Origin of the sequence: Actinacidiphila glaucinigra, assembly GCF_900188405.1 — a bacterium.
Lineage (GTDB): Bacteria > Actinomycetota > Actinomycetes > Streptomycetales > Streptomycetaceae > Actinacidiphila > Actinacidiphila glaucinigra.
In genome coordinates, this window is sequence record NZ_FZOF01000007.1 from 1 (window position 1) to 54,577 (window position 54,577).

Here is a 54,577-nt window from a genome sequence, read left to right on the forward strand (position 1 = left end):
GTGTTTCGGTGGTCATAGCGTTAGGGAAACGCCCGGTTACATTCCGAACCCGGAAGCTAAGCCTTTCAGCGCCGATGGTACTGCAGGGGGGACCCTGTGGGAGAGTAGGACGCCGCCGAACAATTCTTGTAAAGCCCGTCGCCGGAGCCTCTTCAGAGGCCCGGCGGCGGGCTTTTTCATGCCCTGATGTAAGGTCGGGTGGAATCATCGGAGCGTACGTTCAACAGGAGGGGCCCCCGGTGGAGGTCCAGGAGACAAGGGTGCAGACGGATCGCGTCTTCACGATCCCCAACATCCTGAGCATGGCACGGCTGTTGGGCGTGCCCGTGTTCCTGTGGCTCATCCTGTGGCCGGAGTTCGGGGGTCCGAAGGTCGACGGTTGGGCGCTGCTGGTGCTCGCCCTGAGCGGTGTCAGTGACTACCTGGACGGGAAGCTCGCACGCCGCTGGAACCAGATCAGCAGCCTCGGCAGGGTGCTGGACCCGGCCGCGGACCGGCTCTACATCGTCTCCACGATCATCGGCCTGACCTGGCGCGGGATCCTACCGTGGTGGCTGACGGCCATCCTGGTGGCGCGGGACGTCGTCATGGGCGTGATGATCCTGGTCATGCGCCGGCACGGCTGGGGTCCGCCGCAGGTCAACTTCATGGGCAAGGCCGCCACCTTCAACCTGATGTACGCCTTCCCGTTGCTGCTGCTGAGCGACGGCGACGGGTGGCTGAACACGCTCGCTGCTATTTTCGGATGGGCGTTCGCCGGATGGGGTACAACGCTGTATTGGTGGGCAGGGATCCTCTACGTGGTCCAGGTCCGCCGACTCGTCAGGGCGGACGCCACGGCCGATTGAGCCCGCGTACCCGGCAGGAGAGCCTCCGGCCGGGTGCCCCGCGCGTGACCGGCGGTCCGGGGGACCGCGACGGTCCGCGTAAGAGAGAGCACGGGTGACGTCGGCAAGACAGTCGTCTCTTTGAGGAGGACGCTTCCGACATGAAGGCCGTCGTGATGGCCGGCGGCGAAGGTACGCGCCTTCGCCCGATGACCTCGAGCATGCCCAAGCCGCTGCTGCCGGTCGTGAATCAGCCGATCATGCAGCACGTGCTCAAGCTGCTCAAGCGGCACGGTCTGACCGAGACCGTGGTGACCGTGCAGTTCCTCGCCTCCCTCGTCAAGAACTACTTCGGCGACGGCGAGGAACTCGGCATGGAGCTCACCTACGCGAACGAGGAGAAGCCACTCGGCACCGCCGGCAGCGTCAAGAACGCCGAGGACGCACTCAAGGACGATTCGTTCCTGGTGATCTCGGGTGACGCCCTGACCGATTTCGACCTCACCGAGCTGATCAACTTCCACAAGGAGAAGGGCGCGCTCGTCACGGTCTGCCTGACCCGGGTGCCCAACCCCCTGGAGTTCGGCATCACCATCGTCGACGAAGAGGGCAAGGTCGAGCGCTTCCTCGAGAAGCCGACCTGGGGCCAGGTCTTCTCGGACACGGTGAACACCGGCATCTACGTCATGGAGCCCGAGGTCTTCGACTACGTCGAGCCCGATGTCTCCGTGGACTGGTCCGGTGACGTCTTCCCGCAGCTGATGAAGGAGGGCAAGCCCATCTACGGCTACATCGCCGAGGGCTACTGGGAGGACGTCGGCACCCACGAGAGCTACATCAAGGCGCAGGCGGACGTCCTCGAGGGCAAGGTGGACGTCGACCTCGAGGGCTTCGAGATCTCTCCCGGTGTCTGGGTCGCCGAGGGCGCGGAGGTGCACCCGGACGCGACGCTGCGCGGTCCCCTGTACGTCGGCGACTACGCCAAGGTCGAGGCCGGGGCCGAGCTGCGCGAGCACACGGTGATCGGCTCGAACGTCGTCGTGAAGTCCGGCGCCTTCCTGCACAAGGCCGTCGTCCACGACAACGTCTACATCGGGCCCCAGACCAATCTGCGCGGCTGCGTCATCGGCAAGAACACCGACGTCATGCGTGCGGCGCGGATCGACGACGGCGCGGTCATCGGCGACGAGTGCCTGATCGGCGAGGAGTCGATCATCGCGGGCGACGTCCGGGTGTACCCGTTCAAGACCATCGAGGCCGGCGCCTTCGTGAACACCTCGGTCATCTGGGAGTCCAGGGGCCAGGCGAACCTCTTCGGCGCGCGGGGCGTCTCCGGCATCCTCAACGTGGAGATCACCCCGGAGCTGGCGGTGCGTCTCGCGGGCGCGTACGCGACGACGCTGAAGAAGGGCGCCACCGTCACCACCGCCCGTGACCACTCCCGTGGTGCGCGTGCGCTCAAGCGAGCGGTGATCTCGGCGCTCCAGGCCAGCGCGATCGACGTGCGCGACCTGGAGAACGTGCCGATGCCCGTGGCGCGGCAGCAGACCGCCCGCGGCAGCGCCGGCGGCATCATGATCCGGACGAGCCCCGGCATCCCCGACTCGGTCGACATCATGTTCTTCGACGAACGCGGCGCCGACCTGTCGGCGGCCGGGCAGCGCAAGCTGGACCGCGTCTTCGCGCGCCAGGAGTACCGCCGTGCGTTCCCCGGTGAGATCGGCGACCTGAACTTCCCGGCGAGCGTCTTCGACTCCTACACCGGCGCGCTGCTGCGGGCCGTGGACACCTCGGGCATCGCCGAGGCGGGCCTGAAGGTCGTGGTCGACGCCGCGAACGGCAGCGCGGGCCTGGTCCTGCCGAGCCTGCTCGGCCGGCTCGGGGTGGACTCGCTGACGATCAACCCCGGTCTGAACGAGGCCAGGCCGACCGAGACCGCGGACAGCCGGCGGGCCGGCCTGGTCCGGCTCGGGGAGATCGTGGCGTCCTCGCGGGCCGCCTTCGGCGTGCGTTTCGACCCGGTGGGCGAGCGGCTGTCGCTGGTGGACGAGCGCGGCAAGATCATCGAGGACGACCGGGCCCTGCTGGTCCTGCTCGACCTGGTCGCCGCCGAGCGGCGCAGCGGCCGGGTGGCGCTCCCCGTGACGACGACACGCGTCGCCGAGCAGGTCGCGGCGTACCACGGCACGCAGGTGGAGTGGACGACGACCTCGCCGGACGACCTCACCCGGGTCGGCCGGCAGGACTCGACCATCTTCGGCGGTGACGGCAAGGGTGGCCTCATCGTCCCGGAGTTCAGCAGTGTCTTCGACGGCGCGGCGGCCTTCGTGCGGCTGATCGGCCTGGTGGCCCGTACGCAGCTCACCCTGAGCCAGATCGACGCCCGTATCCCGCGCGCCCACGTCCTCAAGCGGGACCTGGCGACACCGTGGGCGGTCAAGGGCATGGTGATGCGCCGCGTGGTCGAGGAGGCGGGCGACCGGAGCGTCGACACCACCGACGGCGTGCGCGTGGTCGAGGCGGACGGCCGCTGGGTGATGGTGCTGCCCGACCCGGCCGAGGCGGTCACCCACCTGTGGGCGGAGGGCCCGGACGACGCCTCCGCGCAGGCACTGCTCGACGAGTGGGCGGGGATCGTGGACAGCGCGGGCCGCTGATCCCGCCCCTGCGACGGCTCACGGGCCCCTCCCGACGCGACGAACGGCGCGTCGGGAGGGGCCCGTTCGAGGTCGGTGGCGGGGACGTGCGACGATGTGCGGCATGCCGCAGCAGCACCCCGATCGGAGCAGCGCCCCTGGGAGGGCCGTGACCCGGCGCCCGGACGCCTCCATGTCGCTGCTGAACAACGTCATGGAGCACAGCCTCGACGACGGGTACGCCGAGGCCGCCGCCCGCCGGGGCGCGACGGGTACGTCCCGTCTGCCCGGGACCCTGCGGGGCCGGCTGGTGCTGGCGCTGGGCCTGGTGCTGGCCGCCGTGGTGGTCACGGTAGGCGCTGCGCAGACGCAGGTGGCGGCCCCGACACTGGCCAAGGAGCGGCAGAAGCTCATCGACCGCATCGAGTCCGAGACCCGCACCGCCGACGAGCTGCAGAAGAGCGTGGACGAGCTGCGCGACGATGTTGCGGCCAGGCAGCGGCAGGCGCTCAACGACCAGGACGGCGAGGCGGAGCGCGTGGCGCTGCTCGCCGGGGCGACGCCGGTCGCGGGGCCGGGGATCGAGCTGGAGGTCAACGACGCCAAGGAGGCATCGTCGGGCGGCGGCAACGATCCGCGTACGACCAGTGACTTCTCGGACACCGGCCGTGTGCGCGACCGGGACATGCAGCGCGTCGTCAACGGCCTGTGGGCGTCGGGGGCGGAGGCCATCTCCATCAACGGGCAGCGTCTGACGTCGTTGTCGGCCATCCGTGCCGCGGGTGACGCCATACTGGTCGACAACCGGCCGCTGGTACCGCCCTACACGGTCCTGGCGATCGGGGACCCGCAGAAGCTGAGCACGTCCTTCCTGGACAGTGCGGACGGGCAGTACCTGCACGTCCTGCAGGAGAACTACGGGATCCGTACGCGCATCTCCGAGAAGGAGAAGCTGGAACTGCCCGCGGCTCCGAGCCTGATCATCCGCTCCGCGACCCCGGTCCCGTCGACCGGGCCGTCGTCGAGCGCATCCGGAAATGGGAAGGGTACGCATTGATCGCCGTACTGGGCCTGATCGTTGGAGTGGTGGTGGGCCTGGTGGTCCGCCCCGTGGTGCCGACGGTGGTCGAGCCCTACCTCCCGATCGCCGTGGTCGCCGCGCTCGACGCCGTCTTCGGCGGTCTGCGGGCCATGCTCGACGGGATCTTCGACGACAAGGTCTTCGTGGTCTCCTTCCTCTCCAACGTCGTCGTGGCCGCGCTGATCGTCTTCCTGGGCGACAAGCTGGGGGTGGGTGCGCAGCTCTCCACGGGTGTGGTCGTCGTCCTCGGTATCCGCATCTTCTCCAACGCCGCGGCCATCCGCCGCCATGTCTTCCGGGCGTGACAGCACGATGAGCGACGAGAGCGACCAGACGCCGGAGCGCCCGCAGTCCTCGCGCCCCGGCACTCCTGGCGAGCCCGCGGAACCCCGGAGGCCGGCGGAGCACCCCGGGCCCGAGCGGCCCGAGCGGCCCGAGCGGCCCGAGCCGCCCTTCCGCCCCGAGCCGCCCTTCCGCCCCGAGCCGTTCCAGCGCCCCGAGCTCCCGGCCCGCCCGGAGCTGCCCGCCGCCGGACCGATGCCGCCCACCGTGCCGGCGGACGCGGAGCCTTCCGCGCCGGGCCGGCAGCCGTCGCCGGACGCGGGGGAACCCGCGGGCCCGGCGCCCGGCGTGACCGGCCGGCAACGCCTCAAGGCGGGGCTGTGGCCGCCGCGGGTGTCGCGGGCCCAGCTGATCGTCGCGCTGCTGCTGTTCGTGCTGGGCCTCGGCCTGGCCATCCAGGTCCGCTCGACCAGCGACACCAGCGCGCTGCGCGGCGCCCGCCAGGAGGACCTGGTGCGCATCCTCGACGAGCTGGACAACCGCTCGCAGCGGCTGGGCGACGAGCGGCGGCGCCTGGAGGAGCAGCGCACGGAGCTGGAGAACAGCTCCGACCAGGCCGAGGAGGCCCGCAAGCAGACCGAGCAGAAGGCCGAGCAGCTCGGGGTGCTGGCCGGCACGGTCGCCGTCGAGGGTCCCGGGATCACGCTGACCGTCAACGACCCCCAGGACGCGGTCGAGGCCGACATGCTCCTCGACGCGCTCCAGGAGCTGCGCGCCGCGGGAGCGGAGGCGATCCAGATCAACGACGTGCGCGTCGTCGCCGACACCTACTTCACCCAGGGGTCGGGCGGGGTGCAGATCGACGGGCACAAGGTGAACGCGCCGTACCGCTTCAAGGTCATCGGTAATCCACAAGATCTCGAACCCGCCCTGAACATCCCGGGCGGCGTGGTACAGACTCTGGAGAAGGAGCAGGCCACAGCGGACGTGGCGCGATCGGAGAAGATCGTTGTCGACGCCTTGCGGCCGTCCGAGCAGCCTGACTACGCTCAGTCGTCAACCCGGTGATGCGGGGGCGAGTGGGGTATGCGGGGGAGGACGGGAGAATGCGGGGGGTCGCCGCACCGTTGGGGTGGTGCGTGAGAGAAACTGTGTGTTGGTCGTGACTGAGGGTTCGTCCTGCCCCACGGGCGGGTCTGTGTCGTTCAAGGGGAATCGCCCGTGAAGTTGTTCGGTAAGTGGTTCGGCAAGAGTTCGCGTCCGGCTGGTGACAGCCCTACCGCGCGTCACCGCGCGCCGCGGCACGTGCAGGGGGAGGGACCGGGCGAGGAGCGCCCGCTGTTCCGTGACGAGGCCGCTGCTCCGGGCGGTGACATTTCGGGCGGTCATGGTGCGGTTTCTGTTGACCCTGCGGCTGCGGGGCGCATAGGTTTCCAGCAACCATCAGCCTCTAGCACGGGTGGAGGGTCCTTGCCGGTCTGTGCGCGGTGCGGGTTCCAGAACGCGGAAGCGAGTCGTTTCTGCTCCAACTGCGGCGCGCCGTTGCGTGCCGGGGTTCCGTCCGAGCGTGCCTCCGAGACCACGTCCACGATCTCCATCTCCGGGATCGAGGCGTACGAGGCCGAGGCGACGGGACAGACCGTGCTGCCGGCGCTCTCCCCGGAGGCCCAGGCCGCGGTCGACGCGCTGCCCCCGGGCTCCGCGCTGCTGGTGGTGCGCCGTGGCCCCAACTCGGGGAGCCGTTTCCTCCTGGACGGTGAGCTGACCACGGCCGGCCGTCACCCGGAGAGCGACATCTTCCTGGACGACGTCACGGTCTCGCGGCGTCACGTGGAGTTCCGGCGCCAGCAGGACGGTTCCTTCACGGTCTCCGACGTCGGCAGCCTCAACGGCACCTACGTCAACCGCGAGCGGATCGACTCGGTGACCTTGTCCAGCGGCGACGAGGTACAGATCGGCAAGTACCGACTGGTCTTCTACGCGAGCCAGTGGGGCGCCTGACCCCCGCGAGGGAAGGTTCATGCTTCTTACACCGTCGGGCGGTGCCGGCAACGGCACCGCCACCGCGGACGACCGGCTGCTGAGCATCGGAGCGGTGCTCAACGAGTTGCGGGAGGAGTTCCCCGAGGTCACCATCTCCAAGATCCGCTTCCTGGAGGCGGAGGGGCTGGTGGAGCCGCAGCGCACTCCGTCGGGATACCGGAAGTTCACCGTCCGGGACGTGGAGCGGCTCGGGCATGTGCTGCGCATGCAGCGCGACCACTATCTTCCGCTCAAAGTGATCCGCGAGCACGTCGACGCCCTCGACCGCGGTGAGCCGCTGCCGCTGCCCGTCCCGTCCTCCGGGGAGTCCCGGGAACTGATCGAGGTCGGCCCGGTGGAACGGGAGGCGCCGCCGGCGCTGCGCATCGGCCGGGACGAGCTGCTGGCCGCGACGGGCGCCGAACCGGGTGAGCTCGCCCAGTGGGAGGCGTACGGGCTGGTGGAGGCCGGTACCGACGGCGACTACGACGCCGAAACGGTGAACATCGCCAAGATCGTGGCCGATCTGGGACGCTTCGGGCTCGAGCCGCGGCACTTGCGCGCGATGAAGGCCGCCGCCGAGCGTGAGGCCGGTCTGGTGGAGCAGGTGGTCGCGCCCCTGCGCAGGCACCGCAATCCGCAGACCAGGACGCACGCGGAGGCCACCGCGCGGGAGCTGGCGGCGCTGTCGGTCCGGTTGCACGCGGCGCTGGTGCAGTCCGCGCTCAGGGTGCGGCTCTTCTGAGCCGACGTGGCCAGGACACGCCCGGTCGGTGACCGGCCGGGCCTGTCCCGACTACCCAAACCTGCCGGGCACGGCCTAGGGTTGCTGTGTGAACGAGCTCGACGTCGTGGGTGTCCGGGTCGAAATGCCCTCCAACCAGCCGATTGTGCTCCTGCGGGAAGTGGGAGGCGACCGCTACCTGCCCATCTGGATCGGGCCGGGGGAGGCCACCGCCATCGCTTTCGCGCAGCAGGGCATGACGCCCGCGCGGCCGCTGACCCATGATCTGTTCAAGGACGTGCTCGAGGCCGTCGGCCAGACGCTGACCGAGGTCCGCATCACCGACCTGCGTGACGGCGTCTTCTACGCCGAGCTGGTGTTCGCCAGTGGCGTGGAGGTGAGCGCCCGTCCCTCGGATGCCATAGCGCTGGCGTTGCGCACCGGAACCCCGATCTACGGGAGCGACGGTGTGCTGGACGACGCCGGCATCGCCATTCCCGACGAGCAGGAGGACGAGGTCGAGAAGTTTCGCGAGTTCCTCGACCAGATCTCGCCCGAGGACTTCGGCACCAGCAGCCAATGAGGGCCCGCCGAGGCCATTCGTCCAGCCCTACCCTCGCCGTGGACACGGAAAACCACCTCTGGGGTTGATATCACTCGGCGTGCCGAGCGTGGCGATCGTTGACGCACCCGGAGTGACTGCCTACCGTCGAGATGGAAAGTCCCGATGGCACGTGCGCGTGCCCTGAGGGGTGCGAAGGGACGGGAGGTCGGCGTGAGAAGCACCGGCGACGGTACGGCCTTTGGCGGCCCGTATCCGATGCGCGGGGCCTTGGCCCGCAACGCCGCGACGCCCCCCGGAGGGGGTTCGGGCGACACCTCGGGACAGCTGCCGGAGGGGGCCGGCGAACGGGTCGGCTATCGGGGGCCCACCGCCTGCGCGGCGACCGGCATCACCTACCGCCAGCTGGACTACTGGGCGCGGACCGGGCTCGTGGAGCCCAGCATCCGGCCCGCGTACGGCTCGGGGACACAGCGGCTGTACAGCTTCCGGGACGTCGTGGTCCTCAAGATCGTCAAGCGGCTCCTCGACACGGGTGTGTCCCTGCAGAACATCCGCACCGCCGTGCAGCACCTGCGGTCCAGCGGGCCCGCGGAACTCACCCGTATGACGCTGATGAGCGACGGTGCGACGGTGTACGAGTGCACCTCGCCGGACGAGGTCGTCGACCTGCTCCAGGGCGGCCAGGGGATCTTCGGGATCGCCGTGGGCGTGGTGTGGCGGGACGTCGAGGGCGCCCTGTCGCAGCTGCACTCCGAGCGGGTCGACACCGGGGAGACCCTGGTCGGCCACAACCCGGGCGACGAGCTGGCGCGGCGCCGCAACCGCGCGGGCTGACCGGCCGGGCCCGACGCGCCACCCATCCGCCGTACACATGTACGGCGGATGTCGGAGCCGTGGTGCACCATCGATGACTGTGAGAAGCGCGCCGACCATCCTCCACCTCGACATGGACGCGTTCTTCGCCGCCGTCGAACAGGCCGCGAAGCCGAGTCTGCGGGGCAAGCCGGTCGTCGTGGGGGGTGTCGGGCCGCGCGGGGTGGTGGCGACCGCGTCGTACGAGGCCCGGGTGCACGGGGTGCACTCGGCCATGGCGATGGCCCATGCGCGCAGGCTGTGCCCGAACGCCGCCTACCTCGTTCCGCGCTTCGCGGTCTACCGGCAGATCAGCGACGTCGTCATGGAGTTGTTGTCGCGGCTTTCGCCGCTGGTCGAGCCGCTCAGCCTGGACGAGGCCTTCGTGGATCTGGAGGCGGGCGGGATCGCGGACGACCCGCGCGGCGTGGGGGAGCGGCTGAGGGCGGAGATCAAGGCGGCGACGGGGCTCACCGGCTCGGTGGGGCTCGCGGGTTCCAAGCTGCTCGCCAAGATCGCCTCGGAGCAGGCCAAGCCGGACGGGCTGGTGCTCATCGAGCCCGGCACCGAGCGTGAGCTGCTGGCCCCCATGCAGGTGCGCACGCTGCCCGGCGTGGGTCCCGCGACGGCGGAGCATCTGCGGCGGGCGGGCATCCTCACGGTCGGCGAGGTGGTGGAGGCGGGGGAGGCCGAGCTGGTGCGGCTGCTCGGCAAGGCGCACGGCGCCCATGTGCACGGGATGGCCCTGGGGGTCGACGAGCGGCCCGTGGTCGCCGACCGGGAGAGCAAGTCGGTCTCGGTCGAGGACACCTTCGACGTGGACCTCACCGACCGGGTACGGGTCCGGCTGGAGGTGGACCGGCTCGCCGACCGCTGCGTGCGCAGGCTGCGCTCCGCGGGCCGCTCGGGCCGCACGGTGGTGCTGAAGGTGCGGCGCTACGACTTCACGACGCTGACCCGCTCGGAGACCCTGCGCGCCCCGACCGACGACCTGGCGGTGGTGCGGGAGACCGCGGCTCGGCTGCTGGAGGCCGTCGACATCACCGGCGGCGTCCGGCTGCTCGGGGTCGGTGTCGCCGGGCTCGCCGACTTCACGCAGGAGGACCTGTTCGCCCAGGCGGCGGAACGGGACGAGGAGAACGCCGCGGACGAGGATCCCGGCGCGTCGCGGGCGGCGCCGGAGCGGCCCGCGGAGGAGGCCCGGGAGCCCGGGCCGGGGGAGCGGCGCTGGGTGCCCGGCCAGGACGTGCGGCACACCGAGTACGGCGCCGGGTGGGTGCAGGGCAGCGGCGTCGGCAGGGTCACCGTGCGGTTCGAGGAGCCGGGATCGGCGGCGCCGGGACGGGTGCGCACCTTCGCGGTGACCGATACGGAGCTGGAGCCGTCCGAGCCGCTCCCGCTGGTGTTACCGGGCCTGCCGGGGCTCCCGCGTCAGCTGTCGCCGGCCAGCGTGCCGAAGTCGCGGTCCGGCGGGGGCTCCGGCAAGGGGCCGGACAGCGAGGGGCCGCTCATGCCGTAGTGGTGGTAGAGCTGGAGCTCCTGCTCGGGGGAGAGGTGCCGGCCCACGCCGAAGTCCGGGGCGTCCTTGATCAGTGCCTTGTCGAACGGCACGCGCAGCTCTTCCCCGGTGAACTCGCTCGGCTCCAGCGGCACGAACGCGTCGCGGCTGAAGAGACCGGTGCGCACCGCGGCCCATTCGGGTTCCCCGGTGGCGTCGTCGAGGTACACCTCGTCGACGGTGCCGATCTTCATCCCGTTGCGGTCGAAGGCCCTGCGTCCGATGAGGCTGCGCGGATCGATGCCGGTCTGCACGGTCCCTCCAACTGGTCGCGATTAATCCTATTTAGGCACGAAAGGTGGCGGCTGTCACATGACCCGTTCCCTGACCGCGCTGGTACGCTGACAGCGGCTGCTGACCCCTTGCGGGAGAGTCCTGGCGACGCGGGGAACCGCACGTCGGGCGCCGAAGGAGCAAACCCTCCCCGGAATCTCTCAGGCATCCGTACCGCATGGGCGAGGTCACTCTGGAAAGCAGGAAAGGGCGGCACAAACCGTGCGCGGCTCCTTCCTCACCGACGGTGAAAGCCGTCCCGGCGCGTGTGCGGGACGGTGAAGCTCTCAGGTTCAGATGACAGAGGGGGAGGCCGTGTCGCGCCAGACCAGGAGGCCTCCGCTGATGACCGCCAACCGCATCCCACTCTCCGAGCTGGAGCGCGGCATCCCCTTCGAGCAGCGTCACATCGGGCCCGACGCCGGTGCGCAGGCCAAGATGCTCGCGCAGGTCGGCTACGGCTCGCTGGACGAGCTGACCGCCGCAGCCGTCCCGGACGCCATCAAGAGCGCCGAGGCGCTCGGCCTGTCCGGCGCCCGCACCGAGCCCGAGGTCCTCGCCGAGCTGCGTTCGCTCGCCGACCGCAACCAGGTGCTGCGGCCCATGATCGGCCTCGGCTACCACGGCACCTTCACCCCGCCGGTCATCCTGCGCAACGTCATGGAGAACCCCGCCTGGTACACGGCGTACACGCCCTACCAGCCGGAGATCTCCCAGGGCCGCCTGGAGGCCCTGCTGAACTTCCAGACGGTCGTCGCCGACCTCACCGGGCTGCCCACCTCCGGTGCTTCGCTGCTCGACGAGGGCACCGCGGCCGCCGAGGCGATGGCGCTCGCCCGCCGCGTCGGCAAGGTCAAGGACGGCGTCTTCCTGATCGACGCCGACGCCTTCCCGCAGACCGTCGCCGTGATCGAGACCCGCGCCGAGCCGACCGGTGTCGAGGTCGTCGTCGCCGACCTCAGCGACGGCATCCCGGCGGAGATCGCCGAGCGCGGCGTCTTCGGTGTGCTGCTGCAGTACCCGGGCGCCTCCGGCGCGGTGCGCGACCTCAAGCCGGTCGTCGAGCAGGCCCACGGAATCGGCGCGATCGTCACCGTCGCCGCCGACCTGCTGGCCCTGACCGTGCTCACCTCCCCGGGCGAGCTCGGCGCCGACATCGCGGTCGGCACCACCCAGCGCTTCGGCGTGCCCATGGGCTTCGGCGGCCCGCACGCCGGTTACATGGCCGTCCGCGACACGTACGCCCGCAGCCTGCCGGGCCGACTGGTCGGTGTCTCCGTCGACGCCGACGGCGACAGGGCCTACCGCCTGGCGCTGCAGACCCGTGAGCAGCACATCCGCCGCGAGAAGGCCACCAGCAACATCTGCACGGCGCAGGTGCTGCTCGCCGTCATGGCCGGGATGTACGCGGTCTACCACGGCCCCGACGGCCTGGCGCAGATCGCCCGCCGCACCCACCGCTACGCCGCGGTCCTCGCCGCCGGCCTGCGCGCCGGCGGCGTCGAGGTGACCACCGGCGCCTTCTTCGACACCGTCACCGCCCGTGTGCCCGGCCGTGCCGCCGAGGTCGTGGCCGCCGCCCGCGAGGCCGGGGTCAACCTGCGCGAGGTCGACGCCGACCTGGTCGGCATCGCCTGCGACGAGACCACCGGCCGCGCCGATCTCGCCGCGGTCTGGGGTGCCTTCGGCGTGACCGCCGACGTCGAGTCCCTCGACGCGGCCACCGAGGACGCGCTGCCCGCCGGCCTGGCCCGCGGTGTGGACTACCTGACCCACCCGGTCTTCCACCAGCACCGCTCCGAGACCGCGATGCTGCGCTACCTGCGCCGCCTCGCCGACCGCGACTACGCGCTGGACCGCGGCATGATCCCGCTGGGCTCCTGCACCATGAAGCTCAACGCGACCACCGAGATGGAGCCGGTCACCTGGCCCGAGTTCGGCGCGATGCACCCCTTCGCGCCGGCCGACCAGGCCGAGGGGTACCTGACCCTCATCCGTGAGCTGGAGGAGCGCCTCGCCGAGGTCACCGGCTACGACAAGGTCAGCCTCCAGCCGAACGCCGGCTCCCAGGGCGAGCTCGCCGGCCTGCTGGCCGTCCGCGCCTACCACCGCGCGAACGGCGACAGCCGGCGCACGGTCTGCCTCATCCCGTCCTCCGCGCACGGCACCAACGCCGCCAGCGCCGTGATGGCCGGTATGAAGGTCGTCGTCGTCAAGACCGCCGGCGACGGCGAGGTCGACGTCGAGGACCTGCGGGCCAAGATCGAGCAGCACCGCGAGGAACTCGCCGTGCTCATGGTCACCTACCCCTCCACGCACGGTGTCTTCGAGGAGCACATCGGCGACATCTGCGCCGCGGTGCACGACGCGGGCGGCCAGGTCTACGTGGACGGCGCGAACCTCAACGCCCTGGTGGGCCTCGCGAAGCCCGGCCACTTCGGCGGCGACGTGTCGCACCTGAACCTGCACAAGACCTTCTGCATCCCGCACGGCGGCGGCGGCCCCGGCGTGGGCCCGGTCGCGGTCCGCGCCCACCTCGCCCCGTACCTGCCCAACCACCCGCTCCAGCCGTCCGCCGGCCCGGAGACGGGCGTCGGCCCGATCTCGGCCGCGCCGTGGGGCTCGGCGGGCATACTCCCGATCTCCTGGGCGTATGTGCGCCTCATGGGCGGCGAGGGCCTCAAGCGCGCCACCCAGGTCGCCGTGCTCAGCGCGAACTACATCGCCAAGCGCCTGGAGCCGCACTTCCCGGTGCTCTACACCGGTCCCGGCGGGCTGGTCGCGCACGAGTGCATCATCGACCTGCGCCCGCTGACCAAGGAGACGGGCGTGACGGTCGACGACGTGGCCAAGCGCCTGATCGACTACGGCTTCCACGCGCCGACGATGTCGTTCCCGGTGGCCGGGACGCTGATGATCGAGCCGACGGAGAGCGAGAACCTCGCGGAGCTGGACCGCTTCTGCGACACGATGATCGCGATCCGCGCCGAGGTCGAGCGGGTCGGCTCGGGGGAGTGGCCCAAGGAGGACAACCCGCTGCGCAACGCCCCGCACACGGCCGCGGCCCTGGGCGGCGACTGGGAGCACCCGTACTCCCGTGAGGAGGCGGTCTTCCCCGCCGGTGTGTCGGCCGCGGACAAGTACTGGCCGCCGGTCCGCCGCATCGACGGCGCCTTCGGCGACCGCAACCTCGTCTGCTCCTGCCCCCCGCTCGAAGAGTACGACGCGTAAGGGCGGTTGACGCTCAAGGGTCGGCCCCGCTGCGACAGCGGGGTCGGCCCTGTGTCGTTCCCGGCCCGGTCAGGCCGCCGTGACGATGTGCTCGCTGCCGAGCGGGCGGTGCGGGGCGATGATCCGCCCGTCGGGGAGGAGCTCACCGGTGTCCTCGAAGAGGAGGACGCCGTTGCACAGCAGGCTCCAGCCCTGCTCGGGGTGGCTGGCCATGATGTGGGCGGCCTCGCGGTCGGGGCTGCCGGCGGACGGACACTGCGGCTGGTGCGGGCACATGGACGACGTCTTTCGCTGCGAGTGGTGTGAAGTACGGCTGCCTTGGGTAGGAACCTCAGTCATGCCGCTCCCCCGTTCAGTCGGTCGGTCCCAGTGTTGCTCTACTGAGGGATTTCCGCAGGGATTTCGCGTGAGCTGTCCTCGTTAGTTGGGGACGCATTCACTCGCGCGGGCGGTTGCCCGGACAATGCAACGCCTCCGTGACCGGACGGTCACGGAGGCGTGCGGGGTCGCCCCAGCCGGGAGTCTCAGGCGGTGGTGCCCAGCAGTGGTGGCGGAGCCAGCCGCAGGGTGAGCACCGGCACCAGGTCGGAGAGCCGGTGCATGCGGTGCGCGGCGATCCCCGGCGGGGCCGGCGCCAGCGGGATCAGCAGGTCGGAAGGGGCCGGCTGCGCGGTGCCCGCGTCGGACGCGACGTCCGCGTGCAGCCACAGCGTCAGCATGTACAGCCCCGGTACCGAGAGCAGGTGCGGCTGGTAAGGGGTGGTGAGCGCGTCGGCCTGGCGCAGCGCGCGCTCGGTGGAGGCAAGGTAGGGGCCCTCGCAGAAGTGCGAGAACGCCCAGCCGTCCGGGGTGTCCACCGTCTCGCCCGCGGCGGCCACCTTCTCGCCGGTACGGATGTGGAAGCGCCAGCCGGTCAGTCGCGCGCGCGGCAGTCCTCCCGGTTCGGTGATCACGGGGTCGAGGACGTGCAGCGGGAGCGGGTGCTCGGCGACCAGCGGCCCCGTGGCGTTGCGCAGCGAGGGGGTGCGGGCCTCGCGTACCGCGGTGGGGGAACTCAGGGCGGCGAGAACGCTCCGCAGGGCGGGAGCGGGGGCTGGGGCTACCTGCAGCGGCATGGTGGGCGGCCTCTCATGAGGAGACACGGGGGGTGCTCGGCGGGGTGCGGACAGCACTGTCAGCGATGGAGCAGACGACACGGCGGCAGGCCGGGACAGCCCGGATCCGTGAGGCGCGTGGGGGCGGCGACGAACGGAATCAGCGTGGGCATGCGGATCCCTTCCCGTGGCCGGTGCGTCGCGGGCGCGCGGCGGGTCGCGGAGGCTCTGCCTGTGAACGAAGGATATACGAGGTGTGTTCGCGCAGTGTTTCATCTAGCCGTCAGTGATATTACGGGCAAGGCGGTTCCAGGACACCCTGGGCAGGTAATTGCTCCCCGATTGCGCCGTCGCCCACGCCGTGAACTGCGCTTTCCGCGTTACTGCGGATGGCTGAATCTCGTCGGTGTTTTTCACGAGAGGGCCGCCGCCGGCATGTGAATTCCGTACATGCCCGCGGAATGTGCCGCGAGACGGTGCTCGTGGCCAGCTTAGCGGCTCCGGCGCGGGGCCGGGGGCCTTATCGATCTCAGGGCTGGGCATGATGTGATCACGGCCCACTCGAGGAAGGACCTCCGATGGGGGAAAAGGTCGCGGCCACGGGGTTCGACCTGGCCGACCGCCAGCGGTACCGCAGGAAGCTCAAGCAGTGCCTGCTGGGGTTGGAGCGACTGCTGGAGGAGAAGCGGTTCGACCGCCCCCGCAATCTCATGGGGCTGGAGATCGAACTCAATCTCACCGACCGCGACGGGCTGCCGCGCATGATGAACGAGGAGGTCCTCGAGCGCATCGCGAGCCGCGATTTCCAGACCGAGCTCGCACAGTTCAACATTGAGGTGAACATCGCGCCGCACCGGCTTTCCGGCCGGGTCCTGGACCGTCTCGCCGAAGAGTTGCGCATGGGTCTGGGATATGCCGAGGGAAAGGCCCGCGAGGTCGGCGCGCGCATCGTGATGGTGGGAATCCTGCCCACCCTCGGCGCGCAGGACCTGGTCGGTGCCAATCTCTCCCGCGTCGACCGCTACATGCTGCTGAACGACCGCATCCTGGCCGCCCGCGGCGAGGACATCACCCTCGACATCTCGGGGGTGGAGCGGCTGACCTGCGTCTCCGGCTCGATCGCCCCGGAGGCCGCGTGCACCTCGATGCAGATGCACCTCCAGGTCACCCCCGCGCGCTTCGCCGCGGTGTGGAACGCCGCGCAGGTGGTGGCCGGCCCGCAGGTCGCGCTCGGCGCCAACTCCCCGTTCCTGTTCGGCCGTGAGCTGTGGCGGGAGACCCGTCCCACCCTCTTCCAGCAGGCCACCGACACCCGGCCCGAGGAGCACCGGGCCCAGGGCGTGCGCCCGCTGACCTGGTTCGGCGAACGCTGGATCGACTCCGCGTACGACCTCTTCGCGGAGAACGTGCGCTACTTCCCCTCCCTGCTGCCCATCTGCGAGGACGAGGACCCGCTGCACGTCCTCGACGAGGGCGGGGTGCCGCAGCTGAAGGAACTCACGCTGCACAACGGCACGATCTACCGCTGGAACCGCCCGGTGTACGCGGTCGTCGACGGCGTGCCGCACCTGAGGGTGGAGAACCGGGTGATGCCCGCCGGGCCCACCGTCGCCGACGTCCTCGCCAACACCGCCTTCTACTACGGGCTCGTCCGCTCCCTCGCCGAGGCGTCGCGCCCCGTGTGGAGCCGGCTGCCGTTCGCGGCCGCCGAGGCGAACTTCGACGCCGCGTGCCGGTACGGCATCGACGCGGTGTTCACCTGGCCCCGGCAGGGGCGCGGCAGCGGTCTCGTGGAGATCGGTGCCGTCGAACTCGTCCTGGACGAACTGCTGCCGATGGCCGCCGCCGGACTGGACGCGTGGGGGATCGACCCGGTGGACCGGGACCACTACCTCGGCATCATCGAGGGCCGCTGCCGCAACCGCATGAACGGCGCCGAGTGGCAGGCCGTCGCCTTCCACCAGGAGCTGGACCGCGGGCTGGACCGGCAGCGGGCGCTGGCCGCGATGACCCTGCGCTACTGCGAGCTGATGCACACCGGCGCCCCCGTGCACGAGTGGCCGCGGCAACGCTGAGCCGCCGCCCGTGCCATCGCGCCGATGAGGCAGGATGGCGCGGGTGGAGGCAACTGTGGACGGTAATTCGGCGGAGCCGGGCGGGTCCCGGGCCGGGTCGGTGGAGCGGCTCGCCCCGCGGGCGCTGCGCAGCGAGACCCTCCTGGTGCTCGCGCTGTCGCTCGGGGCGAGCGCGCTCGCGGCACTGATCAGCTTCGTCGGGTCGCTGACCAAGCCCGGTGGGCTCAAGGACCAGGCGGCCACCCTCGTCGGCTCGCAGGCGCCGGGCCGTCCGTGGCTGGACCTGTCCTGGCAGCTGTTCGGCGTCGCCACCGCGCTCGTCCCGGTCGCACTCGTCGCCCATCTGCTGGCCCGCGAGGGCACGGGGATGCCGGCCATCGGGTTCGACCTGCGGCGTCCGCGGACCGACCTGCTGCGCGGCGCCGCCCTGGCCGCGGCCATCGGCGGCACCGGGCTGCTGTTCTACCTGGGCGCGCGCGCCTCCGGGTTCAACCTGACGGTCGTGCCGGAGTCGCTGCCCGACGTCTGGTGGAAGATCCCCGTGCTGATCGCCTCCGCGATCCAGAACGCCGTGCTCGAGGAGGTCGTCGTCGTCGGCTATCTCCTGCGCAGACTGGACCAGTTGGGCTGGACCCCGGTCGGCGCGCTGGTGGCCAGCAGTGTGCTGCGCGGCTCGTACCACCTGTACCAGGGCATCGGCGGGCTCATTGGGAACATGGCGATGGGCGTCGTCTTCGTGCTGCTCTACCGGCGCTGGGGCCGGGTGGGGCCGCTGGTGGCGGCCCACGCGCTCATCGACATCGTGGCCTTCGTGGGCTACGCCCTGCTCGCCGGGAAGGTCGGCTGGCTGCCGACCGCCTGAGGCCGACCTACGGGTGGGCGTGCAACTCGCCGTCGATCACGGTGACGGCACGGCCGCTGAGCCGCACGCGGTCGCCGCTGAGCACCGTGCGCACCAGGCCGGAACGCGCCGAGGCCTGCAGCCCGGTGAGTTCGTCGCGGCCCAGACGCCGTGACCAGAATGGGGCCAGCGCGGTGTGGGCGCTGCCGGTGACCGGGTCCTCGTCGATGCCGAGGGCGGGGAAGAAGCCGCGCGAGACGAAGTCGTAGCCGGTCGTCGCCGGGGACTCGGCGGCCGCGGTCACGATCAGGCCGCGGCGGGAGGGCAGCGCGGCGACGGCGGCGATGTCGGGCGTGAGCGCCCGTACGGTCCTCTCGTCGACGACCTCGACCATCAGGTCGCCCACGTCGTCGCCGGTCTCGTGCACCGACAGGACGTCGGCGCCGATCGCCGCGGAGATCTCGCCCGTGACGACGACCGAGGTCAGCGGGGCGACCGGGAAGTCCATGGTGATGGTGCCGTCGTCGGCGGCGGTCGTGGTGAGGACGCCGCAGCGGGCGCTGAACCGCACCGGGCCGCGGGCGGCGCCCGTGCTGTGCAGGATGTGCGCGGTGGCGAGGGTCGCGTGCCCGCACATGTTCACCTCGGCCCTGGGGGTGAACCAGCGCAGGGCCCAGTCCGCGTCCTGGGCGCCCGGCGTGGGATGGGCGAACGCGGTCTCGGAGAGGTTGACCTCGGCGGCCACCCGCTGGAGCCAGCCGTCCTCGGGGAAGCTGTCCGCGTCCAGCAGCAGCACGCCCGCGGGGTTGCCGGCGAAGGGGCGGTCGGTGAAGGCGTCGACGATACGGATCCGCATGTCGCGAGCCTACGGACGCGCGGACGCGAGCGGCCAGGGCCAATCGAGGGGGCGTGGCCCGCGCGGCGGGTGCCGCCGCCGGCTCCGCGTCCCAACCGGGTGCGCCTCCGGCCGGCTTGAGGCGGTGGAGGCGGATGCGGCCCGTGGTCCCCTCTCAGGCGGGCTGCGCGTCCTCGAGCATCGGGCGGACCAGGGAGGCGTGCGCGGCGAGCACGGCACGGCAGCGCGCGCGTTCCGGATGATCGGCGTCCGGCCCCAGAGGCGCACCGCGCGCTCGCCGCCCGGATCGACCGGCTCGGCGAGTTCGGCCGCGACGGCGACGAGGTCGGCCGGCGCTGAGCGCACCGGGACGTCCGGATCGGGGGCGGCGCGTTCGTCGAGCAGCGCGTGGAGGAGGGCGGGCAGTTCCGCGGAGAGCCGGGGAGGTCGGCCCACGGCACCTCGTCGCAGCCGCGCAGCGCGGGGTGCGTCGCACCGTCCCGCCCGGCGTCCGGACGGTCGCGGAGGAATCCCGCCGCCACCATGGCCTCCTTGGCCGCGGTGTCGATCACGCACATGGTGGTCCGCCTTCGGCTGTGTGATGCAGGATCACCACTGTGTCCTGTCCGGGCCGTTCGACGGCACGGACCAGGGGTGCGATGGCACATCGTGACGCCGGAGGAGGTGGCGGATGGACGGGGCGCCGGAGTCGGAGTACGTCCTGCGGGCCGTGGGGTACGTCGAGTCGCCGTTGCGGAGCCGGGACGAGGCGCCGAAGCAGGGGGACGAAGGGTCCCCGGAGGCGTGGCTGGTCTTCGAGCCCGGCGTCGCCCGGGCGTTGCGCGGGCTGCGGGCCGGCATGGACGTGGTCGTGCTGACCTGGCTGGACCGGGCCCGCAGGGACGTACTGGAGGTACGGCCGCGTGGAGACCGGGAACGGCCGCTCACCGGGGTGTTCGCCACGCGGTCGCCGGACCGGCCGAACCCGGTCGGGTTGCACCGCGTCCGGGTCGTCGAGGCGGACGGCCTGCGGTTGCGGGTGCGGGACCTGGAGGCACTGGACGGCACGCCCGTCCTGGACGTGAAGCCGGTGCTCGAACGGCCGGGCGATCGTTGACGGGATGGTGCCCGGTCGCCGGGGGCGGCCGGGCACCATCGAGTCGTCACACCTCAGGACGTGCCTGGCGGCGGGGTGAGCATCGTCCCGAAGACCGTGTCGAAGAAGTCCTCGAAGGCCTCGCCCGACCGGCCGGAACGCGCGGCGATCAGCGTTCCCTCCCAGGCGTTGAGCACGAACCGCGCCGTCCGCTCGGTGTCGAGGTCCGCCCGCAGGTCGCCGGCCCGCTGCGCCTCGGCGAGCGCGCCGGCGATCAGCGAGGCCCACAGGCCGAGGGACGTGCGGACGCCCGCGCGGATCGTCTCGCTGTGGTCGCCGATCTCTGCGCCGAAGTTGCCGAACATGCAGCCCCGGGTGAAGTCCGCGTCCGCGGTCTCTTCGCGCAGGAACTCGAAGTGCGCGCGCAGCCGGGCCAGCGGCGGGGTGCCGGGTTCCGCCAGTTCGTGCGTCCGAAGGCCCGCGCCGTAGCGGTCGAGCGCGACGAGGGCCAACGACTCCTTGCTGTCGAAGTGGTTGTAGAACGACCCCTTCGGTACGCCGGCCGCGTCCGTGATGTCCTTCACGCCCGCGGCGTTGTACCCCTTCGCGTGGAACTGCGCGACCGCCGCGTCGACGATCGCCTCGCGCATGCTCTGCCGGGCCATGGCGCCACCTCCTCCGCACCGCAATATGGCCGGTCGTCTCCCGCCTGTCAAAAATACACCCGGCAGGGCAGGCCCCGCCGGGTCAGGCCGCGGTGTCCAGCACGACCCGGAAGCGGGCCTTTCCGGACATCATGTGCGCGTACGCCTCGGGTGCCTGGGACAGGGGCATCGTCTCGATCATCGGGCGGATGCCGGAGCGCGAGCTGAACTCGAGGTTGTCCTCGTTCTCGATCGCCGAGCCGGTCAGGCTGCCGGTGATGGTGCGCGGGCCGAAGATCAAGTCGGGCGTGGCGACGGTGAGCGGGTCCATGGAGACGCCGACGACGACCATGTGCCCGCGCGCGGCGAGTCCGGGGACCAGCGGCGTCATCGAGGGGCCGCTCGCCGCCGTGGCGACGATGGCGTCCGCGCCGCCCAGCTTGCGGAGCTCGGCCCCGGGGTCCTGTGCCGAGCTGTCGATGTAGTGGCTCGCGCCGAGTTCGAGGGCGAGCCTCTCCTTCTCCTTGCCGCGGGCGATGGCGGCCACGCGGTAGCCGAGCCGGGCGGCGTACTGGAGGCCCAGGTGGCCGAGGCCGCCGATGCCCTGGATCGCCACGAGCCCGCCGGGCCGGACGTGCAGCCGGCTCAGGGCGCTGAAGGTCGTGAGGCCGGCGCAGAGCAGCGGGGCCGCGAGGGCGGGGGAGAGCTCGTCCGGCACCCGGACCAGGCCGCTGCTGCGGGCGATCACCACCTCGGCGTAGCCGCCGTCGGTGGTGGTGCCGGTCTGGGGCTGGTCGGCGCAGTTGACGAAGTCGCCGCGGCGGCAGGGCGTGCACTCGCCGCAGTGGCCGCCCAGGAAGCCCACGCCCACCCGGTCGCCGACGCTCCAGGCGCTCACGCCCTCGCCGACGGCGTCGATGACGCCGACGACCTCGTGGCCGGGGACCACCGGCTGCGACGGGTCGGCCCGCAGGCCCTCCACGGCGAGCGCGTCGGAGTGGCAGACGCCGCAGCTCTCCACCCTCAGCCGGACGTGCCCGGCGGGCGGGTCGACGATCTCGCGGGTGACGAGTTCGAAGTTGCGGGCGCCTGTGACCTCGAATGCGCGGTACGTGGACATGGTTCTCCTCGATGGGTCGACCGGTGGGGTTGGGGGTGGCCGGGCGGGACGCCACAGCGGCGGCGGCGCCGGCCGCGGCGCAGGCCGCACGCGTCGCGCCGGAGCGACGGGTGGACCTGCGCCGGAAGACCAATATGACCGGTCGTCTCAAATGCGTCAAGCGCCACCGGCGCGCCCGGACGCGTCCCGGGCGTGACGGCACCGGCCCGCCCCGACGGTGGTCGGGACGGGCCGGTGGGGGGTATCGGGGGCGGGGTGGGTCAGACGACCTGGGCGAAGCAGGCCGCGCTCACGGCTGCCGCGAGCACCATCAGGGACGCTGCCAGGAGGGGCTTGGGGACACGCATGGGAAGGCCTCCGTCTTCTCGGCCGGCGGGACCGGCGCGGTTCACAGGCAGTAGCGGACGAGCCACTCGTCGGCGCTGTACACGCGCCGGGCCGGGTCGGGTGCCGTGGCCGGGGTCTCCTGGACCATCTGGTCGGGCCGGATGCGCTCCGGGAGCTTGCCGAACCGGGCCCTGCGCGCAGTCGCGGCGGCATCGGGCGTCTTGTGTTGCGTGGGTGGCATCGCGTCGTCTCCTCCGCGGGCGGGGTGTCGTTTCCGTCGACGATGTCCCCCAGGCTGTCACCTGTCAAGGGGGTGATTCGTCTCATATGTAGCAGGGGTGGTCGACGTCTGGAGTGATGCGTCACCTGTTTGACAGGTGATGAATGGCTCTGTCACAGTCGTCACCATCCGGACAGGTGATGTTCCGGGCCGTGCCCGGGACATGCGAGAAAGGCCGATCGTGACCGAGACGAACCACATCGCGGTCGTCACCGCCGCCGGAGAGCGCCGCGACGGCCGGGCGACCGGTCCGGAGCAGTCGCCGGCCGGGGGATCGGCGCCGTGCTGCCCGGGCGCGGCCGCCCACCCGATCCGCCCCTGCTCCACGGCGCTCGCCGTCCCGGTGAACGCCGGGGCCACCGCCGTCTGAGGCCGTGCCCGCCGCCGCCCACCGAGGCGGCACCGTCCGTCCGCGTCGTGCCGGGGCCCAGGCTTCCGGCGCCCGCCGTTCCCCCGGGGCCGTTCGTGAGAGCCCTGTCCGGAGGTCGTCTTGCTCACCCTGCTGCTCATCGGGCTGGTCGGCGGATTCGTCACCGCCGTCTCCCCGTGTGTGCTCCCCGTACTGCCCCTGGTCTTCCTCTCGGGCGGGGTCCCGGCGTCCGGGAAGGGGGCGGAACCGGCGCGCAGAAGCCGGCCGTACGCGGTGATGGCCGGACTGGTCGTCAGCTTCAGCCTCATCACGCTGTTCGGCACCCTCGTGCTCGGCGCCCTGCCGGTGCCGCCGGACATCCTGCGGTGGGTGGGGCTCGGGGTGCTGCTCCTGCTGGGCGTGGCCATGATGTTCCCGGCCGTGCAGGACCTGCTGGAGCGCCCGTTCGCGCGGATCGGGCAGCGGCGCGTCGGGGGCGGCCGCGGCGGGTTCCTGCTGGGACTCGTCCTCGGGACGGTGTACGTGCCCTGCGCCGGTCCCGTGCTCGCCGCGATCGCCGTCGCCGGCGCCACCCACCGGATCGGCCCGGGGACGGTCGTGCTCGCCGTCGCCTTCGCGGTCGGCACCGCGATTCCGCTGCTCTTCTTCGCGCTGGCCGGCCGGAGGGTGGGCGAGCGGGTGCGCGCGTTCCGCGAACGGCAGCGCGGGGTGCGGTTCGCCGCCGGACTGACCTTCGTCGTGCTCGCCTTCGGCCTCACCTTCAACCTCACCGACGTCGTGCAGCGTGCCGTCCCCGACTACACCTCCCGCGTCAACGACGCGATCGCCGGCCCCGGCCTCCCGGGCGGGCACGGCACCTCCGGCTCGCGGGAGTTGCGCTCCTGCGCGGAGGAACCCGAGGCCGTCCTCCTGGACTGCGGCGCGGCGCCGGAGATATCGGGAATCCAGCAGTGGCTCAACACGCCGGGCGACGCGCCGCTGACGAAGAAGTCACTGGCCGGCAAGGTCGTCCTCGTCGACTTCTGGGCCTACTCCTGCATCAACTGCCAGCGGGCCATCGAGCACGTCGGCGCCTGGTACGAGAACTACCGGTCCGACGGCCTCGTGGTCATCGGCGTGCACACGCCCGAGTACGCCTTCGAGCGCGTCCCCGGCAACATCGCGGCGGGCGCCCGGCGGCTCGGTGTCGACTACCCGGTGGCGCTGGACAACGACTACGCGACCTGGGACAACTTCGGCAACCAGGCCTGGCCCACCCAGTACCTGATCGACGCCCGCGGCACGGTCCGACACGTCGCCGTCGGCGAGGGCGGCTACGGCGGCACCGAGTCGCTGATCCGGCGCCTGCTCGCCGACGCCCGCCCCGGCGTCGCACTGCCGCCGCCCACGGACGTCCCCGACGACACCCCGACGGACCAGAGGCAGACCCCGGAGATCCCGCTGGGGGCGGGCCGCAGTGCCGCCGTGGTGAACGGACCCGTGACCACGGGCACCGGTGAGTTCGCCCGCCCGGAGGCGCTCCTTCCCGGCCAGGCCGCCCTGACCGGGACCTGGCAGGCGGGCGCGGAAGCGGTCACCAGCGGGCGGAACGCCGGGATCACGCTGGACTTCTTCGCCCGCGACGTCTACCTCGACGTCGGTGGCACCGGAACGGTCACCGCGACCCTGGACGGGCGCACCACCACCCTCCCTGTCTCCGGCGCCCCCGGTATCCGCCGTGTGGTGAGCGGGAGTTCGGCCCGCCAGGGTGTCCTGACGCTGAAGCTCTCGCCCGGGCTCAGCGCCTACTCCTTCACCTTCGGCTGACCGGCCGGCCGTCGGCCTGCCGTACCGCCACCGCCCCCGGCCGTGACACGGCCGGGGGCGGTGGCGCGCGGACGGCGCGCGGACGACGGAACGGGGCGGATCGAGGGCACGGCACCAGTGATGGTGCCGTGCCCTCGATCCGCCCCGATCCGGTCCCCGCCACCGATGCTCAGGTCGGCGTCGCCGGCGTGCGGGGAAGCCGGCGTCCGCCGGCCCGGCTCAGAAGGAGTCGACGTCGACGACGGCCGCCGCGAACGCCTCCGGTGCCTCCTGGGGCACGTTGTGGCCGATGCCCCTCAGCGTCCGGTGGGCGTACCTGCCCGAGAACTTGGCGCGGTAGGCGGCTCCCTCCCCGGCCGGGGTGAACGGATCGTCCTCACCGTCGAGGGTGATGGTGGGCACCCCGATCATCGGGCCCGCGGCGAGCCGCCGCTCCAGGCGGTCGTGGCGCGGATCGCCCTTCGCGAGGCCGAGCCGCCAGCGGTAGTTGTGGAGCACGATGGCGACGTAGTCCGGGTTCTCGAAGGACGCCGCGGTGCGGCGGAACGTGGCGTCGTCGAACTCCCACGTGGGGGAGTTGAACTCCCAGACCAGACGGGCGAGGTCGTGCCGGTTCTCCTCCAGGCCGAGGCGGCCCCGCTCGGTGGCGAAGTAGTACTGGTACCACCACGCCCACTCGGCCTTCGGCGGCAGCGGCTGCTTGTTCGCGTCCCGGTTGGTGATCAGGTAGCCGGTGACGGAGACCAGGGCCTTGCAGCGCTCCGGCCAGACGGCGGCGATGATGTCGGCGGTCCGCGACCCCCAGTCGTAGCCGGCCAGCACGGCCTTCTCGATCCGCAGGGCGTTCATCAGGGCGATGACGTCGAGCGCCACCACCGACTGCTGGGCGTTGCGGAACGCCCGCGGCGACAGGAAGCGCGTCGTGCCGTGGCCGCGCAGGTGCGGGACGATGACGCGGTAGCCCTCGGCCGCCAGCAGGGGCGCGACGTCGACGTAGCTGTGGATGTCGTACGGCCAGCCGTGCAGGAGTATCACCACGGGGCCGTCGGCGGGGCCGGACTCGGCGTAACCGATGTTCAGGACGCCGGCGTCGACCTGCTTGAGCGCGCCGAGGGAGGTGTACGGACCGCGGACCGGAGCCGTTCCCCCGGTGCCGGGCCCCGGCCCCGGCCCGTGCGCCGCCGCCGAAGCGGGTGGTGACGCGAGGCCCGACAGCCCCGCGAGCGACGCCGCGGCCGCGCCCGCGCCGAAAACCTTGCCGAAGCTCCGCCTGTCGATCATTCCCAACCTTCTTTCACGTTCCGGGGATTCTCCCGTCGGCAACCCTTGCACGCGCAAGCGTCACCGGTCAAGGTGGTGACGGATGGGCGGGTGGGTCGCGGAATCGTCGCCGGTCCGGGGAGGGGCGGCAGGTCGGGCCGCGGAAGGGGGTGGCAGGATGGCGTCCGGTCGTGCCCCGCGCGTGCCGCCCGCGCGGCTGCCGTCTCGGGCCGGCCTCCTCGGGCCCCGTGCGGCAGCGTCGCCGGCGGACGGCCCACCACGCGGCTGCCGCGCCCGCATCGCGGTGGCACGCGTCCTCGTCGCTACCGCTGGAGTTCCGCCATGTCCCATCGCACCGGCCTGATCCTCGACTTCGGCGGTGTCCTCACCACGCCCCTGCTGCCCGCCGTACTCGCCTTCGAGCGGCGCGAGGGGCTGGCCGAGGGCGCCTGCATCACCGCGCTCTACCTCGACGAGGAGGGCACCCGGCGCACGCACGACCTCGAACGCGGCGCGATCACCCAGGAGGAGTGGAACGCCGCGGCGGCCCGCAGCCTCGGCGTGGCGCCCGACAACCTCATGGGCCGGATCTTCGCCGACCTGCGGCCCGAGACGGCCCTGATCGACGCCGCGGCCGCCGCCCGGCGCGCCGGGGTGCGCGTGGGGATCCTGTCCAACTCCGTCGGCTTCGCGCCGTGGGACCTCTACGAGGGCTACGACCTGGAGGGTTCCTACGACGCGGTGGTCATCTCCGAGCACCACGGGATGCGCAAGCCGGAGCCCGCCATCTTCGAACTGGCACTGAAGGAGCTCGGTCTGCCCGCCGAGGCCTGCGTGTTCGTGGACGACACCGAGCAGTACCTCGCACCGGCCGCCGAGTTGGGGCTCGCCGGCGTCCACGCCAAGGACCCCGAGGAGACGATCGCGCAGCTGGAGGTCCTGCTCGGCGTCGCTCTGCGCTGACGGCCCGTAGGGGGCGGGCCGGCGTGTGCGGCCCGCCCGTACGCGTCCGGATCAGATCCCGGAGGCCAGCCGCCGCAGGATCCGCTCCGCGGGTTCCTCGGTCGCGTGACGGTGGCCGGTGCCGGCCCACAGGTGGATCCGCTCCTGGTCGCCGGCGGCGGCCGCCGCCCTGCGCATCGGGCCGGTCAGATGGTGCAGGGCCGGGTAGCCGGCCGGTGCCGCGTCGGTGTGGCGGTCGGTGAACTCGTTGCGCAGCGCCCGCGCCGGGCGTCCCGTGAACGCCCGGGTCACCACCGTCCCGGTGCGTGCCGGGTCGGCCAGCGCCGCCCTGTGCGGAGCGGAGGTGCCGGCCTCTTCGGCGCGCGTCAGGACGGTGCCGACCATGACCGCGTCGGCTCCGGCGCGCAGCGCACCGGCCACGGCGGCGGGGGTCGCCAGGCCGCCGGCGGCGACGAGCGGCAGGGGTACGGCCGCGCGCACCTCGCCGAGCAGGTCCTCCAGGGGGACCGCCGCCGGTGTGTGCTGCGGGGTGAGGGTGCCGGAGTGACCGCCCGCGGCGGACGCCTGGACCGCCAGCACGTCGGCGCCCGCCTCCGCGGCCGCCCGGGCCTCCGCGGCCGAGGTGACGGTCTGCACGACCAGGCTGCCCGCGGCTCGCAGCCCCGAGACGACCGAGGCCTGCGGGATGCCGAAGGTGAAGCTCACCACCGGCACCGGGTCGGAGAGCAGCAGGGCGACCTTGTCCGCCCAGTGGTCGTCGTCCTCGACGAGCTCCGCGGCCGGTGTGTCGACGCCGTGGATCCCGGCGTCGGGCGCGATGGCGTGGGCGTAGCGCCGGAAGGCGTCGGGGTCGACCGGGACGGGATTGGGCGCGAAGAGGTTGACGCCGAAGGGCACCCCCGCGGACCGGACGGCGGCGATCTGCTCGGCCAGCGCCGCGGTGGTGCGGTACCCGCCGGGCACGAAACCCAGACCGCCGGCCCGGGCGGCCGCGGTGACCAGTGCGGGAGTGGTGGGACCGCCGGCCATCGGCGCGGCGAGGACCGGGGTGTCCACCCCGAGTGCGACCAGTGGCGAGACCATGATGTGAGTGTTCCTCCTGCGGAGTGGCGACGCTCGTTCGCGGGGTGGGGCAGGGGTCGGGCCGTGTCGGCCGGGGGCCGCTCGCCGGCGTCACCGGACGGCCCGCGCTTGCCAGTATACGACCGCCCAACTATTTTTATTTGACCGGTCGACTACTATCGATCGTCCCCGATCCGGCCGCCCTCCGCACGCGGGCGGGCGCCGCCCTTCCTACCTTTGAGCACAGAGGAGAACCGACATGAGCGTTGATCCGACGGACACGACGAACGGCCCGATGCGCGAGGTGGTGTCCCGCTGGAAGGCCGCCTTCGACGGCCACCGGCCGGACGAGATGGCCGGGTTGTTCACCGCCGACGCCCTGTTCCAGGGCTTCGGGCCCGAGGTCACGGCGGGCCGCGACGCGGTGCGCGCCTACTACGAGGCCGTGACGGAGGACCGCTGGGCGGACGTGGGGAAGATCCAGGGCTACCGCATCGGCGACGAAGTGGCCGGCGGCTTCGCCGACGTCGTCTTCCGGGGCGCGGAGGGCTGGACGGCCCCCGTGCATCTCTCGCTGGTCCTGCTGCGCGAGGGTGACGACTGGCTGATCCGCGCCTACCACGTCTCCCGGATCGTCACCGACCACTGAGACCGGACGTCACCCGCCGTGCGGGCGGGGCCCGTTGCGAGGTTGTGCCTCCCAGCAGGGAGGCAACCGGTCGTGGCGGCGCCCCGGCCCGCGGGCGCAGGGTGGGGGCAGGCGGGACCGGTGTCACGTCGCCGGCCCGGCCGTCCGTCCGGCCGCCCGAAGAACGTTCCGGCTGTTTTCCAGGTTCTATGAGAGGCAACACCGTGAAGGAGTTCCTGGTCGAGCTGACCACCACCGTCCCCGAGGGCACCGACCCGGCCGAGGTCGACCGGCGTCGTGCGGCCGAGGCCGTCCGGGCCGGTGAACTGGCCGCCGGCGGGCACCTCGTCCGGCTGTGGCGCCCGGTGGGCGAACTGCGCAGCATCGGGCTGTGGCGCGCCGACGACGAGGCCGGGCTGTACGAGAAGGTCCTCGGCACGCTGCCGCTGTGGCCGTGGATGTCCGCGGTCGTCACCGCGGTGCAGTCGCACCCCAACGACCCGGGTGATGCGGACGCCGCCGCCTGACCGAGCGCGCCCCGCCGCACACGGCACCCACACGGCTCCCCGCCGACCGGACACGGTCCCGGCGGGGGGCCGTGTCCGTCCCGCCCCGGAACCCGCCCGTCGAGGAAGATGTCATGAGCGAATCAATCCAGCGTCCGTCCGTCGCACCCGGCGGCCTCCCGGGCCCGCCCTGGGGCCACGTACTGCGGGTCGCGGCCGCGCTGGCGGCGGCGATGGGGGTCGGGCGCTTCGTGTACACCCCGATCCTCCCCCTGATGCACGCTCAGGCGCGCCTGACCGCCGGGGCCGGCGCGCACCTGGCCACCGCCAACTACGTCGGCTACCTCGTCGGCGCGCTGGCCGGGACCTTCCTTCCCCGGCTGACGCGCTCCGCCGCCGTCCTGCGCGGTTCACTGCTGCTGCTCGTCGCGAGCCTCGCCGCCATGCCGCTCACCCGTACGACCGCGGTGTGGCTGGTGCTGCGACTGGTCGCGGGCGCGGTGAGCGCGACGGTCTTCGTCATCGCCGTCAGCGCGCTCCTCGGGCGACTGCGCGAGCACCCCGCGCACCTGCCCGGCTGGGGCTTCGGCGGGGTCGGCGCCGGGATCGCCCTGTCCGGACTGCTCGTCCTCGTCCTGCGCGGTCTCGCCGACTGGCGGGCCGCGTGGTGGGCCTCCGCCGCCCTTGCCGCGCTGCTCTCGGTGCCGGCGTGGACGATGCGGACCGAGTCCGCGCCGGCCCCCGCGGCCGCGCCGGATCCCGGGGTGCGGGTGCGTACGGCGCCGCGCACGCACCGCTGGTTCGGCGCCCTGTTCGCCTCGTACACGCTGGAAGGCGTCGGCTACATCATCGCCGGCACCTTCCTGGTCGCCGCGATCGACCAGGGCTCACCCGGCCGGCTCGGCACCGGCGCCTGGGTGCTGGCCGGGGTGGCGGCTGTTCCCTCCGCCGCGCTGTGGGCGGGGCTGGGGCGGCGCTGGTCGCGGCCGGACGTACTGCTCGCCGCGCTGGTCGTGCAGGCCGCCGGGATCGCCCTGCCCGCCCTGGTCGAAGGGCCGGCCGCGGCGCTGGTCTCGGCGCTCCTCTTCGGCGCCACCTTCATCGGTGTGAGCACGCTGGCCCTCGCGGCCGGGACGCATCTGCGGTTCCCGCGCGCGGTCGCCCTGCTGACCGCCGGGTACTCGGTGGGCCAGATCCTCGGCCCGCTTGCCGTGGAGCCCCTGCTGCGCCACGGCTACCGGCAGGCGCTGGTCCTGGCGGCACTCGTCGTCCTGGCCGCCGCCGCGGTGGCGTTCGTGCTGCGTGTCGGGTTCCCGCACCGCATGGACCCGCCGGGTGCCGGGGAGGCGGTGCCCGGCGGGGTCGCGTCCGCCGGTGCCCGGGGTCTTTGACAGTTGCCGACCGGTCGTCTACTTTTTGAATGACCGGTCGTCTAGTGCCGGATTCCCAGGACATCCCCCCACGGAGTAAGGAACACCATGAGCGTTCAGGGTCAGAAGGTCGCGGTCGTCACGGGTGCCTCGCAGGGCATCGGCGCGGGGCTGGTCGAGGGGTACCGGAAGCTGGGGTACGCGGTCGTGGCCACCTCGCGCAGCATCGCGGAGTCGGCGGACCCGCGAGTGGTGACGGTGCGGGGGGACGTCGCGGAGCGCGGGACGGCGGAGCGGGTGATCGCGACGGCGGTGGAGCGCTTCGGCCGGGTGGACACGCTGGTCAACAACGCGGGGATCTTCGTGGCGAAGCCGTTCACGGAGTACACCGAGGAGGACTACCGCGCGGTGCTGGGTGTGAACGTGGACGGGTTCTTCCGGATCACGCAGCTGGCGGTGGAGCGGATGCTGCAGCAGGGCGGCGGCCACGTCGTCCAGATCTCCAGCAGCCTCGGTGACCAGGCGGACGCGAAGGTGACGTCGGTGCTGGCGTCCCTCACGAAGGGCGGTCTGCAGGCGGCGACGCGGGCGCTGGCCATCGAGTACGCGGAGCGCGGGATCCGCGCGAACGCGGTGGCGCTGGGCACCATCAAGACCCCGATGCACCCGGTGGAGACCCACGAGGTGCTGGCGGGCCTGCACCCGGTGGGGCGGATGGGGGAGATCGACGACATCGTCGAGGCGGTGCTCTACCTGGAGAAGGCCCCGTTCGTGACGGGTGTGACCCTCCCCGTGGACGGCGGCCAGACCGCCGGCCGCTGACCGGCCCCGACGGTCACCGCACGAGTGCACGGCGAAGGCCCCGGACGGAGACGTCCGGGGCCTTCGCCGTGTCGGGGTGCCGTGGCCCCTGCCGCGTCAGGCGCCGGGGGTGGCGCTCGGGGACTGGGAGAGGGCGGACTTGGCGCGCCGGGTCTCCTCGTCGGCGAGGACCTCCGGCCGGTCGTGGAGCAGCGCGTCCATGGTCAGCTCCGCCACCGTCGCGGAGCTGATCTTGGGGGCGTCCGTCCAGGAGCTCAGCTCGGTGTCCACGAAGCTCGCGTGGACGCCCATCACCAGCGTCCCCTGCGGCTGCAGCGCCTGCCGGAGGGCGTCGGTGAGCGACCACTCCGCCGCCTTGGAGGCCGCGTATCCGGGGATCAGCGGCTGACCGACCCAGGAGGCCAGCGAGAGCATGTTCACCAGCGCCCCGCCCCCGTTCGCGGCGAGGACCGGGGCGAAGGCGCGGGAAACCGCCCAGGTGCCGAAGTAGTTGACCTCCATCGCCTGGCGCGCGCCGTCGAAGGGGCCGTCCAGCAGGCGGGTGCCGGTGCCGCCCGTGCCCGCGTTGTTGATCACGATGCTGACGTCGCCGGCCGCGGCGGCCGCCGCGGCGATCTCCTCGGGCTTGGTGACGTCCAGGCGCAGGGGGACGAGGCAGTCGTCGACCAGGCTCTGGTCGACGAGGCTTTCCGGATCCCGGACGCCCGCATAGACCCTGGACGCGCCGTGGGTGATGAGCGCGCGCGCGAAGGCGCGGCCGATGCCGCGATTCGCGCCCGTCACCAGGGCGACCGACCCCTTGATGTGCATCGTGCCTCCTTGCTGCGGGCGTGCGCTGCCCGGACGGCGCCGCGCGGTCGTCGGCGGCCCGGGCGGTGCGGCAGCCCTCGGGGCAGGCGCGGACCGGCCTGCGGGGCCAGGCTAACAGCTGACTTTAAGTGTGAAAGTCAGATGGTCCGGCCGGTGGGCCGGTGGCCTCGGCCCACTCGGCGAGCCTCCGCAGGGCCCGCTCGGAGGCGGTCGCGGGCTCCGCGGTGTAGACGCCGAGGATCTGGTCCGGATCGCCGGTGACGGCCAGCGCCTCGTACTGCAGGGTGAGTTCACCGACCACGGGATGGTGGAAGTGCTTGACCCCGTAGGTGCGGCGCCTGATGTCGTGGTCGTCCCACCACGCCCGGAAGTCATCGTCGCGAGCGGACAGTTCGCCGACGAGTTCGCCGAGCCGGGAGTCGTGGGGGTGCTTGCCGGCGTAGAGGCGGAGCGCGGCGACGGAGGTGCGTGCCACGCCCGACCAGTCGTCGTAGAGGGTGCGGGCGGCCTCGTCCAGGAAGATGAAGCGGGCCATGTTCCGCTGCCGCTGGGGGAGCGCGTCGAAGTCGGTGTAGAGCGCGCGGGCGAGCCGGTTGGCCGCCAGGACGTCGGTGCGGCGCCCCACGACCACCGCGGGCACGTCGGTCATCGTCTCCAGGAGGCGGTGCACGGCGGGACGCACCCGCTGCGGGGCCGGCGGACGGGCCGCCGGACGTCCCGGCCTGGCCAGCGCGAACAGATGGTCCCGCTCGTCGTCGGTCAGGCACAGGGCACGGGCGAGAGCGGCGAGGACGGTCCCGGAGGCGTTGACGTGGTGCCCGCGCTCCAGGCGCACGTAGTAGTCCACGCTGACGCCGGCCAGCTGGGCGATCTCCTCACGGCGCAGCCCGGGCACCCGCCGGGCGGTCGGCCTGGGGGCCAGGCCGGCCCGCTCCGGGGAGATCCTCGCGCGGCGTGAGCGCAGGAAGTCCCCCAGAGCGGTGTTCCGGGTGCCGGCCCCGGTCGGGTACGCGTCCATCTCTTTCACGTTACGACGCCCGCAAGGCGAGAACGCGCCGCGGACGGGTACTGCCGGACCCCCCCGGGCCGGGCGTCAGGGCCGGGCCGCGGCGTGGTTGTCCCACGCCTGCTCCAGGGCGCGGGTCAGCATCTCGGCGGACTGCAGCCCGGTCACGCCGTACTTCCGGTCCAGCACGAAGAACGGGACCCCGCCGGCGCCGAGCTCCGCGGCCAGCCGCTCGTCGGCCCGGACGTCGCCGGCGTAGGCGTCGGGGTCCGCGAGGACGGCGTCCGCCTCCGCCCGGTCCAGTCCCGCCTCGACCGCCAGGTCCAGCTGGGTCTCCCGGTCGTAGACGGAGCGCTCGTCCGCGAAGTTCACCCGGAAGGCGATGTCGAGGAACTCCTGCTGGACGCCGCGCTCCTTGGCCAGGTGCGCCAGCCGGTGGACGTCGAAGGTGTTGCCGTACACGCGGCCGCCGATCCGGAAGCCCAGGCCCTCGGCGCCGGCCTCGGCGGCGGCGTGCTCCTCCCGGGCGACCTGCTGCTCGCGGGTGCGCCCGTACTGCGCGGCCACGGCGTCGATGATCGGTGTCGAGCCGTTCCGGGCGTCCGGGTTGAGCTCGAACGAGCGGTGCAGCACCTCGACGCCGTCCCGGTGCTCGAAGCCGGCGAGGGCCCGCTCGAAGCGTGCCCGGCCGACGTAGCACCAGGGGCAGGCGATGTCGGTCCAGATCTCGACGCGCATGTCTGAGGATCTCCCTTTTCGTGGGTTCGGTGGGGGTGTGGGTGCGGCGCCGCGCGGCCCCCGGTGAAGGGGTGGTGGGGCCGCGCGGCGCCGCTGCCAGTGGGGTGCCGGGAGGGGTCAGGCGGCCTTGAGCTGCGCGGCGACCCGGACGACCCGCTCGGCCTGGACGCGGGCCGCGGTACGGGTGACCTCGTCCACGGGGTTGTTGCCCTGGCCGTCCACGTGGGAGGTGCCGTAGGGGTTGCCGTCGATGAACTTGGACGGCTGGGTGAAGCCCGGGGTGACCGTGATCCCGCCGAAGTGGTGGATCGAGGTGTAGAGGGACAGCAGCGTGGCCTCCTGGCCCGCGTGCGAGGTGGCGCTGGAGACGAAGCCGCTGAAGACCTTGTCGATCAGCTTGCCCTCGGCCCAGAGCCCGCCCAGGGTGTCGATGAACTGCTTCAGCTGCGCCGAGACGTTGCCGAAGCGGGTGGGGGTGCCCAGGATGACGGCGTCGGCCCACTCGATGTCCTCGGGCGTGGCGTGCGGGACGTGCGCGGTGGCCGCGTGGTGGGCGGACCAGGCCGGGTTGGTGTCGATGGCGGCCTGCGGGGCGAGCTCGGCGGTCTTGACCAGGCGGACCTCGGCGCCGGCCTTGACGGCGGCGTCGTGCAGTTCCTTGGCGATCTCGGTGATGGTGCCGGTCGACGAGTAGTAGACGATGGCGAGCTTGACGGGGGTGGCCACAGGAGGCGCTCCGTTCCTTGTGTTTCGTTGCGAGGGGGGTGAGCGAACCGGACTAACTGACCGGTCGCCTATTTGAAGCTAGACGACCGGTCGACAACTGTCAAAGACATGTGCCCGCACCGAAATGGCGATCAACGGGTCTCATTGACCGGTCAAGGAGCTAAAGTGGGGTGATGGCCTCCACGAAGCAGCAGTCGCAGCCTCTCAGCGCGAGTGAGGAAGCGTTCGTGCGTGCGCTGAGCCGGGTGCTCCTGGAGCTCCCGCGTGCCGTCGACGCCGACATGGTCGAGGGGGCGGGGCTGCCGCTCTCCGAGTACACGCCGCTGATGTTCCTGTCGGAGACCCCCGGGCGCGGGATGCGGATGAGCGAACTCGCCGCCGTCTGCAGTCTCTCCCTCAGCGGGATGACCCGCGTCGTCATCCGGCTGGAGAAGCACGGCTGGGTGGAGCGGGTCAAGTGCGCCGAGGACGGCCGTGGTTGGAACGCCGTGCTGACGGACGCCGGGTTCGAACGCCTGGAGCAGGCGTGGCCGACGCACCTCGCCAGCGTGCGGCGCCACCTCGTCGACCACTTCGGCGACCAGGACCTCGCCGGGCTGACCCTCGCGCTGCAGCGTGTGGCGAGCGACCAGGGCGACCACTCCTGATCCCGGCCGCCCCGGGCCGGGGTGACCGCCGTCCCTCTCGACCCCGCGACGCCGGCCGGGCCCGGCCCGGGAGGTACTGCCGGACCCCTGTTGCGCGGGGCCTGCCTCGACCCGCCTGACCTGTGCCGACCGGTGTTTGCCTGGAGAGCGGACACCCATTCCCCGCTCCGCAGGACGGGGCGCACAGTAAGGCGGACAGCATGACCGAGCACGCACGTGTCACCACCCCGTTCGGAGCGCGGACCACCGCGGCGGAGGTCGTCGCCGGCGTGGACCTCACCGGGCGGCGGGCCGTCGTCACCGGCGGCTCCTCGGGCATCGGCGTGGAGACGGCACGCGCCCTCGCCGCCGCGGGCGCCGAGGTCACCCTCGCCGTACGCGACACCGCCGCCGGCGCGCGGACCGCCGAAGGCATCACCGCCACCACCGGCAACGAGCGGGTCCTGACGGCACCCCTGGACCTGTCCGACCGGTCGTCGGTCGCCGGCTTCGTGGCCGCGTGGGAAGGGCCGCTGCACATCCTCGTCGACAACGCGGGCGTCATGGCGTCCCCCGAGACCCGCACCCCCGAGGGGTGGGAGCTGCAGTTCGCCACCAACCACCTCGGCCACTTCGCGCTGACCACCGGCCTGCATCCGGCGCTCAGGGCTGCCGGCGACGCACGCGTCGTCGTGGTCGCCTCGGTCGGTCACGTCAACGGCGACGTCCTCTTCGACGACGTCAACTTCGAGCTGCGGCCCTACGACGCCTGGGCCGCCTACAGCCAGTCCAAGACCGCCAACGTGCTGTTCGCGGTGGAGGCCGCCGCGCGCTGGGCGGGCGACGGCATCAGCGTCAACGCCCTCAACCCCGGCCGGATCGCCGAGACCAACCTCGCCCGGCACATCGCGTCGGCGCTCGACGCCCCCGCGTCCTTCGAGCCGGGCAGGAGTGACGGGGTGTCGGTGAAGGACGTCGGGCAGGGCGCCGCCACATCGGTGCTGCTCGCGGCGTCCCCCCTGGTCGCGGGGGTCACCGGCCGGTACTTCGAGGACTGCGCCGAGGCCGCCCCTCACCGGCCGGGGCTGCGCCGCGGGGTGGCCGCCCATGCCCTGGACCCGCGGAGCGCGGCACGCCTGTGGCGGCTCTCCCTCGACATGCTCGCCGCCGCGCCCGCGACCACCTCCTGACCGGAGCCGCCGGGCCGCCGCCGCGCGGCCGCTGTCCGCGGGAAAGGTGTGCCGAGGTCGGGCGCGGGTCTTGCCCTCTTGTTCGTCACCTGTCAAAATGGTGACATGATGCATGTGTTCAAGTGCGGTCTGCCCGTGCTGGACTTCGTGGGAACCCTGAGGCGCCGACGCAACCCGGACCCCCAGGAGATGCTCACCACACCGGGGAGCCTCGACGCCTGGTTCCGCGAGTCGGGGCTCGTCGACGCGGACGTGCTCTCGGAGCCGTCCGACGTGGAGCGGGCGGTCTCCCTCCGTGAGGCGATCTTCTCGCTCGTCAGGTCCGCCCTGAACAGGGAGGGTTACGACGCCGACGCGCTCGCGCTCCTCAACGCGACGGCCCGCGGGCCGTCCGCCGTCCCGCAGCTCACCAGGGAGGGGCGCAGGGTCGAGGCGACACCGCAGCAGGCGCTGTCCTCGCTGGCCCGCGAGGCCGTGCGGCTCCTGAGCGGCCCGGACGCCGAGCTGGTCAAGGAGTGCAGCAGGCCGGAGTGCACTCAGATCTACCTCGACCGCTCGCACGGCAGCCGCCGCGAGTGGTGCGCCATGGACCCCTGCGGCAACCGCGTGAAGGCGGCGGCGTACCGCGCGCGCAAGAAGGCGGCCACGCCTCCCCTGGCGGCGTCCGCCGCGCGGGGCGGGTAGACGTACGACACGCCCGGGTGGCCGGGCCCCGCAACGGGGCCCGGCCACCCGGGCGTGCGCGTGCGTGCCGCGGGACGCACGTTCAGGGATCCCGAGTGTCCTGCGCCGCCGGGCGGTCCTCGGCCAGCCAGTGGGTGTGCCACCGCCTGGCCCAGCCGAGGGACACGTACCCCGTGCGCATCCCTAGCCGGGCCTCGGGGTCCTGGAAGGCCTTGCGCATGTGCCCGATCACCACCAGGGCGATCGCCCAGGCCAGGACGTCGTGGACGAAGATGGCGCTGGTGCGGGAGACCGCCGGCAGCAGCCCGGTGAACCACATCAGCAGCCCGGTGGCCGTCATGACCAGCACGGCCCCGGCGAGCCAGCCCGCGTAGAGCTTCTGACCGGCGTTGAACTTGCCGGCGGGGCGCAGGTCCGGCGCGGTCAGGCGCTTGCGTGCGGCCCGCAGCCAGCGCCTGTCGTACGCGGCGAAACGGTTCAGCCTGCGCAGGTCGGCGCGGAAGGCCGGCGAGACGAGCCCGAGCAGGAGGGGCAGCGGCAGCAGGATCCCCGACCACTCGTGGACCGTCGCGACCAGATGGCGCCGCCCGACCAGCTGGGCCAGCGGCCCCAGGTAGAGGCAGGCCGCGGTCGTCAGGCACAGCAGCATCAGCAGACCGGTGCCCCGGTGCACCCAGCGCTCGGCCCGGGTGAACCGCAGCACGCGCGCGGAGCGCTCAGGCTGCCTGCGCGTCGCCACGCCGGTCGGCCCCGTCGAGCCAGCCGTCGACGTCATAGCCGTACTCCTCCCAGTAGCCGGGGATGACCTCGTCGGTCACGGTGATTCCGGACAGCCACTTGGCCGACTTGTAGAAGTACATCGGCGCGGCGTAGAGCCGGACGGGGCCGCCGTGCTCGTGGCTGACGGGCTTGTCCTGCATCTTCAGGGCGACCAGCATGTCGGGGCGGCGGGCCTGGTCGAGGGTCAGGCTCTCGGTGTAGACGCCGTCGAAGCAGGTGAAGTAGATCGCCTTGCCCTCGGGGCGCACCCCCGCGGCGTCCAGCAGGTCGGACAGCAGGACGCCCTCGAAGGGGGTGTCCGCCACCCGCCAGCCGTCGGTGCACAGCACGTCGCGCACGAGCCGCTTCTGCGGGAGCGCGCGCAGGTCGTCGAGCGTGTACGTGCGCGGACGGTCCACCAGACCGTTGACCTTCAGCCGGTAGGTCCGCGCGTCCTTGCGCGGCACCGAGCCGACGACGCTGTAGTAGCGGAAGCCGCCCGGGTTGGGCAGGACCCCGGTGAGCCCGGTGGGGTCGGCCTGCGAGGCGGCGCCGAGGAAGTTCTCCCAGCCGCGCTGCAGCCAGGGCGCCGCGGCGACGCCGGCGACGCCTGCACCGAGCATGCCGAGCATGGCGCGGCGCGCGACGGGGGCCCCGCGCTCCGGCAGGTTCTCCTGGTCGGCCATGGTCATCACGCACCCTTCCGCGAGACGAACTCGGCGGCCCGCTCGGCGACGGCGTAGACGGTCGCGTTGGTGTTCCCGGAGACGATCGACGGCATCACCGAGGCGTCGGCGACGCGCAGCCCCTCGATGCCGCGGACCCTCAGCTCCTCGTCGACCACGGCACCCTCGTCGGTGCCGAGCCGGCACGTGCCGACCGGGTGGAAGTAGGACGCCAGCCCCTTGGCGCCTCCGGCCGCCCACGCGTCGTAGGAGCTGCGGTGCCCGCGGGTGAAGACCATGGCGTTGATCGCCGACGAGCCGCCCGGCCCCCGGCCCCGCGCGAGGGCGACGGGCGTCCCGGTGTGCGCCTGCCCGGTCGTGCGGTCGCCCCAGTCGGACGACGTGCCCGGCAACCGGGGCCACGCGGGGGGAACCGGCATCTCCTCGGGCACCTCGGAACCGCCGGCCTCCAGCAGCAGGACGCGGGCTCCGCCGTCCTCGGACAGGCGCGCGGCCAGCACACTGCCGGCCGTTCCCGCGCCCACCACGACGTAGTCGTATTCCACAGCCTGGCTCACGCAGCCCTCTCCTGTTCCGGCGACGCGATGACCGTCTCGTCACCCATTGAAGTGGTGATGACTTTCGCACAGCAAAAAGTCACCTGTCAAGGTGGTGATGGATTCCAAGGGGTGGACTCATATCCCGTATGTCAGTGAGAAATGCCCAGGTTGGGATCGGTATGCTCCGCAGTTACTTGCATAGTGCATCGCTTCCCTGATCTACTCCTTGACGCAGCAAGCGCAACTGGCCGGGGTCTGCGGCTCTCGTGTGCACGCCCGTCAGGACAAGAAGAGGGATCTTCGTGAGCTTCCACCGTCGGGGCGGTGACGCACCGGGCCGTCGTACGACCGCGATGTGCCGGCCGAATTCCTCCGCCGATCCGGCCTGTGCCCTTCCTTCCCTTTCGTCTTTCCTTCACGGGGGCGGGAGTTGTGGTGGGCGCCCGGAATTCGGCTGGTGAACCCCGTGCCTTTCCCGTTCACCGTCCGGTCGATCCGGCCGGCTGCCGGCGTGGGAACCCCCGCGTGCCGGCGGCTGCCACGTCGGGGCCGGTCAGCGCCGGTGCCGACGCCCGGTCCGGAGTCCGGCGGCGAACCGGTCTGCAATGGCTCGATAGTGACGGTGCCTCAGTTCCGCGGGGAGTGTCGTGAGTAGAATCCGCGAGCCTTCCACTGGCCGGCGGTGCGTCATATCGCAGTGCCGTCAGGTGAATTGGCTCCATTCGTTCAAGATTTGGGATCGTTGATGACATCAGAAACATCAAACCGCCGGCATGCCAGGCGGCGCAGGCCCGGCCTGCTGGCGGCAGCTGCCGGGCTGGTGGTCGCGGGTTCGGTGGCGGTGCCGCTGACGGCGCAGGCGACCGGTGCCGCGCCGGCGGACACCGCCCGGCAACGTGACTTCGCCGCGGCGGCCGAGGAGTACCGCGTGCCGGAGCAGCTGCTGCTGGCGGTGGCCTACCAGGAGTCGGCGTGGGACGGGCACGCCGGCAAGCACAGCACCACCGGCGGTTACGGCCCGATGCACCTGACCGATGTGACGGCGGAGATGGTGTCCGGCGGTGACGCGGGAGCGGTCGGCCGCAGTGACATCGCGTCGTTCGTCGCCGACCCGGCGCTGCACACGCTTCAGGCCGCGGCGAAGCTGACCGGCCTGTCCGCGCGGGAGCTGCGCGAGGACGAGGCGGCCAACATCCGGGGCGGCGCGGCGCTGCTGGCGTCGTACCAGAAGGCCGCGGGCGGTTCGGCCTCCGCGGAGGCCGGTGACTGGTACGGGGCGGTCGCCCGGTACAGCCAGGCCTCGCAAGCGCAGGGTGCCAAGGCGTTCGCGAACCGTGTCTTCGCCACCCTGGCCAAGGGCGCGGGCCGCACGACCGTGGACGGGCAGCGGGTCACCCTGGCGGCGATGCCGCAGGTCAAGCCCGCCACAGGCCAGTTGGCGAAGCTGCGTCTGAAGGCCGCGGCGACCGCGGACACCGAGTGCCCGGCGACCGTGGACTGCACCTTTGTGCCGGCGGCGTCGAGCAACGGTCAGGTCTCAAGCCGGCCCGGCAACGGGATCCGGATCGACTCGATCGTCATCCACGACATCGAGGGCTCGTACGAGTCCGCGATCGCGACCTTCCAGACCCCGGGCAGCTCGGCTGCCTCGCACTATGTGATGCGGTCCGCGGACGGCGCGGTGACGCAGATGATGCCCACCAAGGACATCGCCTTCCACGCGGGCAACTACTCCACCAACATGCACTCCATCGGCATCGAGCACGAGGGCTTCGCCGCGCACGGCGCCGAGTGGTACACCGAGGCGCAGTACGAGGCGACCGCGGAGCTGGTGAAGTACCTGGCCGAGCGCTTCGACATCCCGTTGGACCGGCAGCACATCGTCGGCCACGACAACGTTGTCGGCCCGTCGTCGGCGACCGTGTCGGGCATGCACTGGGACCCGGCCGACGGCTGGGACTGGGAGCACTTCATGGCTCTCGTCGGCGCGCCGGCCGAGGGCAGGCACGGGGTCGGTGACATCGGCTCGGTGGTGACCATCGCCCCCGGGTTCGAGCGGAACCAGCAGACCGTCGAGGTCTGCCCGTCCGACGACCCGACCGGCGCCACCCCCGAGTGCACCAAGGTGACGCACGCGTCGAACTCCCTGTTCGTGCGGACCGCCCCCAGCGCCACCGCGCCCCTGTTCGGGGACCAGGCGATCCACTCCGGTGGCGACGGCACCGACCGGATCAACGACTGGGGCAGCACCGTGCAGGCCGGCCAGCAGTTCGTGGTCGCCGGCAAGGAGGGCCCCTGGACCGCCATCTGGTTCAGCGGCAGCAAGGTGTGGTTCCACAACCCGCTCGGCGCCAACACCATCGTGGCGCGCGGCGGTTACACCATCATCAAGGCCGGCGTGACGCCCGCCACGCCGCCCGCCAAGGTGTACGGTTCCAGCTACCCGGACGCCGCGGAGTACCCGGCCGGCTACGGCGCCTCCACCCAGGCCCCGCTGAGCATGTACAGCATCCCGTCCGGCCAGGCCTACGTCGCCACCGCGGCGCCGGCCCTGACCGACGACTACTTCAAGGCCGACGGCAAGGTCGTCTTCGGCGCCAAGAAGATGTACACGATCCAGTACAACCACCGCACCGCGCTGGTCTACGCGAACGACGTCATCGCCACGCAGCGCCCCGCGCACAACGATCGCTGACGCCGTACGACGCCTGAGGGTGGGGCCCGTGAGCCACGGCTTCCGGGCCCCACCCGCGTCCGGGCCCCTGCCCCTTCCGCCCTTTCGCCCGACCCGGTCCGGCGCGGGCCCCCGGTGAGCGGGACTCACCGACTGCACCACATCTGGAGCCACAGGTGCGCACAGCACTCCTGCCCGCAGCACTCGCCACCGCCGCCCTCGGGGTGTCCGCCGTCTCCTGCGCGGACGCGTCGCGCACCAGTGACACGACTGCCGGGGCGACCGTGCAGGACCTGCGGGTGGGGGCCGTCTGCTCCTCGCACTTCGCCTTCGCCACCGACGTCTCCTGCGGGCTGGTCGGATTCGGCGACGTCCGCTTCCACTGCGCGGGTGAGCACGGCGACGAGCCGTGCCCCAGGACCCGTTCCGTGACGTTCGAGAACATCGGCAGGACCTCGGTGCGGCTCGTGGCGGTCAGCGGCTCGGCGCCGGGCGAGCGGCACGAGTCCGTCTCCCGCGCGCTGCCGACCGGGGCGCGGGCGACCGTGGCCCCGCGGGCCGGCGACGGGTACCTCTACGACGTCCTGCTGCGCGCGGACACCGGCTCGGCGGCGGTGGGCGTCGTCGCGGTCTCCTGAACGACGGCGGGTGGGCCCCGCGGAAAGCACGAGGTGGCGGTGTGGTTAACATATGAGCACCGCCTAGCTCGAAAGATAAGCCTGTGACTGTCAACGAGGACTCGTTCACCGACTGGAAGCACCGCGAGGAGATCGCGGAATCGATGATTCCGATCATCGGGAAGCTGCACAGGGAGCGGGACGTGACCGTCCTGCTGCACAGCCGCTCCTTGGTGAACAAGTCGGTGATCAGCATCCTCAAGGCCCACCGCTTCGTCCGGCAGATCGCCGGACAGGAGCTCTCCGTCACCGAGACGCTGCCGTTCCTGCGGGCCCTCACCACGCTCGACCTCGGCCCGTCCCAGATCGACCTCGGCATGCTCGCCGCGACGTACCGGGCCGACGACCGCGGGCTGTCCGTCGAGGAGTTCACCGCCGGGGCGGTCGCTGGCGCCACCGGTGCCAACAAGATCGAGCGCCGCGAGCCGCGCGACGTCGTCCTCTACGGATTCGGCCGCATCGGCCGTCTTCTCGCCCGGCTGCTGATCGAGAAGTCCGGTTCCGGCAACGGCCTGCGGCTGCGCGCCGTCGTCGTCCGCAAGGGCTCCGGCCGGGCCGCCGAAGACCTCGTCAAGCGCGCCTCGCTGCTGCGCCGCGACTCCATCCACGGCCAGTTCCAGGGCACGATCACCGTCGACGAGGCGAACAGCACGATCATCGCCAACGGCAACGCGATCAGGGTGATCTACGCCGACGACCCGGCGTCGCTGGACTACACGGCGTACGGCATCAACAACGCCATCCTCATCGACAACACGGGCAAGTGGCGGGACCGCGAGGGGCTTTCGCAGCACCTGCGTCCCGGCGTCGACAAGGTCGTCCTGACCGCGCCGGGCAAGGGCGACGTCCCCAACGTCGTCCACGGCGTCAACCACGACATGATCAAGCCGGACGAGCGGATCCTGTCCTGCGCCTCCTGCACCACCAACGCGATCGTGCCGCCGCTGAAGGCGATGGCGGACGAGTACGGCGTGCTGCGCGGCCACGTCGAGACGGTCCACTCGTTCACCAACGACCAGAACCTGCTGGACAACTACCACAGCTCCGACCGCCGCGGCCGTTCGGCGCCGCTCAACATGGTCATCACCGAGACCGGTGCCGCCTCGGCCGTCGCCAAGGCGCTGCCCGACCTCAAGGCGAGGATCACCGGCAGCTCCATCCGGGTGCCGGTGCCGGACGTCTCGATCGCGATCCTCAGCCTGCAGCTCGCCCGCGAGACCACCCGCGAGGAGGTCCTCGACCACCTCCGCGAGGTGTCGCTGACCTCGCCGCTCAAGCGCCAGATCGACTTCATCAGCGCCCCCGACGCCGTCTCCAGCGACTTCATCGGCTCGCGCCACGCCTCGATCGTCGACGCCGGCGCCACCAAGGTCGACGGCGACAACGCCATCCTCTACCTCTGGTACGACAACGAGTTCGGCTACTCCTGCCAGGTCATCCGGGTCGTCCAGCACGTCTCCGAGGTCGAGTACCCGACCTACCCCGCCGCGCGGGTCTGACCGTCCCGCGCGCCGGTGCGCCGCGGCGGTCCCCCGACCGCAAATCGTTTGCGCGCACCGGCGGGCGGCCCGCAGCATGGGCCGCATGAGAGCGATGGCGACAACGGCGGGCGGATACTGAGTGGCCGTGCACGAGGAAGAACGCCTGGTCCTGCGCGGGCCGGGGGGAGTGCCGCAACTGACGTACGTCGAGGGGGTCAGGGACGGCCGTCCCTGGGCCGACCTCGCGGAAGCGGTGGGACCGGACCCCGTGCCGGCCGTGCTCGCGGGCCTGCCGGGGTGGGCGGTGTCGGGCTCCGTCGAACTGGGGGAGCGGCTTGTCCGGCATGGCGCCCGGGTCCTGCGGCACGCCCATGGGATGGAGCGCGACCTCGTCGCCGACCCCCCGCCGCCCGAGTGGGCCTCGTGGCCGCTGCCCGAGGGGCTGCGCGCCGTCCCCTGCGACCGCCCGGCCCGGGAGCTGTTCCCCGCGTGGCGCGCCGCCTTCGCAGCCGGTCACCCCGACCACCACGAGGGCGGTGACGAGGAGGCCCTCGACGTACAGCTGGCCCCGGTGCTGTCGGGCGCCGTGCTCGGGCCGGTCCTGCCGTGCAGCACCCTGGCGGTCGACGGGGCCGACCATGTCGTCGCCGGGGTCGTCGTGACGGACCGAGACGGCCTCCCGTGGGTCGCCACGGTCTTCCGGCAGCCGGATTCGCGTTACGCCGGTCTCGGTTCCCTGCTGCTGCGCCGGGTGCTGGCGGACGCGGCGACGGGCGGTCTCGCACGGATCGGCCTGGCGGTGAGCGACGCCAATCCCGCCCGCGGGCTGTACGAGCGGCTGGGGTTCGCGGTGACCGGCACCTCGCTCACCGTCCTCGTCCCCTGAGGGGGCGGGGCCTCCGGCGCCGGGCTCAACCGCCGCCGGCGAAGCGGGCGTTCAACAGAGCGAGACGGCGCTCGTGCGCCTCCTCCGGCAGTCGGCCGCTGCGCATGAGGGTGACCAGGCCGTGCAGCCCGGCCCAGTAGGTCTCCGTGAGGAGGTCCGGCGCGCCGTCGGCGCCCGCCACCGGCTCCACGGCGCGCAGCAGTTCACCGAAGGCCTCGCGCAGGGCCGCCGGGGCTTCGGGCGTGGCGAAGGGCAGACCGACGTGGTGCGTGAACATCGCGTCGTAGAGGGCCGGCCGCCGTCGCGCGAACGCCGTGTACGCCCCGCCCACCGCGGCGAGGGTCTCCCGCGGCCCCGTCACCGCGGCGCGCGCCTCCCGCAGCCCGGCGGCCAGTTCCGCGAACCCCTCCACCGCCACGGCGGCCATGATGGCGTCCTTGCCCTTGAAGTGGCTGTAGAGGACGGGCTGGCTGTACTCGATCTCGGCGGCCAGCCGCCGTGTGGTGACCGCGTCCCAGCCCTCGGCCTCCGCCAGTTCCCGCGCGGCCGTGATGATCAGCTGCTCGCGCTCGGCTCGCTCGCGCTCCCGGCGCGTCCGGATCGTCATGCGTGAAATTCTAGCACCGCTAGACCTTCTGTCGATGCTCTGCTAGCTTCGCTCTTGTCCCTAGCGCTGCTAGCAAGGAGATGTGGACGTGACCACCACCGCGTACACCCTGGCCATCGTGCTCGACCTCCTGGTGCTCTTCATCGGAGCCCGGTTCCTGCTCCAGCCCCGCCCCGCGGCCGCCGCCTACGGCGTGCCCGCCGAGGGGGAGGGAGCCGGCGCCTACCTGGCCGTCAAGGGCCTGCGGGACGCCACCTTCGGGGTGATGGGCCTGGCCCTGCTCGCCTTCGCCGGTGCCCGCGCCGAGGCCTGGTTCATGCTGATCGTGGCGCTCGCCCCGCTCGGCGACACCCTGATAGTCCTGCGGCACGGCGGCACCAAGGCCGTCGCCTTCGGCATCCACTTCGCCACGGCGGTCGTCGTCCTCGTCAGCGCCGCCCTGCTCTTCGCCGTGTGACCCGGCGGTTCCCGCAGCCCGTCAGAACCCCGCAAGGCCCCGCAAGACCCGAGATCGTCCGGACAAGGAGCCCGCAATGTCATTGATCGTGCCCGACTTCGACGCCTCCGTGATCGTCCGCTCCACCGAGGCCGAGGTGATCGGCCGCGCCCCCACCACCGTCCGGCTGCTGGCCGACAGCAGCGCGACCGGCGGCGCGCTGTCCACCCAGCGCGTGACCCTGACGGGGGGCGCCGACGGCGCCCGGCCGCACCGGCACGACAGGTCGGCGGAGATGTTCTACATGCTGGACGGCGAGGCCCGGTTCCTGTCCGGGGACGAGGTCGTGACCGCCGGCGCCGGCGACCTGGTCGTCGTCCCGCCCGGGCGCCCCCACGCCTTCGCCGCGGCGCCCGGCTGCGACGCCGACATGCTCATCGTCATCACCCCGGGCGTCGAACGCTTCGAGTACTTCCGCCACTTGCAGCGCATCGCCCTGGGCGAGGTCACCCCGGAGAGCCTGCTGGAGGTGCAGGAGCGGTACGACACCTACTTCCTGCACAACGCGGCCTGGGACCGCCGTCGTTGAGCCGGGCCGCCGATGCGGCTCGGCACCGCGCGGGCCGGACCCCGCCGTGTCCCGCGCCGCAGCGTGGAGGCTGTGCCCGTCCGGGTGCCGGCCGCCGGTCCCGGGGAAGGGCGCCGCTGCCCGTTGCGGTTGCAGGTGATCATCGCGTCGGCGCTTGGTGCCGACGGACGGGTGCGGGTGTCCGGGCGAGCCGGGACAGACGACGTACTTCGCGTCCGGCACCCCTGAGCGGGAGGCGATGGAGACGCGTCACTCCGGGTGGGTGGCACGGCCGGCGCGGGGAGGCCGCGGCCCTCGCCCCCTCGCAGGGCATCGCCGTCCACCCGCTCCCGTGGTCCGAGGAGGCGCCCGCCGACCTCGCCGGGCGCGACCCGGCAGGCGGCTCCGATGCGTCAACTCCTCAGGGCGGCGGGCGACTTCGCCCGGCGGGCGGGGGCGGCCGACCCGGGGTTCCCCGGTGAGGGGCGAGTCCCCGGCGGTTGCGGCCGCAGGTCACCGCGAGTGTGCGGGTGAAGTACCTTAAGGGGGGTCTGGTTTGGCTCGCGGGATCGAGGTCGTACGACGTGCTGGTGGCGGATCGGTATCGCTTGGACGCGCCCATCGGCCGCGGCGGCATGGGCGAGGTGTGGCGGGCGACCGACGAGGTGCTGGGACGTCCCGTCGCGGTGAAGCTCCTGCTGGGCGACGGCTCGGACGCCTCCGCGGCCGCGCGCTTCCGGCTGGAGGCGCAGACGGCGGCGCGTCTGGGTCACCCGCACGTCGTGGCGGTCTTCGACTTCGGGGCCTGGGACGGGCGGTTCTTCCTCGTGATGGAACTGGTAGAGGGCGACAGCCTGGCCCAGTTGCTGGAGGCCGGCCACGTGCTGGGCGCCGAACACGTCGCGGTCGTCGCCGCGCAGGCCGCCGCGGGGCTGGCGGCCGCCCACCAGCAGGGCATCGTCCACCGCGACATCAAGCCGGGCAACCTGATGCTCGACGCCGCCGGTTCGCTCAAGATCGGCGACTTCGGCATAGCCCGGTTCGTCGACGATCCGGCCGCCGCGCTCACCATGACCGGGCAGATCGTCGGTACCAGCCTCTACCTCGCCCCCGAACGGGCCCTGGGCCAGAACGCGGGGCCGGCCTCCGACGTCTACGCCCTCGGGTGCGTCCTCTACCAACTGCTCACGGGCCGTACGCCGTTCCAGGGCGACAGCCCGACGGCCCTGCTGTACCAGCACATCGACAGCGCCCCCGTGCCGCCCTCGCAGCGGGGCGTCGACCTGCCCGCGGCCTTCGAGGGCTATCTGCTCGGGCTCCTGGCCAAGCAGCCCGAGGACCGGCCGACGGCCCGGGACGTGGCCGACTGGTTCCGCACCGACGCCTGGCGCGCGCACCCCGTCCCCCCGCCCGCCACCGTCGCGCCGCGCGGCGCCGCGAACGCCACCCCGAACGACGCCGGGACCAGGGCCGCCACCTCGGCGCTCGTGCGGCCGCCGGCGACGCGGTCCGCGCGCGGCACCCGGTCGGCGGCGCCCAGGCGGCGGGCGGCCCCGGCCCAGCGTCGCAGCCCCGGCGAGTTCATCCGCTACCGGCCGCGCGTCGCGAGCGCCATCGCCGGGGTGGTGGCCTTCGTGGTGGCCGTGATCCTCGGCATGGTCTGGTTCTCACCGGAGAGCAGCTCCGCCAAGACCCCCACCGACGGTCCGGGCGCGAGCCCGACCCAAGGGGCCGGGTCCTCGCCCCAGGCCGTCACACCGTCCGCGGACCGGGGTGACGACCAGGGCGACGGCGACGGCGAGGGCGACGGCGACGGCGAGGGCGACGACGACGCGCAGGACGAGGACTGAGCCGGGACCGTCAGCCCACGTCGCCCGCGCCCGGTGCGACCGCGCCGACGGCGACCAGCCCGATGAGCAGCGCGCCGAGCAGCACGCGGTAGATCACGAACGGCGTGAAGCTGTGCGTGGAGACGTACCTGAGGAACCAGGCGATGGCCGCGTAGCCCACGGCGAAGGCGATCCCGGTGGCGAGCAGCGTCGGGCCCCAGGCGGGGGCGGTCTCGCCGCCGATCTTGAACAGCTCCAGGGTGCCGGACGCGAGCACCGCCGGGATGGCCAGCAGGAAGGAGTAGCGGGCGGCCGCCTCACGGCTGTAGCCGAGGAAGAGCCCCGCGCTGATCGTGCCGCCGGAGCGGGACACACCGGGGATGAGGGCGAGCGACTGGGCGAAGCCGTAGCCGAGGGCGTGCGGGAGCGTCAGCTCGCTGATGGGCTTGGCCTTGCGGATCGCCCGGGTGCGGTCGGCGACGGCGAGGACCAGTCCGAAGAGGATCAGCACGGTGCCGGTGATGCGCAGATCGCGCAGTGAGGTCTCGATGCTGTGCTGGAAGACGGCGCCGAGGACCGCGATGGGGATCGTCCCGACGATGACGAACCAGCCCATGCGGGCGTCGGGGTCCTTGCGCCGGTCGGGGACGAAGAGGGACGTCGTCCAGGCCTTGACGATCGAGACGATGTCGCGGCGGAAGTAGATCAGCACGGCCGTCTCGGTGCCCAGCTGCGTCACGGCGGTGAAGGCGGACCCCGGGTCCTTCCAGCCGGCCAGGGCGGAGAACACGCGCAGGTGGGCGCTGGAGGATACGGGCAGGAACTCGGTGAGCCCCTGCAGCAGGCCGAGGACGGCGGCTTCGAACCAGGACATCGGGGGGTGACTCCACGGATGGTCGGGACGGCACGGCCCGGCGGCGGAGCCGCCCGGGGGACGTGCGCGACATGAGGTCGGACGATGGCGGTGGCCGGACGGACGGGGTGCGGCCCCGGTGGAGCGGGCCGCGGTGAGCGGGCCGTGCCGCCGGCCGCGGCACGGCCCGCCGGAAGGCCGGGAGGCGAGCGGGTCAGGATTCCCTGTCGTCCGCCCGTGGCCGTTTGAACACCATTGCGGCGTTCGCTCCTTCACCTGGGGTTCCGTCGGCCCCCTGCGGGCCACCCGCAAGAACTACCGCGTCAGGTAAAGAAGTTCCCAAGACACTCGCATGGCCGAGCGGGTTTCGTCCGATCGCGGGGCCCGCCGGGGCCACGGCAGAAGGCCCGTCTCCATTGACGACCGCCTTTGCGCTTCCTTTACCATGGGTGAAACCTGCCGTACCGAGCACGAAGAAGGAGCCGCGGTTCCCGCGATGGACCATCCCCCGAGTACCGACCGTGTCATCCCCCGAGAGGCCCGCCGAGGCGTGGGAACGGGGGTGACACGGTGACCGAAGTCCTGCTCCTCCTGCTGGCCCTGCTGCTGACCCTGGCCTGCGCGGTGTTCGTCGCGGCGGAGTTCTCCCTGACCACGGTGGAGCGCGGCGAGCTGGAACGTTCCGCCGCCGCCGGTGAGCGCGGCGCGGACGGCGCCCTCAAGGCCGTGCGGCGGCTGACCCTGCAGCTGTCCGGCGCGCAGCTGGGCATCACGGTGACCTCGCTGGTCATCGGCATGCTCGCCGAGCCGTCCCTGTCGGTTCTGCTGAGCGGCCCGATCGAGGCCGTCGGCCTGCCCGAGGGGGCCGCGTCCATGACCGGGACCGTCCTGGGCGTCGTCGTCTCGACCGTGGTGCTGATGGTGATCGGCGAGCTGGTGCCCAAGAACTGGGCGATCTCCAGCCCGCTGGCCGTCGCCAAGGTGGTGGCCGGGCCGCAGCGCGGCTTCACGGCGGCCTTCTCGCCGTTGATCAACCACCTCAACGACACCGCGAACCGCCTGGTGCGCCGCTTCGGCCTGGAACCGGCCGAGGAACTGGCCTCCGCCCGCACCCCGGACGAGCTGCGGGCCCTGGCCCGCCACTCCGCCGCCGAGGGCGTGCTCGAACCGGACTCCGCCGAGCTCTTCGTCCGCACCCTCCACCTGAGCGAGCTGACCGCGGAGAACGTCATGACCCCGCGCGTGGACGTACGGGCCCTGGAGGCCCACGCGACCGCCGCCGACGCCGCTGCCCTGTCGCTGTCCACGGGCCTGTCCCGCTTCCCGGTCTACCGGGACAGCCTCGACGAGGTCATCGGCACCGTCCACATCCGCGACGTGCTGGCTCTCCCGGCCGGCGAGCGCGCCGGCACACCCGTCGGGGCGCTGGCCACCGCCCCGCTGCTCGTCCCCGACAGCCTGCCGGTGAACCGGCTGCTGGAGCGGATGCGCAGCCGCCGCACCATGGCCGTCGTCATCGACGAGTACGGCGGCACCGCCGGTGTCGTCACCGTCGAGGACGTCGTGGAGGAGGTCGTCGGCGACGTGCGCGACGAGCACGACCCCCAGCAGCGGCCCGACCTCGCCCCGGCGGGCGACGGGTCCTGGGAGGCCGACGGCAACATCCGCATGGACCAGCTCGCCGGCATCGGCCTGACCGCGTCCGACGGGCCGTACGAGACCGTCGCCGGCCTGCTGGCCGCCACCCTCGGCCGGATCCCCGCCCGGGGCGACGCCGCGGAGGTCGGCGGCTGGCGCTTCACCGTGCTCAGCGTCGACCACCACGTGGCCGAGCGGGTCCGTGTCGCACGTATTGCGGAGGACGTCCGATGACCGCGCTGCAGCTCGCCGTCGGCGCCCTCACGCTGCTGACGAACGCCTTCTTCGTGGGCGGCGAATTCGCCCTGATCTCCGTGCGGCGCAGCCAGATCGAGCCGCGCGCGCAAGGAGGCGACAAGCGCGCCCGCACGGTGCTGTGGGGCCTGGAGCACCTGTCCGCCCTGCTGGCCACCGCACAGCTGGGCATCACCGTCTCCTCGCTGGTGCTGGGCGCGGTCGCCGAACCCGCCATCGCGCACCTGCTGGAGCCGGGCTTCGAGGCCGCGCACGTCCCGCACGCGCTGGTGCACCCGATCTCGTTCGTGATCGCCCTGACGGTGGCCACCTACCTGCACATGCTGGTCGGCGAGATGGTGCCCAAGAACATCGCGCTCGCCGCGCCCGAACGCTCCGCGCTGCTGCTCGGCCCGCCGCTGGTGGCCGTCACCCGCACGCTGCGGCCGGTGGTCTTCGGCGTCAACGCCTTCGCCAACGCCCTGCTGCGGCTGCTGCGCGTCGAACCGAAGAACGAGGTCGCGGCGGTCTTCACCGACGACGAACTGGCCCGGCTGGTCCAGGACTCCAGCGCCGCCGGCCTGCTCGACGCCTCCGGTGGCGAGCGCCTGCGGGACGCCCTGGAACTGGGCAGCCGTCCGGTGGGGGAGATCCTCGTTCCGGTCGGCCGCATGGTCACCGTCGGCGAGCGGGTCACCCCGGACGAACTGGAGCGGACCGCCACCGCCTCCGGCTACTCGCGCCTGCCGGTCACCAGCGCCTACGGCGGCGTCCTGGGATTCCTCCACATCAAGGACACCCTCGGCGTCGCCGAACGCGACCGCCCCTTCCCCCGGAGCTCCTTCCACCCCGTCATCCGGCTGCGCCCCACCACCCCGCTGGACGACACCCTCACCGCCCTTCGGGCCGCGGGCACGCACCTGGCCGCGGTCACCGGCGACGACGGCACGCTGCTCGGCTACGTCACCATGGAGGACGTCCTCGAGGAACTCGTCGGCCCCGCCATGGCGGTCGGGGAGGCGGCCTGAGGCGTCAGCCGGCGGGACCTCCCGCGGGCGGCGCGGCGATCTCCTTCGGCTCGTACGGGGTCGCCGGAGGTTCCGGGCCGGAGTACCGCCGGCCCGGACACCGCAGGTCCGGGCCGGTGTTCCCGTCCTTGCCCGCATCCTCGGCCGTGTCCGCGCCCTTGGCGCCGGACCGCGCCGGGACGGAGGTGTAGCCCAGGCCGTCGCGCGCGTCCTGGCAGGCGAGGTGGTCTCCGCAACCGCACGCCGGCTCCGGCACGTTCAGCCCCTGCCGCCGGGCATTGCGCCGCCCGGCCGCGGCCTTGCGCAGCCGGTCGTACGCGCCTCCGGCGGCACAGCCGCTCGCGAGGATGACCGGTGCGATCTCGAATCCCGTCAGGGCCTCGGCCGAGGGGCCGGGGAGGGCTCAGCGGCCGGTGCCGTCCGCCTCGTCGGTCCTGCGGATCACGTCCCCGGGCGCCGCCCGGATGACCTGCGGGGCGGGCCGTTCGGCGGCCGGGTCGGCGTCCGCCTTCATGGCCGCGGCCTCGCTCTTGAGGATCCGGGTGGCCTTCCCGGCGGAGCGGACGAGGTCGGGGAGCTTCCTGATGCCGATCAGGACGACGACCACGATGAGCAGCAGGGCGAGTTCGCTGAGGCCGAACATCGGGCGGTTCCCTCCGGCTGGACGGGGCGCCGGTGCGCCCGTGGTGACGACCCTGTGGAAACTACAGCACTGTAGTAGGTGTGGGCCAGGGCGCACGGCCGCCGCTGGCTACGATGAACCGCCCCGGCCGCGGCGGATGCCGTGGCCGGCCGGAAGAGACGGGGTGAGGGACCGGGTGCACGGCAGGCGGCGAGGTCAGGGCGAGTTGGAGGCCGAGGTGCTGGCGGCGCTGCGCGCGGCGCCGGGACCGGCGAGTGCGGCATGGGTGCAGGAGGAACTGGGCTGCGCCCTCGCCTACACCACGGTGGTGACCATCCTGACGCGGCTGCTGGCCAAGGGCGCCGTGACACGGGAGCGGGCCGGCCGCTCGTTCGTGTGGACGCCGACCGCCGACCAGGCGGACCTGGCGGCGCTGCGCATGCGCAAGGTGCTGGACGGGGAGCAGGACCGGCAGGCGGTGCTGGCCAGCTTCGTGACCGGCCTGCTGCCGCAGGACGAGCGGATGCTGCGGGAACTGCTGGACCAGGCCGGGGAAGCCGAGGAGTAGCGCCGGACATGGGGGTCTTCGTCTTCCTGCCGCTGGTCCTGCCCCTGACGGCGTGGCCGGTGGCCCGGCTGGCCGAGCAGCACCTGCATCCCCGTACGGCGACCTGGCTGCTGTCCGCGGCCGCCGGGGTGCTCGCGCTGTGCAGCACGCTCTGCCTGGCGCTGCTGGTGGTGGTCGGCACCGCGCAACTGCCGGGCAATCCGCTGCCGGACGGGTGGTCCGACCCGGAGGTGCGCGCGGCGGTCCCGTACGACGAGGTCGCCGGCAAGGCGGCCATCGCGGCCCTGATCCTCGTGCTCGGGTCGTGCGCCCGGGCGGTGCGGCGGCACCGAGGCGTCCGCGTACGGGCCCGGCGCGCGCTGGAGGGCCTGCCGGCGGGGCCGGTCGCGGTACTGCCCGACGGCGTGGCGTACGCGTACGCGCTGCCCGGCCGGCGTCCCCGGATCGTGGTCAGCAGCGGGATGCTGGGCACGCTGACGGCGGCCGAACGCCGCGCCCTGTTCGCCCACGAGCGTTCGCATCTGGCCCGCCGCCACCACCGGTTCCTGCTGGCCGTGCAGCTCGCGGCGCGGGCCAACCCCTTCCTGCGGCCGCTGCGTACCGCGGTCTCTTACACCACCGAGCGGTGGGCGGACGAGGAGGCCGCACAGGCGGTCGGCAGCCGCCGTACCGTCGCACTGGCGATCGGCAGGGCCGCGCTCGTCTCCGCGGGGACCCCGGGCGTCGGGCACGCGGGGCTCGCCGGCTTCGGAGGGTCCGCGGGGCTCGCCGGGTTCGCGACCGCCGGGCCTGTACCGCGCCGCGTCGCCGCCCTGCTGGCGCCCGCCCCCGCCGGACGCGTCTGGCCGCCGGTCTTCACGGCGGTGGGCCTGGCCGCCTGGGGCGCCGCCGCGGGCACCGCGGCCTCGGCGCTCTCGTCCGCGAACTCCGCGGTCACCCTGTTCCTCATCCTGCACGCGGCCACGCCGCTGTAGCGCCGCGGGCCGGGGGTGCTGCCGCCGGGGCGGACGGCAGCACCCGGTCCTCGGCCGTGGGCCGCGCGGGCGGGGCTAGGTCGTGTCGTCACATGAACTCCCCCAGCTACCGCTGGGAGGTGCCCCCCACCGCCCGGAGGGCGGGCTCCGCGGCACCGCCCAGCTGACGCTGGGCGGTGCCCCCAGGTGCGGTGCATCGCAAGGCGGAGAGTCGTCCTCGTAGTGGGCTACTCGGACGATTCGGCAACGCGGCGTGGGGGCACCTCCCGGCGGAGCTGGGGGAGCGCCGCTGGGTGGGGGCGCCCCCGGCCGAAGGTTGGGGGAGGGCATTTGACGACACGGCCTAGAGGTCGAACTCGTGCGGGGGCAGGCCGAGGGTGTGGCAGGCCTCGCGGACGACGGCCTGCTCGGTCTTGTCGAAGTCCCCGTCGGCGCCGCCGATGACGATGCCGATCTGGACGACCGCGCGCGCCTCGGCGGGCTTCTTGGCGGCCTTGGCGATCTCCTGCAGCACGCTGACCTTGCCGAGGTCGAAGTCCGCGGTGAGCCGGGCGAGGTTGTCGTCGAAACGGCGATGGAGGTCGGCCG

Annotated in this window: 56 protein-coding genes, 1 rRNA gene, 1 pseudogene and 2 riboswitches (1 of these 60 cut by a window edge); of the genes and pseudogenes, 37 read left to right on the forward strand and 21 right to left on the reverse strand. The window is 72.6% G+C overall.

The features are described 5' to 3' along the window. The first annotated feature begins 4 nt into the window (after window positions 1-4). The 12 genes and pseudogenes from rrf (at window position 5) to CHF15_RS16005 (ending at window position 10,508) form a co-directional block, all read left to right on the forward strand. Window positions 5-121, forward strand: a 5S ribosomal RNA gene (gene rrf, locus CHF15_RS15950). A gap of 118 nt (window positions 122-239) precedes the next feature. Beyond that, on the forward strand, window positions 240-848 hold the full coding sequence (locus CHF15_RS15955; protein WP_089224473.1) for a CDP-alcohol phosphatidyltransferase family protein: 609 nt from the start codon (window positions 240-242) through the stop codon (window positions 846-848). Between the two features lie 140 nt (window positions 849-988). Further along, window positions 989-3,484: a mannose-1-phosphate guanyltransferase gene (locus CHF15_RS15960; RefSeq protein WP_089224474.1), complete on the forward strand. Its 2,496-nt coding sequence runs from the start codon at window positions 989-991 to the stop codon at window positions 3,482-3,484. Between the two features lie 94 nt (window positions 3,485-3,578). Beyond that, window positions 3,579-4,520 (forward strand): DUF881 domain-containing protein, encoded by a 942-nt coding sequence (locus CHF15_RS15965; RefSeq protein ID WP_089224475.1) that lies wholly within the window; start codon window positions 3,579-3,581, stop codon window positions 4,518-4,520. Continuing rightward, on the forward strand, window positions 4,517-4,849 hold the full coding sequence (locus CHF15_RS15970; protein WP_003984969.1) for a small basic family protein: 333 nt from the start codon (window positions 4,517-4,519) through the stop codon (window positions 4,847-4,849). Before CHF15_RS15965 ends, CHF15_RS15970 begins: the two co-directional genes overlap by 4 nt. Before the next feature lie 7 nt (window positions 4,850-4,856). Then, on the forward strand, window positions 4,857-5,894 hold the full coding sequence (locus CHF15_RS15975) for a DUF881 domain-containing protein (RefSeq protein WP_089224476.1): 1,038 nt from the start codon (window positions 4,857-4,859) through the stop codon (window positions 5,892-5,894). Between the two features lie 237 nt (window positions 5,895-6,131). Next, a pseudogene (locus CHF15_RS45720) lies at window positions 6,132-6,365 on the forward strand (FHA domain-containing protein); the annotation flags it as partial. A gap of 3 nt (window positions 6,366-6,368) precedes the next feature. Further along, window positions 6,369-6,827 (forward strand): FHA domain-containing protein, encoded by a 459-nt coding sequence (locus CHF15_RS45725; protein ID WP_018558707.1) that lies wholly within the window; start codon window positions 6,369-6,371, stop codon window positions 6,825-6,827. Window positions 6,828-6,846: 19 nt separating this feature from the next. After that, window positions 6,847-7,593 (forward strand): transcriptional regulator FtsR, encoded by a 747-nt coding sequence (gene ftsR, locus CHF15_RS15990; protein ID WP_089224479.1) that lies wholly within the window; start codon window positions 6,847-6,849, stop codon window positions 7,591-7,593. A gap of 88 nt (window positions 7,594-7,681) precedes the next feature. Beyond that, window positions 7,682-8,155, forward strand: coding sequence for a bifunctional nuclease family protein (locus CHF15_RS15995; protein WP_018558705.1), 474 nt, complete (start codon window positions 7,682-7,684; stop codon window positions 8,153-8,155). A 192-nt stretch (window positions 8,156-8,347) separates the two neighbouring features. Further along, window positions 8,348-8,971 carry a MerR family transcriptional regulator gene (locus CHF15_RS16000; protein WP_026250925.1) on the forward strand — a complete coding sequence of 208 codons (624 nt, stop codon included), beginning with the start codon at window positions 8,348-8,350 and terminating at the stop codon, window positions 8,969-8,971. A gap of 79 nt (window positions 8,972-9,050) precedes the next feature. Next, window positions 9,051-10,508: a DNA polymerase IV gene (locus CHF15_RS16005; RefSeq protein WP_089224480.1), complete on the forward strand. Its 1,458-nt coding sequence runs from the start codon at window positions 9,051-9,053 to the stop codon at window positions 10,506-10,508. Here the strand turns inward: CHF15_RS16005 and CHF15_RS16010 are convergent. After that, window positions 10,421-10,801, reverse strand: a complete 381-nt coding sequence (locus CHF15_RS16010; RefSeq protein ID WP_089224481.1) for a PRC-barrel domain-containing protein — start codon at window positions 10,799-10,801, stop codon at window positions 10,421-10,423. The two genes, CHF15_RS16005 and CHF15_RS16010, sit on opposite strands and share 88 nt — an antisense overlap. A gap of 101 nt (window positions 10,802-10,902) precedes the next feature. Next, a riboswitch (glycine riboswitch) is annotated at window positions 10,903-11,007 on the forward strand. A gap of 4 nt (window positions 11,008-11,011) precedes the next feature. Beyond that, a riboswitch (glycine riboswitch) is annotated at window positions 11,012-11,126 on the forward strand. A gap of 39 nt (window positions 11,127-11,165) precedes the next feature. Here CHF15_RS16010 and gcvP point away from each other — a divergent pair. Beyond that, window positions 11,166-14,051, forward strand: a complete 2,886-nt coding sequence (gcvP, locus tag CHF15_RS16015; protein WP_089224482.1) for an aminomethyl-transferring glycine dehydrogenase — start codon at window positions 11,166-11,168, stop codon at window positions 14,049-14,051. A 69-nt stretch (window positions 14,052-14,120) separates the two neighbouring features. Here the strand turns inward: gcvP and CHF15_RS16020 are convergent, their stop codons facing one another. Then, the gene (locus CHF15_RS16020; protein ID WP_089224483.1) at window positions 14,121-14,327 is read right to left on the reverse strand and encodes a DUF5999 family protein; all 207 of its coding nucleotides are present in this window, start codon (window positions 14,325-14,327) and stop codon (window positions 14,121-14,123) included. 248 nt (window positions 14,328-14,575) lie between these two features. Next, a complete protein-coding gene (locus CHF15_RS16025) occupies window positions 14,576-15,166 on the reverse strand; it encodes a hypothetical protein (RefSeq protein WP_089224484.1) in 591 nt (196 codons plus the stop codon). 557 nt (window positions 15,167-15,723) lie between these two features. Here CHF15_RS16025 and CHF15_RS16030 point away from each other — a divergent pair. Both CHF15_RS16030 and CHF15_RS16035 read left to right on the forward strand, forming a co-directional pair. Then, window positions 15,724-17,220, forward strand: coding sequence for a glutamate--cysteine ligase (locus CHF15_RS16030; protein WP_089224485.1), 1,497 nt, complete (start codon window positions 15,724-15,726; stop codon window positions 17,218-17,220). A gap of 34 nt (window positions 17,221-17,254) precedes the next feature. Next, complete coding sequence (locus tag CHF15_RS16035; protein ID WP_089224486.1) at window positions 17,255-18,082, forward strand: CPBP family intramembrane glutamic endopeptidase; 828 nt, start codon at window positions 17,255-17,257, stop codon at window positions 18,080-18,082. A gap of 7 nt (window positions 18,083-18,089) precedes the next feature. Here the strand turns inward: CHF15_RS16035 and CHF15_RS16040 are convergent, their stop codons facing one another. Next, window positions 18,090-18,917 carry a PhzF family phenazine biosynthesis protein gene (locus CHF15_RS16040; protein WP_089224487.1) on the reverse strand — a complete coding sequence of 276 codons (828 nt, stop codon included), beginning with the start codon at window positions 18,915-18,917 and terminating at the stop codon, window positions 18,090-18,092. A 670-nt stretch (window positions 18,918-19,587) separates the two neighbouring features. On the opposite strand from CHF15_RS16040, the gene tsaA reads away from it, so the two are divergent. Continuing rightward, window positions 19,588-20,013 carry a tRNA (N6-threonylcarbamoyladenosine(37)-N6)-methyltransferase TrmO gene (gene tsaA, locus CHF15_RS16045; RefSeq protein WP_089224488.1) on the forward strand — a complete coding sequence of 142 codons (426 nt, stop codon included), beginning with the start codon at window positions 19,588-19,590 and terminating at the stop codon, window positions 20,011-20,013. Between the two features lie 53 nt (window positions 20,014-20,066). On the opposite strand, the gene CHF15_RS16050 is transcribed toward tsaA, so the two are convergent. From CHF15_RS16050 to CHF15_RS16060, 3 genes are all read right to left on the reverse strand, one after another. Beyond that, window positions 20,067-20,657: a TetR/AcrR family transcriptional regulator gene (locus CHF15_RS16050; protein ID WP_089224489.1), complete on the reverse strand. Its 591-nt coding sequence runs from the start codon at window positions 20,655-20,657 to the stop codon at window positions 20,067-20,069. 82 nt (window positions 20,658-20,739) lie between these two features. Next, window positions 20,740-21,756 carry an alcohol dehydrogenase catalytic domain-containing protein gene (locus CHF15_RS16055; RefSeq protein WP_089224490.1) on the reverse strand — a complete coding sequence of 339 codons (1,017 nt, stop codon included), beginning with the start codon at window positions 21,754-21,756 and terminating at the stop codon, window positions 20,740-20,742. Window positions 21,757-22,144: 388 nt separating this feature from the next. Further along, window positions 22,145-22,324, reverse strand: a complete 180-nt coding sequence (locus tag CHF15_RS16060; protein WP_089224491.1) for a hypothetical protein — start codon at window positions 22,322-22,324, stop codon at window positions 22,145-22,147. A gap of 220 nt (window positions 22,325-22,544) precedes the next feature. On the opposite strand from CHF15_RS16060, the gene CHF15_RS16065 reads away from it, so the two are divergent. Both CHF15_RS16065 and CHF15_RS16070 read left to right on the forward strand, forming a co-directional pair. Beyond that, window positions 22,545-22,733, forward strand: a complete 189-nt coding sequence (locus CHF15_RS16065; protein ID WP_089224492.1) for a hypothetical protein — start codon at window positions 22,545-22,547, stop codon at window positions 22,731-22,733. Between the two features lie 120 nt (window positions 22,734-22,853). Next, entirely contained in the window at window positions 22,854-24,539 is a 1,686-nt protein-coding gene (locus CHF15_RS16070) for a cytochrome c biogenesis protein DipZ (protein ID WP_089224493.1), read from the forward strand. 219 nt (window positions 24,540-24,758) lie between these two features. Here the strand turns inward: CHF15_RS16070 and CHF15_RS16075 are convergent, their stop codons facing one another. Beyond that, window positions 24,759-25,820, reverse strand: coding sequence for an alpha/beta fold hydrolase (locus CHF15_RS16075; RefSeq protein ID WP_089224494.1), 1,062 nt, complete (start codon window positions 25,818-25,820; stop codon window positions 24,759-24,761). A gap of 321 nt (window positions 25,821-26,141) precedes the next feature. On the opposite strand from CHF15_RS16075, the gene CHF15_RS16080 reads away from it, so the two are divergent. After that, a complete protein-coding gene (locus CHF15_RS16080; protein ID WP_089224495.1) occupies window positions 26,142-26,762 on the forward strand; it encodes an HAD-IA family hydrolase in 621 nt (206 codons plus the stop codon). A gap of 51 nt (window positions 26,763-26,813) precedes the next feature. On the opposite strand, the gene CHF15_RS16085 is transcribed toward CHF15_RS16080, so the two are convergent. Next, window positions 26,814-27,845 carry an NAD(P)H-dependent flavin oxidoreductase gene (locus CHF15_RS16085; protein WP_089224496.1) on the reverse strand — a complete coding sequence of 344 codons (1,032 nt, stop codon included), beginning with the start codon at window positions 27,843-27,845 and terminating at the stop codon, window positions 26,814-26,816. A 238-nt stretch (window positions 27,846-28,083) separates the two neighbouring features. Here CHF15_RS16085 and CHF15_RS16090 point away from each other — a divergent pair, with 238 nt between their 5' ends. From CHF15_RS16090 to CHF15_RS16105, 4 genes are all read left to right on the forward strand, one after another. Next, window positions 28,084-28,473 carry an SgcJ/EcaC family oxidoreductase gene (locus tag CHF15_RS16090; RefSeq protein WP_089224497.1) on the forward strand — a complete coding sequence of 130 codons (390 nt, stop codon included), beginning with the start codon at window positions 28,084-28,086 and terminating at the stop codon, window positions 28,471-28,473. A 203-nt stretch (window positions 28,474-28,676) separates the two neighbouring features. Continuing rightward, entirely contained in the window at window positions 28,677-28,979 is a 303-nt protein-coding gene (locus CHF15_RS16095; protein ID WP_089224498.1) for a muconolactone Delta-isomerase family protein, read from the forward strand. Window positions 28,980-29,092: 113 nt separating this feature from the next. Beyond that, the gene (locus CHF15_RS16100) at window positions 29,093-30,349 is read left to right on the forward strand and encodes a YbfB/YjiJ family MFS transporter (RefSeq protein WP_089224499.1); all 1,257 of its coding nucleotides are present in this window, start codon (window positions 29,093-29,095) and stop codon (window positions 30,347-30,349) included. Window positions 30,350-30,436: 87 nt separating this feature from the next. After that, the gene (locus CHF15_RS16105; protein WP_089224500.1) at window positions 30,437-31,150 is read left to right on the forward strand and encodes an SDR family NAD(P)-dependent oxidoreductase; all 714 of its coding nucleotides are present in this window, start codon (window positions 30,437-30,439) and stop codon (window positions 31,148-31,150) included. Between the two features lie 96 nt (window positions 31,151-31,246). On the opposite strand, the gene CHF15_RS16110 is transcribed toward CHF15_RS16105, so the two are convergent. The 4 genes from CHF15_RS16110 to wrbA form a co-directional block, all read right to left on the reverse strand. Beyond that, window positions 31,247-31,960 (reverse strand): SDR family oxidoreductase, encoded by a 714-nt coding sequence (locus CHF15_RS16110; RefSeq protein ID WP_089224501.1) that lies wholly within the window; start codon window positions 31,958-31,960, stop codon window positions 31,247-31,249. 124 nt (window positions 31,961-32,084) lie between these two features. After that, window positions 32,085-32,978: a helix-turn-helix transcriptional regulator gene (locus CHF15_RS16115; protein ID WP_089224502.1), complete on the reverse strand. Its 894-nt coding sequence runs from the start codon at window positions 32,976-32,978 to the stop codon at window positions 32,085-32,087. A gap of 75 nt (window positions 32,979-33,053) precedes the next feature. Then, window positions 33,054-33,704 (reverse strand): DsbA family oxidoreductase, encoded by a 651-nt coding sequence (locus tag CHF15_RS16120; RefSeq protein ID WP_089224503.1) that lies wholly within the window; start codon window positions 33,702-33,704, stop codon window positions 33,054-33,056. Between the two features lie 117 nt (window positions 33,705-33,821). After that, window positions 33,822-34,430 (reverse strand): NAD(P)H:quinone oxidoreductase, encoded by a 609-nt coding sequence (gene wrbA / locus CHF15_RS16125; RefSeq protein ID WP_089224504.1) that lies wholly within the window; start codon window positions 34,428-34,430, stop codon window positions 33,822-33,824. 173 nt (window positions 34,431-34,603) lie between these two features. Between wrbA and CHF15_RS16130 the strand changes: the two genes are divergently transcribed. The 3 genes from CHF15_RS16130 to CHF15_RS16140 all read left to right on the forward strand — a co-directional run bounded on the left by CHF15_RS16130 (window position 34,604) and on the right by CHF15_RS16140 (window position 36,930). Next, window positions 34,604-35,077 (forward strand): MarR family winged helix-turn-helix transcriptional regulator, encoded by a 474-nt coding sequence (locus CHF15_RS16130; RefSeq protein WP_089224505.1) that lies wholly within the window; start codon window positions 34,604-34,606, stop codon window positions 35,075-35,077. Between the two features lie 200 nt (window positions 35,078-35,277). Beyond that, window positions 35,278-36,246, forward strand: a complete 969-nt coding sequence (locus tag CHF15_RS16135; protein ID WP_089224506.1) for an SDR family NAD(P)-dependent oxidoreductase — start codon at window positions 35,278-35,280, stop codon at window positions 36,244-36,246. A 108-nt stretch (window positions 36,247-36,354) separates the two neighbouring features. Beyond that, window positions 36,355-36,930, forward strand: a complete 576-nt coding sequence (locus tag CHF15_RS16140; RefSeq protein ID WP_089224850.1) for a CGNR zinc finger domain-containing protein — start codon at window positions 36,355-36,357, stop codon at window positions 36,928-36,930. Window positions 36,931-37,012: 82 nt separating this feature from the next. Here the strand turns inward: CHF15_RS16140 and CHF15_RS16145 are convergent, their stop codons facing one another. From CHF15_RS16145 to CHF15_RS16155, 3 genes are read right to left on the reverse strand one after another with little or no spacing between them, the layout of a single operon-like run. After that, on the reverse strand, window positions 37,013-37,705 hold the full coding sequence (locus CHF15_RS16145; protein ID WP_179279819.1) for a cytochrome b/b6 domain-containing protein: 693 nt from the start codon (window positions 37,703-37,705) through the stop codon (window positions 37,013-37,015). After that, window positions 37,647-38,381 carry a molybdopterin-dependent oxidoreductase gene (locus tag CHF15_RS16150; protein ID WP_179279820.1) on the reverse strand — a complete coding sequence of 245 codons (735 nt, stop codon included), beginning with the start codon at window positions 38,379-38,381 and terminating at the stop codon, window positions 37,647-37,649. Before CHF15_RS16150 ends, CHF15_RS16145 begins: the two co-directional genes overlap by 59 nt. Next, window positions 38,381-38,920: a GMC oxidoreductase gene (locus CHF15_RS16155; RefSeq protein WP_245938893.1), complete on the reverse strand. Its 540-nt coding sequence runs from the start codon at window positions 38,918-38,920 to the stop codon at window positions 38,381-38,383. Before CHF15_RS16155 ends, CHF15_RS16150 begins: the two co-directional genes overlap by 1 nt. 739 nt (window positions 38,921-39,659) lie before the next feature. On the opposite strand from CHF15_RS16155, the gene CHF15_RS16160 reads away from it, so the two are divergent. The 4 genes from CHF15_RS16160 to CHF15_RS16175 all read left to right on the forward strand — a co-directional run bounded on the left by CHF15_RS16160 (window position 39,660) and on the right by CHF15_RS16175 (window position 44,632). Then, window positions 39,660-41,609 carry an N-acetylmuramoyl-L-alanine amidase gene (locus tag CHF15_RS16160; protein WP_179279821.1) on the forward strand — a complete coding sequence of 650 codons (1,950 nt, stop codon included), beginning with the start codon at window positions 39,660-39,662 and terminating at the stop codon, window positions 41,607-41,609. A 155-nt stretch (window positions 41,610-41,764) separates the two neighbouring features. Next, the gene (locus CHF15_RS16165; RefSeq protein ID WP_089224508.1) at window positions 41,765-42,226 is read left to right on the forward strand and encodes a hypothetical protein; all 462 of its coding nucleotides are present in this window, start codon (window positions 41,765-41,767) and stop codon (window positions 42,224-42,226) included. An 83-nt stretch (window positions 42,227-42,309) separates the two neighbouring features. After that, a complete protein-coding gene (locus CHF15_RS16170) occupies window positions 42,310-43,764 on the forward strand; it encodes a glyceraldehyde-3-phosphate dehydrogenase (protein WP_089224509.1) in 1,455 nt (484 codons plus the stop codon). A gap of 127 nt (window positions 43,765-43,891) precedes the next feature. Continuing rightward, window positions 43,892-44,632, forward strand: coding sequence for a GNAT family N-acetyltransferase (locus CHF15_RS16175; protein ID WP_245938864.1), 741 nt, complete (start codon window positions 43,892-43,894; stop codon window positions 44,630-44,632). 25 nt (window positions 44,633-44,657) lie between these two features. On the opposite strand, the gene CHF15_RS16180 is transcribed toward CHF15_RS16175, so the two are convergent. After that, window positions 44,658-45,239, reverse strand: a complete 582-nt coding sequence (locus CHF15_RS16180) for a TetR/AcrR family transcriptional regulator (RefSeq protein ID WP_089224511.1) — start codon at window positions 45,237-45,239, stop codon at window positions 44,658-44,660. An 88-nt stretch (window positions 45,240-45,327) separates the two neighbouring features. Between CHF15_RS16180 and CHF15_RS16185 the strand changes: the two genes are divergently transcribed. The 3 genes from CHF15_RS16185 to CHF15_RS16195 all read left to right on the forward strand — a co-directional run bounded on the left by CHF15_RS16185 (window position 45,328) and on the right by CHF15_RS16195 (window position 48,093). Next, the gene (locus tag CHF15_RS16185; RefSeq protein WP_089224853.1) at window positions 45,328-45,696 is read left to right on the forward strand and encodes a DUF4267 domain-containing protein; all 369 of its coding nucleotides are present in this window, start codon (window positions 45,328-45,330) and stop codon (window positions 45,694-45,696) included. Window positions 45,697-45,772: 76 nt separating this feature from the next. Next, window positions 45,773-46,264 carry a cupin domain-containing protein gene (locus CHF15_RS16190; protein WP_089224512.1) on the forward strand — a complete coding sequence of 164 codons (492 nt, stop codon included), beginning with the start codon at window positions 45,773-45,775 and terminating at the stop codon, window positions 46,262-46,264. 614 nt (window positions 46,265-46,878) lie between these two features. Continuing rightward, window positions 46,879-48,093 (forward strand): serine/threonine-protein kinase, encoded by a 1,215-nt coding sequence (locus CHF15_RS16195; RefSeq protein ID WP_245938894.1) that lies wholly within the window; start codon window positions 46,879-46,881, stop codon window positions 48,091-48,093. A gap of 10 nt (window positions 48,094-48,103) precedes the next feature. Here the strand turns inward: CHF15_RS16195 and CHF15_RS16200 are convergent, their stop codons facing one another. Beyond that, window positions 48,104-48,946, reverse strand: a complete 843-nt coding sequence (locus CHF15_RS16200; protein WP_089224514.1) for an undecaprenyl-diphosphate phosphatase — start codon at window positions 48,944-48,946, stop codon at window positions 48,104-48,106. Between the two features lie 549 nt (window positions 48,947-49,495). On the opposite strand from CHF15_RS16200, the gene CHF15_RS16205 reads away from it, so the two are divergent. Beyond that, complete coding sequence (locus tag CHF15_RS16205; protein WP_089224515.1) at window positions 49,496-50,797, forward strand: hemolysin family protein; 1,302 nt, start codon at window positions 49,496-49,498, stop codon at window positions 50,795-50,797. Beyond that, on the forward strand, window positions 50,794-51,825 hold the full coding sequence (locus tag CHF15_RS16210; protein WP_089224516.1) for a hemolysin family protein: 1,032 nt from the start codon (window positions 50,794-50,796) through the stop codon (window positions 51,823-51,825). The genes CHF15_RS16205 and CHF15_RS16210 overlap by 4 nt, the downstream gene beginning before the upstream one ends. Before the next feature lie 4 nt (window positions 51,826-51,829). On the opposite strand, the gene CHF15_RS16215 is transcribed toward CHF15_RS16210, so the two are convergent. Both CHF15_RS16215 and CHF15_RS16220 read right to left on the reverse strand, forming a co-directional pair. Beyond that, window positions 51,830-52,081 (reverse strand): hypothetical protein, encoded by a 252-nt coding sequence (locus CHF15_RS16215; protein ID WP_089224517.1) that lies wholly within the window; start codon window positions 52,079-52,081, stop codon window positions 51,830-51,832. 147 nt (window positions 52,082-52,228) lie between these two features. Then, complete coding sequence (locus CHF15_RS16220) at window positions 52,229-52,468, reverse strand: twin-arginine translocase TatA/TatE family subunit (protein ID WP_089224518.1); 240 nt, start codon at window positions 52,466-52,468, stop codon at window positions 52,229-52,231. Between the two features lie 136 nt (window positions 52,469-52,604). On the opposite strand from CHF15_RS16220, the gene CHF15_RS16225 reads away from it, so the two are divergent. Next, the gene (locus tag CHF15_RS16225) at window positions 52,605-53,015 is read left to right on the forward strand and encodes a BlaI/MecI/CopY family transcriptional regulator (RefSeq protein WP_089224519.1); all 411 of its coding nucleotides are present in this window, start codon (window positions 52,605-52,607) and stop codon (window positions 53,013-53,015) included. Between the two features lie 8 nt (window positions 53,016-53,023). Next, the gene (locus CHF15_RS16230; RefSeq protein ID WP_089224520.1) at window positions 53,024-53,989 is read left to right on the forward strand and encodes a M56 family metallopeptidase; all 966 of its coding nucleotides are present in this window, start codon (window positions 53,024-53,026) and stop codon (window positions 53,987-53,989) included. A 343-nt stretch (window positions 53,990-54,332) separates the two neighbouring features. On the opposite strand, the gene CHF15_RS16235 is transcribed toward CHF15_RS16230, so the two are convergent. After that, on the reverse strand, window positions 54,333-54,577 hold the 3' portion of the coding sequence (locus tag CHF15_RS16235) for a tellurite resistance TerB family protein (RefSeq protein WP_089224521.1). 211 nt of this gene lie beyond the right edge of the window; the window shows 245 of its 456 coding nt (coding positions 212-456); its start codon lies off the right edge, out of view; the stop codon is at window positions 54,333-54,335.

Bases quoted from the DNA above. Each gene is read 5' to 3' on its own strand.
- CHF15_RS15960 (WP_089224474.1), top strand. From the start codon at position 989: ATGAAGGCCGTCGTGATGGCCGGCGGCGAAGGTACGCGCCTTCGCCCG.
- CHF15_RS15965 (WP_089224475.1), top strand. From the start codon at position 3,579: ATGTGCGGCATGCCGCAGCAGCACCCCGATCGGAGCAGCGCCCCTGGG.
- CHF15_RS15975 (WP_089224476.1), top strand. From the start codon at position 4,857: ATGAGCGACGAGAGCGACCAGACGCCGGAGCGCCCGCAGTCCTCGCGC.
- ftsR (WP_089224479.1), top strand. From the start codon at position 6,847: ATGCTTCTTACACCGTCGGGCGGTGCCGGCAACGGCACCGCCACCGCG.
- gcvP (WP_089224482.1), top strand. From the start codon at position 11,166: ATGACCGCCAACCGCATCCCACTCTCCGAGCTGGAGCGCGGCATCCCC.
- CHF15_RS16020 (WP_089224483.1), bottom strand. From the start codon at position 14,327: ATGTGCCCGCACCAGCCGCAGTGTCCGTCCGCCGGCAGCCCCGACCGC.
- CHF15_RS16025 (WP_089224484.1), bottom strand. From the start codon at position 15,166: ATGCCGCTGCAGGTAGCCCCAGCCCCCGCTCCCGCCCTGCGGAGCGTT.
- CHF15_RS16030 (WP_089224485.1), top strand. From the start codon at position 15,724: ATGGGGGAAAAGGTCGCGGCCACGGGGTTCGACCTGGCCGACCGCCAG.
- CHF15_RS16035 (WP_089224486.1), top strand. From the start codon at position 17,255: ATGGCGCGGGTGGAGGCAACTGTGGACGGTAATTCGGCGGAGCCGGGC.
- CHF15_RS16040 (WP_089224487.1), bottom strand. From the start codon at position 18,917: ATGCGGATCCGTATCGTCGACGCCTTCACCGACCGCCCCTTCGCCGGC.
- tsaA (WP_089224488.1), top strand. From the start codon at position 19,588: ATGGACGGGGCGCCGGAGTCGGAGTACGTCCTGCGGGCCGTGGGGTAC.
- CHF15_RS16050 (WP_089224489.1), bottom strand. From the start codon at position 20,657: ATGGCCCGGCAGAGCATGCGCGAGGCGATCGTCGACGCGGCGGTCGCG.
- CHF15_RS16055 (WP_089224490.1), bottom strand. From the start codon at position 21,756: ATGTCCACGTACCGCGCATTCGAGGTCACAGGCGCCCGCAACTTCGAA.
- CHF15_RS16060 (WP_089224491.1), bottom strand. From the start codon at position 22,324: ATGCCACCCACGCAACACAAGACGCCCGATGCCGCCGCGACTGCGCGC.
- CHF15_RS16075 (WP_089224494.1), bottom strand. From the start codon at position 25,820: ATGATCGACAGGCGGAGCTTCGGCAAGGTTTTCGGCGCGGGCGCGGCC.
- CHF15_RS16080 (WP_089224495.1), top strand. From the start codon at position 26,142: ATGTCCCATCGCACCGGCCTGATCCTCGACTTCGGCGGTGTCCTCACC.
- CHF15_RS16085 (WP_089224496.1), bottom strand. From the start codon at position 27,845: ATGGTCTCGCCACTGGTCGCACTCGGGGTGGACACCCCGGTCCTCGCC.
- CHF15_RS16090 (WP_089224497.1), top strand. From the start codon at position 28,084: ATGAGCGTTGATCCGACGGACACGACGAACGGCCCGATGCGCGAGGTG.
- CHF15_RS16100 (WP_089224499.1), top strand. From the start codon at position 29,093: ATGAGCGAATCAATCCAGCGTCCGTCCGTCGCACCCGGCGGCCTCCCG.
- CHF15_RS16105 (WP_089224500.1), top strand. From the start codon at position 30,437: ATGAGCGTTCAGGGTCAGAAGGTCGCGGTCGTCACGGGTGCCTCGCAG.
- CHF15_RS16110 (WP_089224501.1), bottom strand. From the start codon at position 31,960: ATGCACATCAAGGGGTCGGTCGCCCTGGTGACGGGCGCGAATCGCGGC.
- CHF15_RS16115 (WP_089224502.1), bottom strand. From the start codon at position 32,978: ATGGACGCGTACCCGACCGGGGCCGGCACCCGGAACACCGCTCTGGGG.
- CHF15_RS16120 (WP_089224503.1), bottom strand. From the start codon at position 33,704: ATGCGCGTCGAGATCTGGACCGACATCGCCTGCCCCTGGTGCTACGTC.
- CHF15_RS16130 (WP_089224505.1), top strand. From the start codon at position 34,604: ATGGCCTCCACGAAGCAGCAGTCGCAGCCTCTCAGCGCGAGTGAGGAA.
- CHF15_RS16135 (WP_089224506.1), top strand. From the start codon at position 35,278: ATGACCGAGCACGCACGTGTCACCACCCCGTTCGGAGCGCGGACCACC.
- CHF15_RS16140 (WP_089224850.1), top strand. From the start codon at position 36,355: ATGCATGTGTTCAAGTGCGGTCTGCCCGTGCTGGACTTCGTGGGAACC.
- CHF15_RS16145 (WP_179279819.1), bottom strand. From the start codon at position 37,705: ATGACGTCGACGGCTGGCTCGACGGGGCCGACCGGCGTGGCGACGCGC.
- CHF15_RS16150 (WP_179279820.1), bottom strand. From the start codon at position 38,381: ATGACCATGGCCGACCAGGAGAACCTGCCGGAGCGCGGGGCCCCCGTC.
- CHF15_RS16160 (WP_179279821.1), top strand. From the start codon at position 39,660: ATGACATCAGAAACATCAAACCGCCGGCATGCCAGGCGGCGCAGGCCC.
- CHF15_RS16180 (WP_089224511.1), bottom strand. From the start codon at position 45,239: ATGACGATCCGGACGCGCCGGGAGCGCGAGCGAGCCGAGCGCGAGCAG.
- CHF15_RS16190 (WP_089224512.1), top strand. From the start codon at position 45,773: ATGTCATTGATCGTGCCCGACTTCGACGCCTCCGTGATCGTCCGCTCC.
- CHF15_RS16195 (WP_245938894.1), top strand. From the start codon at position 46,879: ATGGGCGAGGTGTGGCGGGCGACCGACGAGGTGCTGGGACGTCCCGTC.
- CHF15_RS16200 (WP_089224514.1), bottom strand. From the start codon at position 48,946: ATGTCCTGGTTCGAAGCCGCCGTCCTCGGCCTGCTGCAGGGGCTCACC.
- CHF15_RS16210 (WP_089224516.1), top strand. From the start codon at position 50,794: ATGACCGCGCTGCAGCTCGCCGTCGGCGCCCTCACGCTGCTGACGAAC.
- CHF15_RS16220 (WP_089224518.1), bottom strand. From the start codon at position 52,468: ATGTTCGGCCTCAGCGAACTCGCCCTGCTGCTCATCGTGGTCGTCGTC.
- CHF15_RS16225 (WP_089224519.1), top strand. From the start codon at position 52,605: ATGCCGTGGCCGGCCGGAAGAGACGGGGTGAGGGACCGGGTGCACGGC.
- CHF15_RS16230 (WP_089224520.1), top strand. From the start codon at position 53,024: ATGGGGGTCTTCGTCTTCCTGCCGCTGGTCCTGCCCCTGACGGCGTGG.